The organism is Pseudescherichia sp., assembly GCF_031998825.1.
Taxonomy (GTDB): domain Bacteria; phylum Pseudomonadota; class Gammaproteobacteria; order Enterobacterales; family Enterobacteriaceae; genus Pseudescherichia.
The window spans coordinates 1-45,879 of record NZ_DAMACX010000037.1; the positions used below are offsets into that span (position 1 = coordinate 1).

The following is a 45,879-nucleotide window of genomic DNA, read 5'->3' on the forward strand; positions in this document are numbered from 1 at the left end:
CTTGTCAACACACCGATTTTCTTAATCATGACTACCTCTGAACTTAGGAATGCAAAATAAATTCTTGCCCGAAGCGACGCCCTGGGGAGTGAATAGCTATGCTGCGCATAGTATATCAATCTCTCCCGGCTGAATTGATTCAGGTCAGACCAAATGGCGGTAATTTATACACAAAATGCTGGTCTGGCTCACTTTATTACACCTTGTAATCGGGTCTCTACGCAGGAGACTCATCCCTGGGGTACTACGGAACAAGGATCCTGATGGATTATCACATCAGAACCCGGAAAACGGCGCAAAATTGCCTCTTCTACCTGCTCGGCCACAAGGTGCGCCTGAACAAGCGGGAGGTTATCGTCCATTTCCAAATGAATCTGAATAAAGCGGGTCGGCCCTGACTGCCGCGTGCGAAGATCGTGTGCCCCACTGACGCCAGGCCAACGGGTAACGATAGCGATTATTTCCTGCCGCTCCTCATCGGGCAGGGCGCGATCCAGCAGCGACTGCACCGCTTCATACCCCATGCGCAGTGCGCTATAGAGGATATACGCCCCGATTCCCAGCGCAAAGAGCGCATCCGCCCGGTGCCAGCCATACCAGGACAGGCCCAGCGCGACGAGAATAGCGCTATTCATCATAACATCAGACTGATAATGAAGCATATCGGCGCGCACGGCCTGGCTTTGCGTTTTTCGCACTACCCAGCGCTGAAAAGTGACGAGGATCACAGTACATACCAGCGCAACCAGGGTCACGATGATGCCAATCTGCGGCGCATTCATCGGCTCCGGACGAGCAAGGTGCTGAATACCGGTTAAAAAGAGAAACAGCGCCGAGCCGGAGATAAACATGCTCTGCGCCAGCGCCGCCAGCGACTCGGCCTTGCCGTGCCCGAAGGTGTGCTCATCATCTGCTGGCTGTAGCGAATAGCGCACCACCAGCAGGTTGGTCAGCGAGGCGGCGATATCCACCAGTGAATCCACCAGCGCCGCCAGCACGCTCACCGATCCGGTGTACCACCAAGCAAAAATTTTAATTACCAGCAGCAACGAGGCCATTACCGTTGCGGCAATAGCTGCCCGGCTTACTAGCCGTCCATACATTTGATTCATACGTACTCCTGCCCGGACACAGCGGGTAGTATAACGCATGCCCCTGCCGCACTAACCTAAAAACCTCATTAAAAGCGACGCATTTTTGAAAATAGTTGTTTATTTTTAAACGGTTACAAAAAACTACTTTCTGTAATCTTAATTTGTCACGTCATTCCACCCTACTAAAACAGTGAACAAAATTGAGGACTTCACCATGAAGCTATTTTCATTTTTTCTTTTACCGGTAATGCTTATTTCTACCGCTGCCTCTGCTTCGCCGCTCAAGCAATCAGACCCTGTCCAAATGCGCTGTCCGCAACCGCAAACCATTAGTTATGCGAATTATATTTATACCGCACCGGTGACGCTGCCTGGCTGGGAGGGGAGCTGGAATTCGCAGCCGCACAGAGAGCAGAGCGTTGAGCGCTTTGTTAACGCTCTCTATTTCGCTAAGAATGATGTGAAGGAAGGCGTGCTGGTTAACTGTACCTACGCGCTGGCAAACGGTATGCAGATTGACCTGGCCTACAGTCGTAAAGGCGAAGAGAAAGTGCTTAGTAATCTTATTGTCTCGATTGAAGGCAACGCCAACTGGACGCCGGAATCATCCTCTGCGACAGAGCGATTTTACGATTGCGATAGCTCGACAGAAGCCTGCGGGTTTAAGGCCATTAAGACGGTTTATCAGTAACTTTTCCTGGCTCCTTATCACCGCCGGGTAAATCCAGGGCAGAAAAACGTCCTTCATGGAGAGGAGGATAGAAATAAAAAAGATCCCACCATGTTGGGATCTTTTCTGCTGTCAATTATGCCTGTCTGAAACGATACGCTGATAAGGACACTACATTTCCAGAAACATGCTCAGACTCTAGCTCTGCTAAAAGCATATCACTCGATAACTCTTTGAGTATTGCCGGTGTAATACATAAGCGGTGAGCAAGTGAATCCATACCAATGGATATATCATTTATTAAGCATTTCATTGCCTTTTGAAAAAGCTCAGGCGTCTCTTGTGGGATCAGACAATCCTCTTTTTCATCTATCGCCTCTCCCTTACGTTTCAAACCAAAAAATGCCGTTTTATATTGAGCATCAGTGAGAAGAGATAGCTGATGAGCACGGTAAATAATTGCAGCCTTACTGACTTTCCACGTCAATTTAAACTGACTAAGCCCCTGCCAATCAATACGGCCCCCAATAGGGCGAGGAAAATATTTTGCCATCGCTGAGCGGGGCAGTAACAAGGCCGACGCAAAACGGTTAGCTTGTGATTCTGTAACTCTATCTCCTGTAGAAACCCCTTCATGAAGTATTAGATGAGCCACTTCATGAGCAATATCAAAGCGTTGACGACAAGGTGATTTCTTCGCAGTATTTCTTACAATGAATGGTCGGCTTAGAGGCACAGAAAGTGCATCTACATCATCAGAAACAGAATCAAAAGAAGTTACAAACGCTCCTAACTTTTCAGCTAAGCGAGTCATATTGTCTATCGGCCCAAAACCTAATCCCCAATCAGCACGGCATTTTTCTGCCGCTTTTTCTATGTCTTCTTGAGTTTGCACTCTCAGTTCAGGGAACCTGACGGGTGGTAAATTCAGGTACTCATCAAAAATCTCAATCAGACGCCGATACAATTCGGCTTTGGCGAGCGTCGCCCATTTTGTTGCCATACGTGTAGAGCTACGCTTGCGGAAGTGAACGAGCTCTTCATTCACTGGTGACTGCTCTTGCATCTCAAAAAACTCAGGCATGACCAGCAAGACGGCAGCTAATTTATTTGCAAGCTCAGGAGTAGGAGCAGCCGAGCCAGATTCAAGCCGCTGTATGTACTGACGGGTCTTCTCGACCCGCTCAGCAACTTGCTCCAATGATAACTCGTGATACAGACGAGCTAACCGCAAATTAGAACCGTTAAACACTTTTCACCTACTATTCATTATCTCTGTCCTTTTCCTTCTTTTCAGGAACAGAAGGACGGATATCATCTAACTCTATTTTGACTGCTTCTGGTGGAGTCTCGTCGGTAGAATGCAATACTGCCATCCGCTCATCGCCATATGTCCACTTAGATACAATCTCATCTAGCATGTTATAACCGACAAAATGAACGCGCGCTCCTTCGCCTTCAAATTCAGGCTTTTCTACCACGAAACGATGCAGTGTTGGTACTTCTAATTCTGGCTCGAAAAGTTGATCAACCTCATTTCTACGATAGAAACCTGGTTTTTTAGGACTCTCTGGATCATCAGCAAAGAAACGCACTGGTATATCATCGATTTCAAAAGTGATATCCATTCCAGCATGTTTAAGATTCAACCACTTATGTTTACCATTGAGACATAGTGCTAAGAGCATCTGTCTTTGCCGTCCGAAAGTACATGTCCCCCTGGTGTAGTTATCATCAAATGAGGTAGAAAGTTGCTGATACGTTTGATCTAAAACGGTAAGTAACTCTTCAGCGATGATAGATAAACGTTCTTCATTCAATTGTGGATAAAAGTGCCAGGGCAATTTGTAGTTAGTCATCAACCAAGCCTCTCCGTGCAAAAAGTTAATTTTGTCAACCGGGATGTTGGTGCAAATGACATAATCTGTCAACCAGCACCTGTTGATTTCTACAGTCTTATTCAAAGAGTGAGAGAAATGTCAAAAATCTATTTACCACGGTTTAACGGCGCAATAATTAGTAAGTCTTTGACTTATAATATTTTTTATGAGTGACAAATAAAAAAAACCCCCTCATCATGAGGGGGAAGACAGGGATGGTGTCTATGGCAAGGAAAACAGGGTTGTTACTGGTTACTACTTACTACCGGTACTACTGCTAGATAGCGTTAGCGGGGATCCCTGCTGCAATTTTGCAACGTCACGCAGCTGGTCGATCCGCTGTTGGTGCTTGTCATGTAAAACCGCCTGTTGCTCTGGCGTGAGCAGGTGATACATCTGGTTGCGGACCCGGGCCATTTCGACCTGGCGAGCAACCTGCTCCTGCGCCATTTTTTCTGCCTGAGCACGCACGGCGTTTTCATCAAAATTTTCTGCGGTCACAAGGTCATGCATCGCCTCGATTTCGCTAACATTAACAGGGGGCAGCTTATGCCTCGCCTGCTGCATCAAATCACGCAGTTGCTGGCGCTGATGCTCGGTTAAACTGATGCCGTCAAACATGTGGCTCTGAGTGCTGCGCGGCGCAAGCTCTTCAGATGCGTGCCAGTTATCGCCTGTTACAACTTCAGCTGCGTGGCCAACGGTACTTAACGCCAGCGTTGAGGCCATGACGGCAGCGGTAACAATGCGCATCACTTGCTCCCAAAATTGTTTGTGTCGCCAATCAACTGAACTCAGTCTACGATTCAGGCTGCAAACTAGCGTCAGGGGGTGTAAAACAACGTAAAGTCATGGATTAGCGAGCCTTGATGACGTAATTTCTGCCTCGGAGGTATTTAAACAATGAATAAAATTTTGTTAGTTGACGATGACCGAGAGCTTACTTCCCTTTTAAAGGAGCTGCTCGACATGGAAGGCTTCAATGTGCAGGTTGCCCATGATGGGGAGCAGGCGCTCGACCTCCTGGACGACAGCATCGATCTGCTTTTGCTCGACGTAATGATGCCAAAGAAGAACGGTATCGATACCCTTAAAGAGCTACGACAGACACACCAGACCCCCGTCATTATGCTGACGGCGCGCGGTAGCGAGCTGGATCGCGTTCTCGGCCTTGAGCTGGGCGCGGACGACTATCTGCCTAAACCCTTTAACGATCGCGAGCTGGTGGCCCGTATCCGCGCGATCCTGCGCCGTTCGCACTGGAGCGAGCAGCAGCAGAACAGCGATAACGGCTCACCGACCCTGGAAGTGGATTCCCTAAGCCTGAACCCAGGCCGTCAGGAGGCCAGCTTTGACGGCCAGTCGCTGGAGCTGACCGGCACCGAGTTCACCCTGCTCTACCTGCTGGCGCAGCATCTGGGCCAGGTGGTCTCCAGGGAACACCTCAGCCAGGAAGTGTTGGGTAAACGCCTGACGCCGTTCGATCGCGCAATCGATATGCATATCTCTAACCTGCGCCGTAAGCTGCCGGAGCGTAAAGATGGTCATCCATGGTTTAAAACGCTGCGCGGACGCGGCTATCTGATGGTTGCGGCTTCATGATAGGAAGTTTGACGGCACGCATCTTTGCTATTTTTTGGCTGACGCTGGCACTGGTGCTAATGCTGGTATTAATGGTGCCCAAGCTGGACTCCCGGCAAATGACGGAGCTGCTGGATAGCGAGCAGCGCCAGGGCATTATGATTGAGCAGCACGTTGAGGCGGAGCTGGCCCTCGATCCACCGAACGATCTGATGTGGTGGCGGCGGCTGTTTCGCGCGATTGATAAGTGGGCACCGCCGGGGCAGCGTCTGCTGCTAGTGACCAGCGAAGGCCGGGTGATCGGCGCTGAACGCAGCGAAATGCAGATCATTCGTAACTTTATTGGTCAGGCGGATAACTCCGACCATCCGCAGAAGAAGAAGTATGGACGGGTAGAGCTGGTAGGGCCGTTTTCCATCCGCGACGGGGAAGATAACTACCAGCTCTACCTCATCCGTCCTGCAAGTAATTCGCAGTCCGATTTTATCAACCTGCTGTTTGACCGGCCGCTCCTGCTGCTGATTGTTACCATGTTGATCAGCTCCCCGCTGCTGCTCTGGCTGGCGTGGAGCCTTGCAAAACCGGCGCGTAAGCTGAAAAACGCGGCGGACGAGGTCGCTCAGGGTAACCTGCGCCAGCATCCGGAGCTGGAAGCCGGGCCGCAGGAGTTTCTTGCTGCCGGGGCCAGCTTTAACCAGATGGTCAGCGCCCTTGAGCGGATGATGACCACCCAGCAGCGCCTGCTCTCTGATATCTCCCACGAGCTGCGCACGCCGCTAACGCGTCTACAGTTGGGCACCGCCCTGCTGCGCCGCCGCAGCGGTGAGAGCAAAGAGCTGGCCCGCATTGAGACCGAGGCGCAGCGTCTCGACAGCATGATCAACGATCTGCTGGTGATGTCGCGCAACCAGCAGAAAAATGCGCTGGTGAGCGAGACCGTTAAGGCCAATCACCTGTGGAAAGACGTGCTGGATAACGCCGCGTTTGAAGCCGAGCAGATGGGCAAGTCCCTTACCGTCAACTTCCCGCCGGGGCCATGGCCGCTGTACGGTAACCCAAACGCGCTAGAGAGCGCGCTGGAGAATATCGTGCGTAACGCCCTCCGCTACTCGCATACGAAGATTGAGGTGAGCTTTGCGGTGGATAAAGAGGGCGTAACGGTTAACGTTGACGATGATGGTCCGGGCGTTAGTGCGGAAGATCGCGAGCAGATTTTCCGCCCGTTCTACCGTACTGATGAGGCACGCGACCGTGAATCTGGCGGCACCGGGCTGGGACTGGCGATCGTTGAGACGGCTATTCAGCAGCATCGCGGCTGGGTTAAAGCCGACGATAGCCCGCTGGGCGGCTTACGCTTAACCATCTGGCTACCGCTGCATAAGCGGTCGTAGTTTAACGCCGGGTGGCGCTGTGCTTACCCGGCCTACGGTTTCCTGCCCCACAGTCTGGGCGCAAAACTCTCAATCTCGCCGCTCAGGCGTCGTTTCTGCATGGTTCTGGCCCAGCTCACCGAGAGACCGGCGGCAGAGAGCAGGCGGTGGTACTGCTCGTCGTCAAACGGCAGGTGCCAGGCGATAGCCGCTGCCTCATAGACGCTCACCTCGCTACAGCGGGACACCAGCTCAAGGGGCGCATCGCCGGAGACGCTGCCCGGGGCAATCACCCGGTAGAGCCAGCCCGTGCGGCCGCTCTCCTGCATCAGGGAGGAGAGATCGTGGATGGCAAAATGGTAGTTAACTTTGAAGCAGGGGGAGCGCGGCTGGGTGACCTGAATCAGCGCCTCACCCCAGCGAAAGATATCCCCGATGTAGACGTTCTGCTCGGTCAGCCCCTCGGTAGAGAGGTTCTCGCCAAAAGCTGGAGCAACAAAGATATCCGCCTGCTCAGGAAACGCATTTGCCCAGTGGCGGTAGTGCTCGCGCGGATAGTGGCACAGCGCACGATCCGGCCCGCCGTGGATCTTCTTCTCGGCCTGCTCATCGCCTGCAAGCCCCAGCTCGGTTAGCGTCAGTTCACCGTTAACCTGCACCTTGGCAATGGCGCTTGGCCGACTGCCCTCATAATCCCTTACTTTACCTGTAAAAACGTTAACCTGATGGTGCATCGCAGCGCCTTCCCCCCGATACAAAAAAAGCGAGTCATCAGACTCGCTTTTCACCGGAAGCAATGCAACCTTATTTTTTAGCAGCGAAACGGGCAGCAGCTTCGTCCCAGTTTACCACTTCCCAGAATGCCTTGATGTAGTCCGGGCGTTTGTTCTGGTATTTCAGGTAGTAAGCGTGCTCCCACACGTCCAGACCCAGGATCGGGAAGCCGGATGCGCCAGAAACAGCTTCACCCATCAGCGGGCTATCCTGGTTTGCGGTAGAGACAACGGCCAGCTTGTCGCCTTTCAGTACCAGCCAAGCCCAGCCGGATCCGAAGCGGGTTGCCGCTGCTTTCTCGAACTCTTCTTTGAATTTCTCAACGGAGCCGAAGTCACGCTCGATAGCGGATTTCAGTTCACCCTGCAGGGTAGTGCCGGTTTTCAGGCCCTTCCAGAACAGGCTGTGGTTGGCGTGGCCGCCTGCGTTGTTGCGCAGTACGGTTTTCTTATCAGCCGGAACCTGATCCAGTTTGGCGATCAGCTCTTCTACCGGCAGGTTAGCCAGCTCCGGCAGGCTTTCCAGCGCAGCGTTAGCGTTGTTAACGTAGGTCTGGTGATGTTTAGTGTGATGGATTTCCATCGTCTGCTTATCGAAGTGCGGTTCCAGTGCATCATAAGCGTACGGCAGTGATGGCAGTGTGTAACTCATAATCATCTCCATTAATTGTCGGGCGGCGATACTGTTAACGCCGCGTAAGCAGTTGGTTCATTATAGTTAATTAAGTAGTATTGAAAATGTTTATCAATGCCGTAGTTTTTATATGGTTATAACCTTTTGTTATGTGCCCGTGAACGCCCTGCTGCGGTGCCGCCACTGGCTAGGGGCCACGCCGGTTTCACGGGTAAAAACCACGGAAAAATAGTTGCTGTCTTCAAAACCACAGCGTGTCGCAATTTCACCGATCATCAGCTCGCTATGCTGGAGCAGATACTGGGCATGGCAGATGCGCAGCTGGCGCAGATAGTTGTTGATTGTCATGCCGGTCTGGGTACGAAACTGCTGACGTAGTGTACGCTCACTGCACTGATTTTGCTCGCAAAATTGCTCAAGAAAAAAGGCACGGTTGAGGCTGCTGGCCAGGGCGGTGATGAGCTTATCCAGCAACGCTTCGCTGCTGGTCGCCGAGAGGTTGTCAGTCGCGTAGCGATGGCGCTTCAGGGTTAATACAAGCTGGGCAAACAGGGTTTCTGCCAGCGGATCGGAGAGCGGATCGGTTTTAGCGCTCTCGTGCTCCAGCTGGCTAATCACCTGCCGTGCCTGAGCCATGCCGCTGCTGCCAATGCGCCAGTAGGGTATTGGCTCCCTACCGTCCAGGCCTGGAATATGCGCGGCCCAGTCAAGGTTAAGCGTCAGCCGCTCCGGGCAGTAGATGATGTTTTGCAGCACCAGATCGTTTACCGAGGCGTAGGCGTGACGGTCCTCGGCGCGGATATAGAAGAGATCGCCTCGGGTAATTCGGTAAGGACGATCGTTAAGGATATGCAGGCCGTTGCCGCGCCAGACCAGCACCAGCTCGTTAAACTCGTGGGAGTGCTCAGCAAAGACATTCTGCGGATAGCGATCGGCCACCGCGACCGCCTGCCCAGGCCTGGCAAAAAAATCCTCTCTTCGCAGAATTAACTGACCTGCCACAGCGTCACCTCAACAGCCCTCAACCTTCTATATTTAGCTGTTTTTTGGCAAGAAAACGGTGATTGTCTTCTCGTTTATAGCTATTGCAGCGGCGTGTCCCGACCCTGGCGGATCTCCCGCGGTGACCAGCTAAACTCCCGACGAAAAAGCGTCGAAAAGTGGTTGCTGTCGCCGAAACCGCAGCGAAACGCGATATCAGTAACGCTCTCGTCGCTGTGGCGCAGCAGATGGCGGGCCTTAATCAGACGCAGACGGTTGAGGTAGCGCTGCGGCGTCATGCCCGTATGCTGTTTCAGCTGGCGGTGCAGCGTACGCAGAGAGAGCGAAAAGCGGTTGGCAAGGGACTCCCAGCAGATCTCATCCGCGAAGTGATCCTCCAGCCACGCCATCATCTGGTTCAGGCGGGCATCGTTATTAACCGCTCCCTCCTCAAGGCTGCTTTTACGCAACAGTACCAACAGCTGCATAAACAGGATCTCCCGGCTGGCAAGGGCCGCGGTCCCCTCCTCCTCGCTGCTCTGCTCCATCTGGCTCACAATCTGCCGCACCCGCTGTAGCGCCCCCTGATTAACCCGCCAGTGTGAAGGGTAGTGTCCGTCCTGCTCCTGAGGCAGCAGCTGATTAAGCCCCGCCAGGAACTGGAAAGCCTCCGGCGAGCGGTAGAGCACGTTGGTCAGACAGAGATTATCCGTATGCTCGTAAAGATGCCTGTCATGGTCGCGTATAAAGCAGACGCTGCCCCCGCTAATGGAGTAGGGCTGGCCGTTAAAGACGTGAATGCCCGTGCCATGCTCAACGATAACAATCTCATGGAAATCATGGTGATGTTCAGGAAACGCTGACTGGGGAAGGCGCGGCTCGATAGCCACAGGCGTTTTACCTGACGGAAAAAAATCCACGCTGTGTAGTACGGTCATGATGGCTTCCTGAAATGGAGAACATGCCGAAAATAGTAATGAAGGGCTGACAATCCCACCTTGAATTTTTGACGCCAAAGCGCGCAAACCCGGTCACTTTTTTAAGAAACGGTGGGAAAGATCGGGAAATGCGGCTGATGTCACATCCGCTGCGAGAGGCGTCATTGCCGGGAATTGTGAACGCTATCACGTTCATCTTTGCTTTCTTGCCAGCGCCTGATTTCGTCTGTCCATAGCAAGAAGGTGCGCCGCGGAAGGGATTCTTAGACTGTCTGTAATGACTCTCAGAAGGACTGCACTATGACCTTTCGCCATTGTGTCGCGGTCGATCTCGGCGCATCCAGTGGACGCGTAATGCTGGCGTATTATGACAGCGCACAGCGTACCCTGTCGCTGCGTGAAATTCACCGCTTCGTCAACTGCCTGCAAAACGTGGACGGCTTTGCTACCTGGGATATCGATAGCCTGGAAGATGAGATTCGCCTTGGGCTAAACAAGGTCAGCGAGCAGGGCAGTCAAATAGACAGCATTGGCATCGATACCTGGGGCGTGGACTATGTGCTGGTTGATAAACACGGTCAGCGTGTCGGTTTGCCGGTGTCATATCGCGACGGTCGCACCCATGGCGTGATGGCAAGCGCTCAGGCGCAGCTCGGCAGAGAGACCATCTACCAACGCAGCGGCATCCAGTTTCTGCCGTTCAACACGCTGTACCAGCTGCGCGCCTTTGTCGAGCAGCAACCAGAGCAGGCGGCGCAGGTGGCTCATGCCCTGCTGATCCCGGACTATTTCAGCTTCCGCCTGACGGGCAAGATGAACTGGGAGTACACCAACGCCACCACCACCCAGCTGGTGAATATCACTAGCGATGACTGGGATGACGTCCTGCTGGCCTGGACCGGGGCTAACAAAGCCTGGTTTGGCCGCCCTACCCAGCCGGGCAACGTGATCGGTCACTGGCGAAACCCACAGGGCAATGAGATCCCCGTCGTGGCCGTCGCCAGCCATGATACCGCCAGCGCGGTGATCGCCTCGCCGCTGAGCGACGCGGACAGCGCCTATCTCTCCTCCGGCACCTGGTCCCTGATGGGTTTCGAGAGCCAAACCCCTTACACCAACGAGGCAGCGCTGGCAGCCAATATTACTAACGAGGGCGGTGCCGAAGGGCGCTACCGGGTGCTGAAAAATATCATGGGCCTGTGGCTGCTGCAGCGCGTATTGAAAGAGCAGAACGTGACCGACCTGCCCGCCCTGATTGCCGACACCGAGCGGCTTACGCCGTGCCGGATGCTGATCAATCCCAACGATGAGCGTTTTATTAACCCGGACAACATGAGCGCCGAGATCCAGGCCGCCTGCCGCGAGTCAGGCCAGCCGGAACCAGCCACCCATGCTGAACTGGCGCGCTGCATCTTCGACAGCCTTGCCCTGCTCTACGCTAACGTGCTTGGCGAGCTGGCCGCGCTGCGCGGCAGGCCGTTTAGCCAGCTGCATATCGTCGGCGGCGGCTGCCAGAACCGTCTCCTTAACCAGCTCTGCGCCGACGCCTGCGGCGTCACCGTGGTGGCTGGCCCCGTTGAAGCTTCGACGCTGGGCAATATCGGTATTCAGCTGATGACCCTGGGCGAGCTGAGCAATATCGACGCTTTCCGCCAGGTCGTAACGGCCAATTACGATCTGACAACCTTTATTCCACAACCTGAGAGTGAAATTGCCCGCCACGCTGCGCAGTTTCAAGCCAAACAACAGAGAAAGGAGCTTTGCGCATGACCACTCCAATTGAACAAGCCTGGGAACTGGCTAAGCAGCGGTTTGCCGCGGTAGGCGTTGACGTTGAGGAGGCGCTGCGCCAGCTCGATCGCCTGCCGGTTTCCATGCACTGCTGGCAGGGCGATGACGTTGCCGGGTTTGAGAACCCGCAGGGCGGCCTGACCGGCGGCATCCAGGCCACCGGCAACTACCCTGGCAAAGCGCGCAGCGCGCAGGAGCTGCGGGCCGATCTGGAGCAGGCCCTGAGCCTGATCCCAGGGCCAAAGCGCCTGAATCTGCATGCCATCTACCTGGAGTCAGAGACGGCGGTGGAGCGTAACGCCATCCGGCCCGAGCACTTTAAAAACTGGGTAGAGTGGGCAAAAGCGCAGAAGCTGGGCCTGGACTTTAACCCCTCTTGCTTCTCACATCCGCTGAGCGCCGATGGGTTTACCCTCTCCCACGCCAACGATGAGATCCGCCAGTTTTGGATCGACCACGTTAAAGCCTGCCGCCGCGTCTCGGCGTACTTTGGCGAGCAGCTGGGCACGCCGTCGGTGATGAACATCTGGGTTCCGGATGGCATGAAGGACGTCACCGTTGACCGCCTCGCCCCGCGTCAGCGCCTGCTCGCCGCGCTGGATGAGGCCCTGAGCGAAAAGCTGAGCCTGGAGCATCACATCGATGCCGTAGAGAGCAAGCTGTTCGGCATCGGTGCGGAGAGCTACACCGTCGGCTCGAACGAGTTTTACATGGGCTACGCCACCAGCCGCCAGACTGCGCTCTGCCTGGATGCGGGGCACTTCCACCCGACGGAGGTGATCTCCGACAAGATCTCCGCCGCCATGCTCTATATCCCGCGCCTGCTGCTGCACGTCAGCCGCCCGGTGCGCTGGGACAGCGACCATGTCGTGCTGCTGGATGACGAAACCCAGGCCATCGCCAGCGAAATCGTCCGCCACGATCTCTTTGACCGGGTGCACATCGGCCTCGACTTCTTTGATGCCTCTATCAACCGTATTGCCGCATGGGTGATCGGCACCCGCAACATGAAAAAGGCCCTGCTGCGCGCCCTGCTGGAGCCGACCGACCAGCTGCGCACGCTGGAGGCCGAGGGCGATTACACCGCCCGCCTGGCGCTGCTGGAAGAGCAAAAATCGCTGCCGTGGCAGGCGGTATGGGAGATGTACTGCCAGCGCCACGATACCCCAGCAGGGAGCCAGTGGCTCGACAGCGTGCGGGCGTATGAGAAAGAGATTTTAAGTAACCGTAAATAAACAGTAGGCCGGGTAAGCGCAGCGTCACCCGGCATTTTTAAGGAATACACAGACTATGCAGAACATACAAAATTCATGGTTCGTTCAGGGGATGATCAAAGCCACCTCTGACGCCTGGCTGAAGGGCTGGGACGAACGCAACGGCGGCAACCTGACCCTGCGCCTGGACGACGCGGATATCGCCCCGTTTGAGGCCGAGTTCCACGCCAGCCCGCGCTATATCGCTCTGAGCCAGCCGATGCCGCTGCTGGCCAATACGCCGTTTATCGTCACCGGCTCCGGCAAATTCTTCCGCAACGTGCAGCTCGACCCGGTCGCTAACTTAGGCATCGTTAAGGTCGACAGCGACGGCGCGGGCTACCACATTCTCTGGGGGCTGACTGATGAAGCGGTTCCCACCTCCGAGCTGCCGGCGCACTTCCTCTCCCACTGCGAGCGCATCAAGGCCACCGACGGCAAAGACCGGGTGATTATGCACTGCCACGCCACCAACCTGATCGCCCTCACCTATGTGTTGGAAAACGATAGGGATGTGATCACCCGCAAACTGTGGGAAGGCAGTACCGAATGCCTGGTTGTGTTTCCTGACGGCGTTGGCATTCTGCCATGGATGGTCCCCGGCACCGATGAGATCGGCCAGGCCACCGCCGGACAGATGTCGCGCCACTCGCTGGTGCTGTGGCCGTTCCACGGCGTCTTCGGCAGCGGTCCAACGCTGGACGAAGCCTTTGGCCTGATCGACACCGCCGAGAAGTCTGCCGAGGTGCTGGTGAAGGTCTACTCGATGGGCGGCATGAAGCAGACCATCACTCAGGAGGAGTTGATTGCCCTCGGCAAACGCTTTGGCGTCACCCCGATGGCCAGCGCACTCGAGCTTTACAAATAAGAACATCGCGCCCCGCTCATTGAGACGGGGCGAAGCCACACCTGCAAGCCCTACAAACTAACTCAATATCAGTGGAGTAAAAGCAATGAGAATAAAGACAAGCTTGATCCTCACCGTTGCCGCTCTGGCGTTGTCCGGTTCCGCATTAGCAGAAGTCAAAATTGCCCTGGTTGCAAAATCCCTCGGCAATGGTTTTTTTGAGGCAGCGAACGTCGGTGCCCAGGAGGCGGCCAAAGAGTTAGGAGATGTTAAAGTCATTTATACCGGCCCAACCACCACCACGGCAGAGGCGCAGATCGAAGTGCTGAACGGTTTGATCGCCCAGGGCGTGGATGCGATCGCCATCTCGGCGAACGATCCGGACGCCGTTGTGCCAGTGCTGAAAAAAGCGATGCAGCGCGGGATTAAAGTCGTCTCGTGGGACTCCGGCGTGGCCAAAGCGGGCCGCCAGATCCATCTCAACCCGTCAAACAACGCTCTGATTGGTGAAACCAACGTTAAGCTTGCCGCCGAGGCGCTGAAGGCGCTGAACGTGGAGAAGGGCGACGTGGCGATCCTCAGCGCGACGCCAACCTCGACCAACCAGAACATCTGGATTGAAGAGATGAAAAAGGTGCTGCCGAAGTACCCCTCTGTCAACCTGGTGACGGTGGCCTACGGCGATGATCTCTCCGATAAGAGCTACCGCGAAGCGGTCGGGCTGCTGAAAACCTACCCGGATCTGAAGGTAATTGTCTCTCCCTCCTCAGTAGGCATCGTGGCCGCCGCCCAGGCGGTGAAGGATCAGGGCAAGATTGGCAAGGTGTACGTCACCGGATTAGGCCTGCCGTCTGAGATGGCAGGCGCGGTGAAGTCCGGCGCAACCAAGAGCTTTGCTATCTGGAACCCGATCGATCTGGGCTATGCCGCCACCTATCTGGCTGACGATCTGGTGAAAGGCACGGCGACCAAAACCGAAGCCAATATGGGCAAGCTTGGCAAGGTGAAGCTGGATGCTGACGGCAGCGGCGCGATGGCTGAGCCGTTCGTTTACGATGCCAGCAACATTGATAAGTTTTCCAAGATTTTCTGATGTGGATTGTATGCCGGATAAGCGTAGCGCCATCCGGCATACAAAGTCCCCCCGTGATGGAGAACTATCATGACCCCACTGCTTCAGCTCAAGGGGATCACCAAGGTGTTCCCCGGCGTGCGCGCCCTTGAGAACGTACAGCTTGACCTCTGGCCTGGCAAAGTCACCGCGCTGATTGGTGAAAATGGCGCAGGCAAATCCACGCTGGTCAAGGTGATGACCGGCATCTATCAGCCTGAAGAGGGTGAAATCCTCTATAAGGCGATCCCCATTCAACTTCCCACGCCGGAATCCGCCCATCGGGTCGGCATCACGGCGATCCATCAGGAGACCGTGCTGTTTGATGAACTGTCGGTGACGGAGAACATTTTTGTCGGCCAGTACCTCTATACGGGCTTTTTGAAAAAGCTCGACTGGCCCGCCATGCACCAGAAGGCGCGGGATATCCTCGCCCGTCTCGAAGTGCAGATCGATCCCCATGCGACCCTGAAAACCCTGAGCATCGCCCAGCGTCACATGGTCGCCATCGCCCGCGCCCTCTCCTTTGATGCGCAGGTGGTGATCCTCGACGAGCCCACCGCCGCGCTCTCCCAGCATGAGATTCTGGAGTTCTACCAGATCGTTGAGCGCCTGAAGCAGGAGGGTAAAGCGATCCTCTTTATCTCCCATAAGTTCGATGAGATTTTTGAGCTGGCGGATCACTACACCATCCTACGCGACGGGGTGTACGTCGGCTCCGGGGCGATGAGTGAGATCAGCGAAGAGCGGATGGTGGCGATGATGGTAGGCCGGGCCATTACCCAGACCTACCCCAAGATCGCCTGCGATCCTGGCGAAACGGTGCTGGAGGTGAAGGATCTCTGCCACCCCACCGAGTTTGCCCACATCAGCTTTACCCTGCGCAAGGGTGAGATCCTCGGCTTTTACGGGCTGGTCGGCGCAGGCCGCACCGAGCTAATGCAGGCCCTCTCCGGCGTATCGCGTCCCTCTTCCGGCGAGATCGTGCTTAACGGCAAAGCGGTGCAGTTCCACCAGCCTGCGGACGCCATCCGGGCCGGTATCGTCTGCGTGCCGGAGGAGCGGCAGAAGCAGGGGGCGATTATTGCCCTGCCCATCGCCCAGAACATCAGCCTGCCGCAGCTCAGCAAGCTTAACCCGAACGGCGTGCTGCACGACGACCGGGAGTGGCAGCTTGCCGATGAGTATGCCCGACGGCTTCAGGTCAAAGCGTTCAGCTGGAAACAGCCGGTAGAGACGCTCTCCGGCGGCAACCAGCAGAAGGTGGTGATCGGCAAATGGCTCGCTACTCACCCTGACGTCATCATTCTCGATGAGCCGACCAAAGGCATTGATATCGGCTCGAAGGCCGCCGTACACCAGTTTATGTCCGAGCTGGTGGGCCAGGGGCTGGCGGTGATCATGGTCTCCTCGGAGCTGCCGGAGGTGATGGGCATGGCCGACCGGATTGTGGTGATGCACGAGGGACGGATGGTGGCCGAATATGCGGCGGGCGAAGCCACGGCGGAGACCATCGTCAGCGCCGCCAGCGGTGCGAAACAGGAGGCTGCATAATGTGGCAACAACTGCTTAAAAACCGCGAGGCGCTGCTGGCCGCGGTGATCGTCCTGATGGTACTGGCTATCGGCAGCCGTGTGCCGTCGTTTATCGCGCCCGGCAACCTGGCGGAGATTTTTAACGATACCGCGATCCTGATTATTCTCGCCCTCGGCCAGATGATGGTGCTGCTGACCAAGGGCATCGACCTGTCGATGGCCGCCAACCTGGCGCTGACCGGCATGATCGTCGCCCTGCTCAACTTCCACCATCCTGATATTCCGGTCTGGGCGCTGCTGATTCTGGCGACCGGCCTTGGACTGGTGATGGGCATGATCAACGGCCTGCTGGTGTGGAAGATGGGTATTCCAGCGATTGTGGTCACCCTCGGCACCATGAGTATCTATCGCGGCATTATCTTTCTGCTCTCCGACGGGGGCTGGATCAACTCCCACCAGATGAGCGGTGACTTCCTTGCTCTGCCGCGTACCAGCGTGCTGGGGCTGCCGCTGCTGAGCTGGTGCGCCATCGCCGGGCTGCTGCTGGTGGGCTACTTCCTGCGCTACAGCCGCACCGGGCGGGCGCTCTATACCGCGGGCGGCAACGCCACGGCGGCGTACTACACCGGCATTAACGCCGGAAAAATGCAGTTCGTCAGCTTCTGCCTCTCGGGGGCGCTGGCCGGGTTCTGCGGCTACCTGTGGATCTCCCGCTTCGCCGTGGCCTATGTCGATGTCGCCAATGGCTTTGAATTACAGGTGGTGGCCGCCTGCGTGATCGGCGGGGTCAGTACCATGGGCGGCACGGGCCGCGTGCTCGGCTGTTTGTTTGGCGCGCTGTTCCTCGGCGTCATCAACAACGCGCTGCCGGTGATCGGTATCTCGCCCTTCTGGCAGATGGCCATCTCCGGCACGGTGATTGTAATAGCGGTTCTGCTTAACGAGCGCGGCAATAAACGCAAGGGACGTCTGATCCTGCGTGACGCAGCGCTGGCCCGACAGAAACAGGCGGTGAAATCATGAGCAAAATGTTAACTACTGACGGGGTGGGCAACACCCCCGCAACGCTGCCGCTGCTGAAACGGCTCCTGTGCTGGGAAGGCTTTTTACTCGCCGTCACGCTGCTGGTGTTTTTAATTAACGCCTTCGCGTCGCCCTACTTCCTTGATATCTGGAACCTCTCCGACGCCACCTTTAACTTTACCGAGAAGGCGATCATCGTGCTGCCGATGGCGATGCTGATCATCGCCCGGGAGATTGACCTGTCGGTGGCCTCCACCATTGCCCTCAGCTCTACCGTTATGGGTTTTTGTGCCCAGGCGGGAGTCGATACGCCGCTGCTGGTGATTGTGGGGCTAGGCGTGGGCCTGCTGTGCGGGCTGTTCAACGGCCTGCTGGTGACGCGGTTTAACCTCTCCTCCATCGTCATCACCATCGGCACTATGAGCCTCTATCGCGGCATTACTTACATTCTGCTCGGCGATAAGGCATTGAACGACTATCCCGAAAGCTTTGCCTGGTTCGGTCAGGGCTACGTCTGGGGAGCGCTGTCGTTTGAGTTTGCGCTCTTTATCGTGCTGGCGGGCATCTTCGCATTCGTGCTGCACCGCACTAACTTTGGCCGCCGCACCTACGCCATCGGCAATAACCCCACCGGGGCGTGGTACTCCGGCATCAACGTTAAGCGCCACAACCTGCTGCTCTTTGCTCTCGTGGGGCTGATGGCCGGGCTGGCCTCGGTGCTGCTCACCTCGCGCCTCGGCAGCACCCGTCCCACCATCGCTACCGGCTGGGAGCTGGCGGTGGTCACTATGGCGGTGCTGGGCGGAGTCAATATTCTCGGCGGCTCCGGCAGCATGGTGGGCGTGATTATCGCCGCCTTCCTGATGGGGCTGGTGACCTTTGGCCTGAGCCTGCTCAACGTGCCGGGCATCGTGATGTCGATCATCATCGGCGCGATGCTGATTGTGGTCATCTCCCTGCCGATCATCACCCGCCGGATTTTGCAGCGAAGACGAATTTAAAAAATCACAGTAATTAACGGAGATCTATCATGAGCTTTATGTTGGCACTGCCTAAAATCAGCCTGCATGGCACAGGCGCAATTGGCGATATGGTTAATCTGGTAGCAGACAAGCAGTGGGGCAAGGCGCTGATTGTCACCGACGGTCAGCTGGTTAAGCTGGGCCTGCTCGACAGCCTGTTTGCCGCCCTGGATGCGCACCAGATGCCATACCATCTGTTTGATAGCGTCTTCCCTAATCCCACCGAGGCGCTGGTGCAGGAGGGCTACGCGGCCTACCAATCGGCGCAGTGCGATTACATCATCGCCTTCGGCGGCGGCAGTCCGATTGATACTGCGAAAGCGATAAAAATCCTTACTGCCAACCCTGGCCCCTCAACCGCCTACTCCGGCGTCGGTAAAGTCGTTAACGCTGGCGTGCCGCTGGTCGCCATCAATACCACCGCCGGTACGGCGGCAGAGATGACCAGCAACGCGGTGATCATCGACTCGGCGCGTCAGGTAAAAGAGGTCATTATCGACTCCAACATCATTCCGGATATCGCCGTGGACGATGCCAGCGTGATGCTGGCGATCCCGGCAGCGGTCACTGCCGCCACCGGTATGGATGCCCTGACCCATGCGATAGAGGCGTTTATCTCTGTCGGCGCACATCCGCTGACGGATGCCAACGCGCTGGAGGCAATCCGTCTGATCAACCTCTGGCTGCCGAAGGCGGTCGATGACGGACAAAATATCGAAGCACGGGAGCAGATGGCCTTTGGCCAGTATCTGGCGGGGATGGCGTTTAACAGCGCCGGGCTGGGCCTGGTGCACGCCCTGGCGCATCAGCCGGGAGCGACGCATAACCTGCCTCATGGCGTCTGCAACGCGATCCTGCTGCCGATTATCGAAAACTTTAACCGCCCACATGCGGTGGCGCGCTTTGCCCGCGTCGCCCAGGCGATGGGGGTCGATACCCGCGGCATGAGCGACGAGGCGGCAAGCATGACGGCCATCCAGGCGATTCGTGATCTTAGCGCCCGCGTCGGGATACCCTCCGGCTTCAGCCAGCTTGGCGTGACGAAAGAGGATATTGAAGGCTGGCTGGATAAGGCGCTGGCCGATCCGTGTGCCCCCTGCAACCCGCGTACCGCCAGCCGCGACGAGGTGCGTGAACTCTACCTGGAGGCGTTATGATCCGTAAGGCCTTTGTGATGCAGGTTAACGCTAACGCCCACGAGGAGTATGAGCGCCGCCATACTCCCATCTGGCCCGAGCTGGAGGCGGTGCTGAAAGATCACGGCGCACATCACTACGCTATCTACCTCGATAAGGCACGTAATCTGCTGTTTGCTACCGTAGAGATCGAGTCCGAAGAGCGCTGGAGCGCAGTTGCTAATACCGACGTCTGCCAGCGCTGGTGGAAGCATATGCGCGATGTAATGCCAGCTAACGCCGATAACAGCCCGATCAGCGCCGAGCTGAAAGAGGTGTTCTATCTGGAGTGATAGGTTGCCAGGTGACATTATCCTATGTCGCCTGGCTTTAGCGTATAGTTCGTAACCCATACACTGTATTATTATTCCTCCAAATTATGGTTTCATTTTTTTGTTTCGCCTGCCAACAATGCGTTTCTATAACATGCATTTGTTCGGGAGTCATAGAACAGAACGGCTTTGTATAACGATAAATAGCTAACTCATCGAGCGAACAAACCCGTCTTGCATTGTCAAATAAACCAACTTTTCTCATTATATTCAGAAGATTAATATCAAGAGCTTCGATAACAAGTTCGATTTTATTTATCTTCTCTCTGATAGTATCGATTGCGGCTCTTGCATTATTCACGTTAGGTGATTTAACCCATAGAGGCTCATGATGAGAAATCCGATTCCTGTACTCTCTCAGTTCAAAAATAAGATCGGTTAAATTTTTTCTAACCCTTTGCTGATTGGGATTGATTTTTGCATAATTTATAAAAACTTTACCTAATGATTTGGGCCATAAATAACGTTGGTTTTCAGCTGGGACTGGGGAGCTATATTCATTGTTTAACACATGGTGCCAGGTACTAAAATCAGTTGCCGCAATGATTTGATCGTGTGTCCACACCGGAACTTGCAGGTGTTCCACACGAGTACCGCGCCTGCGCCGCCTCTCTTTTTTAAGCCATTCACGTGTTAAGCAATCTTTGGCTTTCTCAATATTCTTGTGAAAATGACAATCACCTCGGTCTCTGGTGCTTTGTATTCTCTCCCACCATCGCTCCCCAAATCGTGCCCTGGCTTCTTTATCTATAGCATTTCTTAATGATATTTCCAGATTCTGCAAGAGCGGATAAATAGATGCCGCCGCATGCTGGGACCATATATAAATACCATAAAGTTCGCATTCATCGACACTGCGAAACGTTATACGATAACTTCCAAGCCTTACCGATGAGATTAACGATATAATTGGGGAATAATTAGCAGCTTGCGGCATTTATGCTTGCTCCGTTAGCGATGTGCTGAAGCATACCACATAGGTGCAGAAGACGTTGACGGCGATAAATGCACCCTTTAGTATCCACAATTAACAGCCTGTACTGTCTACTTCCCCTTTAATAGGTTCTGGTTGCGTACACCATAGGCAAAGCGATGTATGAAACCCACCTCTGGTGGGTTTCGTCGTTTTTGGGTAACAGCCCGATTAGCGTCGAGCTGAAAGAGGTGCTCTGCCTGGGGTAATACCGGCCGTCTGCTGCCTGCCGCTGAGCGTAAACGCTGACACCAACGTAATCGCCAGTACAAAGCAGCCCAGCATCAGATAAGTATCCTGGAAGCCGATCCGGTCATACATATTCCCGGCAAAAGCAGAGAGGAATATCGCCGCCGACTGCTTAGCAAACTGGAAGCCAATCAGGTAGATGGTGGCTGACAACCGGGTATCAAATACACCGGTAATGTACTTGAAGGCTCCCACCAGCAGGAACGGCACCTCCAGCGCATGCAGCATCTTCAGAGCCACAACCTCTACCACCGTGGTGGCGAACGACGAGCCAATAATGCGCGTCGCCATAATCAGCCCGGCAATCAGCAGCGTATTTTTCGCGCCGATGCGGTTAATGATCCACGGCGAGCAGAACATGATGATGGCGTTGCAGATCTCCCCGGCCGTGGTGGCAAAACCAAAGGCGCGGGTGCCCTCCTGCGGCGTGGCGAAGAAGGATTTGAAGAAGGTGGCAAACTGCTGGTCGAACACGTCATAGACGCAGGCAACACCAACCACATAGAGAATAAACAGCCACATTTTGCGCTGGCGGAACAGGTTAAATACCGTCTTCGCCGTGATTTGCGGCTGGTTGGCACCGAGCGCGTTCATCACCTCTGCCGTCTGGTTGGGTTTCGGTTTGGCGATAATCAGCAGCAGCATCAGCAGCAGGGCCGCCGCCGAGCCCATCCAGAACACATATGACGGGTCGATACCGAACAGGATCCCACCCGTAGAGGCGCATAACCCCCAGCCCAGGCAGCCAAACATGCGCGCCTTGCCGTATTCGAAGTCGCTGTTGCGGCTTACGCGCTCAACATAGGCTTCGATGGCCCCCGATCCCGCCGAGAAAACAAAGCCGATGTACAGGCCGCCGCTTAATGCCCCCAGCCAGATATTAGTTCTCAACAGGGGAGCGAAAACATAGAGGAAAAACGGCGCAAACAGAAACAGCAGCACCGAGATGATCCACAGCATGTGTTTTTTCAGCCCCAGCTTGTCCGAAATCACCCCCAGCACGGGCTGAAAGGCGATGGCGGAAAGCGAGATGCAGGAGAAGACGATCCCCGTATGGGTTTTATTCAGGCCGATGATATCCGACAGCCAGATCGGCAGGAACGGAAAGCAGGTGGCCATAATGAAGAAGTAGAAAAAGAAAAAGAGTCCGAAGATCCAGAAGTTAGGGTTATCTTTGTGGGTACAGGCAGTTGTGCTCATTATTATTATCCTCAGCTGTGGGCCGGCTCCCCGGCCCTCGCGATTACACCCGTTCTACACCAACCAGGATGGCGCTTTCCGGATCCAGAATTGGCAGTGCAATTCCCGCCTGCATCAACCACTCACCGCTTACCGTCTGCGGGGCTTCCATCCACGCGGGTAACTTGCGCATGGTGTGTCCGCCCTCGCCGGTTAAGCGAATGTTGGGATGATCGAGCAGCGTGATACGGTATCGCGCGCCCGCCTCCAGCCCCGGCATGCGCAGCGGCATCATCAGGGTATAATCCGGCATCGCCAGCTGGCTGACGATAAACAGGCCCTGGCCTCGATCCTGGCTCACCACGCCCTGCGCCAGCGTAGTGGCATCCGGCATATCCACACGCCACTGGGTACCCGTGTGGATCACCTCGCGCCACCGTTTGTGCAGCGCGGCATAGTGCCGGTAGCCTTCACGCTCCTGTTCGTCGACGCTGAGCGGATCCAGCTCCAGCCCCATATGACCAAAGAGCGCCGTCAGCCCGCGAAACGCAATGCTGTGCTGGCGGAACGTGGCGTGGCATTTATGATGACCGATATGCGCGCCCATCACCTCTGGCGGGAAGAAGTAGCTCATCCCGCGCTGAATAGTATTGCGCTCCAGCGCGTCGTTGTTGTCAGATGCCCAGAAGCGGTGGCAGCGGGTCAGCACTTCATAGTCGATACGTCCCCCGCCCGAGGAGCAGGATTCAAACTCGACCTGCGGGAAGCGTTCGCCCAGCATATCTAACAGACGATAGAACTGGCGGGTTTGGGCATCGGCGGCGGCCTTGCCGTTGTGCCCCGGCTGCACCAGCTCCCGGTTCATGTCCCACTTCACATAGTCCACCGGATGCTCACCCAGCAGCCAGCTCATACGTTCAAGCAGATACTCAAACGCTTCTGGAATATTCAGGTTAAGCACATACTGATGGCGGCCAGTGGGCTGCGCATAGCCCGGCATCGCCAGCACCCAGTCAGGGTGGGCCCGATAGAGATCGGAGTTCGGGTTGATCATCTCCGGCTCTACCCAGATACCAAACTCCATGCCGAGATTTTTAACGTGGTTAATCACCGGCATCAGACCGTTGGGGTATTTCTTCTCGTCGAGATACCAGTCGCCCAGCGCAGCGTGATCGTCGTTGCGCCCTTTAAACCAGCCGTCGTCAATAATAAAGCGCTCTACGCCCAGGGCTGCCGCTTCGTCCGCCATTCGCATGATGTATTGCGGATCGTGGTCGAAGTAGATCCCTTCCCAGGTATTGAGATGTACCGGGCGCGGCTTGTTTTCCGGGAAACGGATAATATTATCCCGCAGGTAGCGGTGGAACTGCTGGCTCATGCCGTTCAGACCGTTTGCGGAGTAGCTGGCGTAGAGGCGTGGCGTCCAGTGGGTTTCCCCCTCGGCGATAGCCATCTCTCCCGGCAGATAGAGCGCTTCAGCCTGCAGATAGCGGCGACCGTCGGTTTTGGCCTCGGCCCGCAGGCGATGGTTGCCGCTCCAGCCCAAATGCACGCCCCACACGTCACCGTGCATTTCGCTGAACGCCGGGGTACCGCTAATCAGCGCCGGGAAGTGTTCATGGGAGGTGCGCCCGCGACGGTTTTCAATCACGAAGCTGTCATGTGCGAGCTTAACGCGGTGCGGCTGAAATTCACGGATCCAGCGCCCGTGAAAGGCCATCACCTCCCCGGCGCGTTCGGCAATCGGCAGCGTGACGGCAAGACGATCAACCTGCCACGCCTGTGCACGAAGATTGGTTAAACCATGGCGTACCACCAGAACGCCGCTGTCGTCGAGCGCAATCTCACTGGTCAGACGCAGACCGGCATGCTCATCTTCCGCAGTCACGGTGAGGGATTGCCCCTGCTGCGTAACGCCAACGGTTTTGAAGAGCGGGGAGCTATCCATACCGCCGCGATGACCTTCAATGCCCGGCGAACCAAACAGCCCCTGGCCCAGCTCGGCCGTCAGCGTCACCGGGGAGTCAACGTCCAGCCTGCCGTTGGCTACCGGCCGGGATAAACTCTCTGCATCCTGCGGCGAAAAGTGACAAAGGTGTGGCCCCCAGTAGAGAATTTCGGCAAACGGATGAGTTTTTAACACCACGTCTACCGTCTTGCTTTCCAGTCGTAAAATCGAATCGTGCATCAGACATCTCCTGTCGTCGGGATGTCTTGAGTGTTGATCCGAAACGTTTCGGATACAAACCAAAACGTTTCGGATTTGTGATCGGGTTTAGAATTTCGACAGATTTACGCCGTTTGGCCGGGAGAGAACTCAGGCTGCCATAGCACTTGAAGCTGAGCGATATCCTCACCGTTAATTAACCGCAGCACCATATCAGCGATCTGTTTGCCGACGCCCTGACGAGTGGCCTGGATCACCGCCGCCACGTCGATATCCACGATGCTGTCCTGCGGCAGACCGTCATAAACCACCAGCGAAACGGCGTTATCACCGCTTAACCGACCAAGCTGGGAAAGGGCCATCGCCACGCCGTCGCCGTGGGTGTTGCAGTCGGTCAGGATGGCCGTTGGAGGCGATGCCAGCGCAAGCAGATCCTGCGTCGTGGTATAGCCCGCGCGCCGTGAAGGCGGCATAGTGCGCAGCCATTCGCTGGACAGCCCCGCCTCGGCTAAAGCATCAAGGTAGCCCTGGCGGCGTTGGGTGATAAAAGCCTGCGAATTACTTTCGCCCAGTAGGGCAATACGCTGATGGCCTTTGTCAATCAGCCAACGCGTGGCGTGATACATTCCGGCGTAGTTGTCGAAGTCAAACCATGCATAGGGCTGCGGCAGCTGACTGCGGCCCAGCGCAAGGAAAGGGAAACCGATAGCCTGAAGCTGCTCAAGACGCGGATCGTGATCGAGCGTGTGGGCGACGATTAGCGCATCCACGCGGCGGCTCTGTACCATACGCATATAGCTGTGCTTATCGGCCAGATCGTCGTCGGCAATGAGCAGTAAATCAATCTCATGTCGCGCAAGTTCGTGGCTAATTTCGCCAACCATCTCCATAAATACGCTGTTATTGAGCGGCACAGGATGCACCGGAAAAACCAGCCCAACGGCGTCGATTTTGCCCATCTTCAGACGGCGGGCAAAGGTATTCGGACGGTAGCCACGGCGCTGTGCTTCCGCCTCAACCCGGGCGCGCGTCTCTTTGGAGACATCATCATATCCGTTGAGCGCACGGCTAACGGTGGTAACGGACAGCCCCAGTTCTTTGGCAATGGCTTTAAGCGACATGTTTTTCCGTGTCTTGCTGTTTAATTTTGTTCCGCAATCAGAAGCGCATGCGTATCCGACTCAAGCGCTTTAAAGATATGCGGCCGATCGGCGGGATAGCAGATGTAATCCCCTTCCCCCAGCTCCTCCGGCGCGTCGGTCAGCCCCACGATTGCCCGACCCTGGGTCACAATGATGTGCTCTACCGATCCCGGCGGATGAGGTTGGGAGATACGGTCTGCACCCGGCTGGGTCAGCAGTAGATAGATATCACGCCGCGCCCCCGGTGGACAGGCGGCCAGTAAAATGGCCTCATAGTTAGCCTGTCCGGCAATCACCTTCGTTCCCTCTCCCCGACGGATCACCTGCGTAGCGGGCTGCTGCGGCTCCAACAGACGGGCGAAAGGAATGTCCAGCGCTACGCACAGCGACCAGAGCGTCTCCAGGCTGGGGTTGCCGTTGCCTGACTCCAGCTGGGAGAGCGTTGATTTGGCGATCCCGGCCCGGCGGGCTATTTCCGCCAGTGAAAGTCCGGTTCGCAGGCGCTCTCGCACTAAACTTTTAGCGATCACGCTAATTGGCTGCGTCATATAACGGCCCTTTCTCTATAAATCGAACGAATCGTTCATCTTGTAAAACGATTTTGATGCGTTCATTATAATGGATATTCGTTCGATATGGCTAAACCAATACGGCTAAAATAGTATGAAACATCATCTCTCCTGCCTGAAAGGCGACACGATAAAGGCGATCGTTCTGGTCTGCCTGGCCGTGGGTATCGTCGGCATGTCCTACGGCTCGCTGGCAATGGCCTACGGCTTCCCACTCTGGGTTCCTTTTGTGCTCTCTATCACCGTGCTGGCGGGCGCGTCTGAGTTTATGTTTATCGGCATCGTTGCCAGCGGCGGTAATCCGCTGGCCGCCGCCGCCGCTGGACTGCTGGTGAACGCTCGCCATGTACCGTTTGGCGTGACGGTGCGTGACCTGGTCGGCAAGCGCGGCGCCAGCCTGCTCGGCTGCCACATCATGAATGACGAAAGCGTGGTGTTTGGCCTGTCGCAGAAGACGCCTGAACAGCGTAAGGCGGCCTACTGGCTGTGCGGGCTGGGGGTAGCGATTATCTGGCCGCTCGGCGCGCTGCTGGGTGCCATGGTGGGGAAACTGCTGCCCGACCCGGAGACCATCGGTCTGGATGCGGTCTTCCCGGCTATTTTGCTCGCATTGGTGGTGCCTGCTTTTAAAAATCGCACCACGCTTGTTCGCGCCTGTAGCGGCGCAGCGTTATCCCTTGCCGCCGTCCCCTTTGCACCGGTCGGTTTACCGGTCCTGCTCTCTCTGCTCGGCCTGGCCGCAAGGAAAAAATAGTGGAAAACATGACGGTATTTATTCTCGGCATCGTTCTGTTATCGGCAGGGACCTATTTGATGCGCCTCGGTGGAGCCAAACTCGGTAGCCGCCTGGCCCTCTCTGAGCGTTCACAGGCGCTGCTTTCTGATGCCGCCACCGTGCTGCTGTTCTCCGTGGCGCTGGCAACGACCTTTTATGAAGGGGATCATTTTGCCGGTATGGCGCGGGTGATCGGCGTCGCTTTTGCCGTATTTTTGGCCTGGCGAAAAATGCCGTTAATTGTGGTGATCGTGGCGGCGGCGGTAGTGACTGCGCTGCTACGGCTGGCGGGAATAGCATAAAAAAAAGCGCCCGTAGGCGCTCTTTCAACGATGAAGATGTTATTTAGTCAGCTCAGCAGTCATGTGTACATAGTTACCTGAGTAAGCCTGGGTAATTTTGTAGGATGATGCGCCAGCCTGCTCGGCCTGAGCGGCGATTTTCGCTTCCGCACCGGAGAGCGTGGTGTCAGTTACAGACACGGACTGGGCAGCAAAAGAACCGAAGGAAGCGGAAAGAGCGATAACTGCAACAAAAGTTTTGATGTTTTTCATGATGGTTACCCTTTAATTAAGTTGTTTTTATAAGGCGTGTCGCCTTGATGTGATAAATAATAGACCGGTTAATCACCAACTAAAAGTAAAGGGATTTGCTGACTACGTTCAAAATTTTTGAATAAATATTATGCACTCACTAAACGCTGAGGGTGGGTATAGATCGTGGCCCTGCCCGGCTTGCAAAAGCCCACCAGCGTCAGGTTACAGCGCTCGGCAACCTCCACCGCCAGCGTCGTTGCCGCCGAGACCGCAAACAGAATTTCCACGCCGCACATGGCGGACTTCTGCACCATCTCATAGCTCGCCCGGCTGGAGACCAGCGCCGCGCCCTGCTGCCAGCCAGCCCCTTCCCGGGCGCGATGGCCCAGCAGCTTATCCAGCGCCACGTGTCTGCCAACATCCTCATGCCCGCCAATCAGCTCGCCTTCGGGCGCGATCCACGCGGCGGCGTGGGTACAGCCGGTGAGCTGGCCAACCGGCTGGACGCGGCTCAGTTGGCGAAGCGCCGCATCCAGATTCGCCAGATCGAACGTCTGGGTAAAAGGCAGCGGCGTCACCGGTTTGCCGATATCGTTAAGCTGCTCGACGCCGCATACGCCGCAGCCGGTACGGCCCGCCAGCGCCCGGCGGCGCTCTTTTAGCCCCATAAAGCGGCGGCTGGAGAGTTCAATCTGTACCTCCAGGCCATTACAGGAGGGCACAACCTCCATCCCGTAGATCTCCGCAGGCGTGTCAATAATGCCCTCGGAGAGAGAGAATCCAATGGCGAACCACTCAAGATCCTTCGGCGAGGCCATCATCACCACGTGTGAAATCCCGTTGTAGACCAGCGCGACAGGCACCTCTTCGGCCAGGCTGTCCGGCTGAGGATGCTGTAAATCATCACGTTTCCAGAGCGTGACCTGACGGCACCCTGTGATCTCGGTCGACTTTTTGGTGGTAGAGGGCATTTTATTGTTCACTTTTTGTTAACTGAATGGGAACAGGCCTGGTGACATTGTGGTATTCTGGCGGCAATTCCTCCTGCGCGAGGAGGACCATTCTATTCTGAACCTTTACGGCGATGACCGCAAAGCGTAAAGACTCGAGATCACCATTCGAGACAATGTCGAAAATAAATAAAAAAAGTAAGGAGCGACCCCATGCAGGTCAGCAGAAGACAGTTCTTTAAGATCTGTGCTGGCGGTATGGCAGGTACAACGGCAGCCGCACTGGGCTTTGCACCCAGCGTTGCGCTGGCGGAAACACGGCAGTATAAGCTGCTGCGCACCCGCGAAACACGTAACACCTGTACGTACTGCTCCGTTGGCTGCGGGCTATTGATGTATAGCCTTGGCGACGGTGCAAAAAATGCCAAATCATCCATCTTCCATATTGAAGGGGATCCGGATCATCCGGTGAACCGCGGTGCATTGTGTCCAAAAGGGGCCGGACTGGTGGACTTTATCCACTCTGAAAGCCGCCTGAAATATCCGGAATACCGCGCGCCAGGTTCTGATAAGTGGCAGCGTATCAGTTGGGATGAAGCGTTCGATCGCATCGCCAAACTGATGAAAGAGGACCGCGACGCAAACTATATCGCGCAGAACGAGCAGGGCGTGACCGTAAACCGCTGGCTCTCTACCGGTATGCTGTGCGCCTCTGCGGCCAGCAATGAAACCGGCTATTTATCCCAGAAATTTACCCGCGCACTCGGCATGTTAGCCGTCGACAACCAGGCGCGTGTCTGACACGGACCAACGGTAGCAAGTCTTGCTCCAACATTTGGTCGCGGTGCGATGACCAACCACTGGGTCGACATGAAGAACGCCAACCTCATCGTGGTGATGGGTGGGAACGCGGCAGAAGCGCATCCGGTGGGTTTCCGCTGGGCGATGGAAGCCAAGATCCACAATGGCGCGAAGCTGATTGTCGTCGATCCACGCTTTACGCGAACCGCCTCGGTCGCGGATTTCTATGCGCCTATTCGTTCCGGTACTGACATCGCCTTCCTGTCAGGCGTCATGCTGTACCTGCTGAACAACGAAAAATATAACCGCGAATATACCGAAGCCTATACCAACGCCAGCCTGATCGTGCGGGAAGATTTCGGCTTTGATGACGGTCTGTTTACCGGCTATGACCCGGATAAGCGCAAGTATGATAAAGCCAGCTGGAACTATGAGCTGGATGAAAACGGCTATGCGAAACGCGACATGACGTTGACGCATCCTCGTTGCGTATGGAACCTGCTGAAAAAGCATCTGGCTCGCTATACGCCTGAGGTTGTAGAGAACATCTGCGGTACGCCAAAAGCTGACTTCCTGAAGGTCTGCGAGTACATCGCCGAAACCAGCGCCCATGACAAGACCGCGTCGTTCCTCTACGCGCTCGGCTGGACGCAGCACTCGGTGGGTGCGCAGAACATTCGTACCATGGCGATGATCCAGCTGCTGCTCGGCAATATGGGGATGGCAGGCGGCGGCGTTAACGCCCTGCGCGGCCACTCCAACATTCAGGGTCTGACCGACCTTGGTCTGCTGACCCAAAGTCTGCCGGGCTACATGACGCTGCCGAACGATAAGCAGAGCGATCTGGCGACCTACCTCGCGGGCAACACCACCAAGCCGCTGCTGGAAGGCCAGGTTAACTACTGGAGCAACTACCCGAAATTCTACGTCTCGCTGATGAAAGCCTTCTATGGCGATAAGGCAACGGCGGAGAACAGCTGGGGCTTTGACTGGCTGCCGAAGTGGGATAAAGGCTACGACGTCCTGCAGTATTTCGACATGATGGCGAAAAACGAGGTGACGGGCTACATCTGCCAGGGCTTCAACCCGGTGGCATCGTTCCCGAATAAAAACAAGGTTGTCTCGTCGCTGTCGAAGCTGAAGTTCCTGGTCACTATCGATCCGCTCAATACCGAGACCTCGACCTTCTGGCAGAACCACGGCGAGCAGAACGACGTCGACTCATCGAAAATCCAGACCGAGGTGTTCCGTCTGCCATCCACCTGCTTCGCGGAAGAGGACGGCTCCATCGTCAACTCCGGCCGCTGGTTGCAGTGGCACTGGAAAGGTCAGGACGCCCCGGGCGAAGCGCTGAACGACGGTGAGATTCTGGCAGGTATCTTCCTGCGCCTGCGTAAGATGTATGCGGCCGAGGGCGGTGCGAATCCGGAACAGGTTCTGAACATGTCCTGGAACTACACCACGCCGGAGAACCCTTCTCCGCAGGAAGTGGCGATGGAGAGCAACGGCAAAGCGCTGGAAGATATCATTGACCCGGTGAGCGGCAAGGTGCTGGCGAAGAAAGGCGATCAGCTCTCCTCCTTTGCCCATCTGCGCGACGACGGTACCACCTCCAGCGGCTGCTGGATCTTTGCCGGTAGCTGGACGCCGGACGGTAACCAGATGGCGCGCCGTGACAACGCCGATCCGTCAGGGCTGGGAAATACCCTCGGCTGGGCATGGTCGTGGCCGTTGAACCGCCGCATTCTCTATAACCGTGCCTCGGCGGACCCGCAGGGTAAACCGTGGGATCCAAAACGCCAGCTGCTCTCTTATGCCAATGGTAAATGGGTAGGCGCGGATATTCCGGACTACAACACCGCGCCTCCGGGCAGCAACGTTGGGCCGTTTATCATGCTGCAGGAGGGCGTCGGACGTCTGTTCGCCATCGATAAGATGGCGGAAGGGCCGTTCCCGGAGCACTACGAGCCGTTTGAGACGCCGCTGGGTACCAACCCGCTGCATCCGAAGGTGATCTCTAACCCGGCAGCCCGCGTGTTCAAAGATGATATGGACGCGATGGGTAAAGCGGATAAGTTCCCGTACGTAGGGACTACTTACCGCCTGACCGAGCACTTCCACTACTGGACCAAGCACGCGCTGTTGAACTCGATTGCGCAGCCGGAGCAGTTTGTAGAGATCGGCGAGAAGCTGGCAGGCAAGCTGGGCATTGTCCAGGGCGATACGGTGAAGGTCTCCTCCAACCGCGGCTATATCAAGGCCAAAGCGGTGGTGACCAAGCGTATCCGCACCCTGAACGTGCACGGCCAGGAAGTCGACACCATCGGGATACCTATCCACTGGGGTTATGAAGGCGTGGCGAAGAAGGGCTTTATTGCCAATACGCTGACGCCGGTTGTTGGTGATGCGAACACGCAGACGCCGGAGTTCAAGGCGTTCCTCGTGAACGTGGAAAAGGTGTAACGGAGACGACCTATGGCTTATCAATCGCAAGACATTATTCGTCGTTCCGCGACTAACAGCTTTACCCCCGCGCCTCAGGCGCGGGATCACCAGCTCGAGGTAGCGAAGCTTATCGACGTGACCACCTGTATCGGCTGTAAAGCCTGTCAGGTGGCCTGTTCCGAGTGGAACGACATCCGTGATGAGGTCGGTCATAACGTCGGGGTCTATGATAACCCGGCGGATCTGACGGCTAAATCCTGGACGGTGATGCGCTTCTCGGAAGTCGAGCAGAACGACAAACTGGAGTGGCTGATCCGTAAGGATGGCTGCATGCACTGTGCCGACCCCGGCTGTCTGAAAGCCTGCCCGTCTGAAGGGGCGATCATTCAGTACGCTAACGGCATCGTTGATTTCCAGTCTGAGCAGTGCATCGGCTGCGGCTACTGCATCGCTGGCTGTCCGTTCGACGTCCCGCGCCTGAACCCGGAAGATAACCGCGTCTACAAATGCACCCTGTGCGTGGATCGCGTGACCGTCGGCCAGGAGCCAGCCTGCGTGAAGACCTGTCCAACTGGCGCTATCCACTTTGGTTCCAAAGAGGATATGAAAACGCTGGCGGGTGAGCGCGTAGAGGAGCTGAAAACCCGTGGTTACGATAACGCGGGCCTGTACGATCCGGCAGGCGTTGGCGGTACGCACGTGATGTACGTGCTGCACCACGCCGACAAGCCGAATCTCTACCACGGCCTGCCGGAGAACCCGGAGATCAGCGCCACCGTGAAGTTCTGGAAAGGTATCTGGAAACCGCTCGCCGCCGTCGGCTTTGCGGCGACTTTTGCCGCCAGCGTCTTCCACTACGTGGGCGTCGGTCCAAACCGCGCTGACGATGATGAAGACAACCTTCACGACAAAAAAGATGATGAGGTGCGCAAATGAGAAAACGTGACACCATCGTGCGCTACACCGCGCCGGAACGCATCAACCACTGGGTCACCGCCTTCTGTTTCGTGCTGGCGTCGGTGAGCGGGCTGGGGTTTTTCTTCCCCTCGTTTAACTGGTTGATGAATATTCTCGGTACGCCGCAGCTGGCGCGGATCCTCCACCCCTTCGTTGGGGTGGTGATGTTTGCCTCGTTTATCATCATGTTTTTCCGCTACTGGCACCACAACCTGATCAACCGGGACGATATCTTCTGGGCTAAAAACATCCAGAAAATCATCGTCAACGAAGAGGTCGGTGACACCGGGCGCTATAACTTTGGCCAGAAGTGCGTCTTCTGGGCAGCGATTATTTTGCTGGTGCTGCTGCTGGTCAGCGGAATTATCATGTGGCGTCCGTGGCTCGCGCCTTACTTCTCCATCCCAACAATCCGTCTGGCGATCATGCTGCATTCATTTGCCGCAGTCGGACTAATTGTGGTTATTATGGTGCATATCTACGCCGCCCTCTGGGTAAAAGGCACGATTACCGCCATGGTAGAAGGATGGGTAACGAAAACCTGGGCGGAGCGACATCACCCGCGCTGGTATCGTGAAGTCCGAAGCAAATCGGAAAAAGAGGCTGAATGAGTATTCGCATAATCCCGCAAGATGCGTTGGAGAAAGGCGAGAAACGTGCGGCGGAAGCCATTCCGCCGTTACTGTTTCCCAGGCTGAAAAATCTCTACAACCGTCGGGCAGAACGCCTGCGCACGCTGGCCGAGAGCAATCCGCTGGGTGACTATCTGCGCTTCGCCGCGCTGGTGGCGCATGCCCAGGAGGTGGTGCTGTACGATCATCCCTTAACCCTGGACTTGACCGCACGCATCAAAGAGGCTGCCGAACAGGGCAAGCCGCCGCTGGATATTCACGTCCTGCCACGCGACACCCACTGGCATAAGCTGCTGCACTCTCTGATTGCCGAGCTGAAGCCGGAGATGAGCGGCCAGGCGCTGGCGGTGATTGAGAATCTGGAGAAGGCCTCGACTCAGGAGCTGGAGGAGATGGCGAGCGCCCTGTTCGCCAGCAACTTCGCAGCGGTGAGCAGCGATAAATCGCCGTTCATCTGGGCAGCGCTGTCGCTCTACTGGGCGCAGATGGCTAGCCTAATCCCGGGCAAAGCCCGTGCAGAGTATGGCGAGCAGCGTCAGTTCTGCCCGGTCTGCGGCTCAATGCCGGTCTCCAGCATCGTGCAGATTGGGACCTCTCAGGGGCTGCGCTATCTGCACTGTAACCTGTGTGAAACCGAGTGGCACGTGGTGCGCGTGAAGTGCAGCAACTGCGAGCAAACCCGCGATCTGCACTACTGGTCGCTGGATAACGAGCAGGCTTCGGTTAAAGCGGAGAGCTGCGGTGACTGCGGCACTTACCTGAAGATTTTGTATCAGGAAAAAGACCCGAACGTGGAGCCGGTGGCCGACGACCTGGCATCGCTGGTGCTGGACGCCCGTATGGAGCAGGAGGGCTTCGCCCGCAGCTCCATCAACCCGTTCCTGTTCCCGGGTGAAGGGGAGTAATCCTCTGTAACACTGCCGGGCGGCGCTACGCTTGCCCGGCCTACATCTGAATGCCCCCTTCCGCTACTCCTCCTCGTTGCCGCCCTCTTCGTAAGAACCGAAGGGTTTCGCTGGCAGCACGATAAAGATGCCTTCAAAGATGGCTCCGGCGACGTCGTTGCCGAACAGCTCGACCTGCAGCTGCACACGGGCTTTACGGCCGCGGGCGAGGCGGTCGAGATCGCCGCTGAGGGAACCCAGGTCGGCAATTGCGCTGGGGCGGCCGGTGATAGGATGGCTGTAGCGGATATGGGCGTCGGCGAGAATAATGGTGCCGCCGAGGTGGCGCTCGCGCAGCATCAGCCAGATCAGCCCCCAGCCGGTCAGCGTGGCGAGAGAGAAAAGGCTCCCGGCAAACAGCGTATGGTGCGGATTCTGGTTTCCCGTCTCCGGCATGGTGGTAATAAACTTCTGCCCGGTGTACTGCTGAATACGCACGCCCATCTTTTCACTGAGCGGAATATGCTGGTACCAGGCCTGCTGTAGCTGTCCGCACCAGTCGCCGCGATGCAGAATATCGTCCAGCGTGGCGATGGGTTTCATCATCAGAAAGTGGCGCAGCGGTGTGGTTTGCGGGGCGGTGATCTCGCCTTCGTTGATAAATCCGAGCTTGGCGAAAAACTCTACGGCGTCCTCGCGGGCGCTACAGGTGACCCGTTTAACCCCCTCCTGGCGTGCCACCGACTCCAGGGTCATCGCCATCAGCGTGCCCAGCCCCTTATCCTGCACCTCGGGATGCACGGCCATAAAGCGAATTGAGCCTTCGTTGTCGGCGTTGATATAGAGCCGTCCGACGGCAACCAGCTGGCCCTCTTCATCCAGCACCATCTGATGATGCGCCATGGCATCCCAGGCGTCGCGCTCAGAGCCACGCGGCTGGCGCAGGGGCTTACGTAGCATTTCCCAACGAAACGCGTAGTAGCGCTCTAACTCTGCTTCGGTTTGCGGTACGCGAAGATGATACATAGCAGCACTCTCTCTTGTGACCTGGGGCCAGGCTAGCTGCTGACTCATACTTGCAGCCAGAAGGTAACCGGACCGTCGTTGACCAGTGAAACCTGCATGTCGGCAGCGAACTGCCCGGTTTGCGTAACCATTTCCTGCTGGCGGCAACGTTCGACAAAATAGTCATACAGCGCTTCGGCGCGATCCGGCGCAGCGCCCCGGGAGAAACCCGGACGCATGCCGCGCTCGGTATCCGCCGCCAGCGTAAACTGCGACACCACCAGCACGCTACCGCCGGCCTGCTGAACGTTCAGGTTCATCTTGCCGTCGGCGTCGCTAAAGATACGGTAGCCTAATACACGCTCGCAAAGACGGTTCGCTTTTTGCTCATCGTCCTCTTTTTCGACACCTAACAGCACCAAAAGTCCTGGGCCAATTTCACCCGTCACGTTACCTTCCACGGTCACGCTGGCACGGGAAACACGTTGAATTAATGCAATCATGGTTGGTCTATTGTCTCTTGCTCTGCGGCTAATTTGAGTTTGCGGTACTCCCCGAGAGTGACAGTTATTTCAGCGCCAAGCAAGACGATACACCAGGTCCAGTAGACCCAGACAAAGAGAATGGGCACCACCGCCAGCACGCCGTAGATGAGCTGATAGGAGGGAAACATGGTGATATAGAGCGCGAACGCCTTTTTCCCCAGCTCAAAGAGCAGCGCCGCCACCAGCGCGCCGATAACGGCATCGCGATTAGGCACCCGGGTGGTGGGTACGATGCTATAGAGCAGCCAGAACGAGAGCCACGAAAGGATCAGCGGAAAGATACGCAGGATGTGATCGATCACGCTGTCCAGCTCGGTCGCCCAGCGCAGCGAGAGCAGATAGGAGCTAATCGCCAGGCTCGCCCCCGCCAGCAGCGGCCCGAGGGTGAGGATCATCCAGTAGACAGCAAACGAGTAGACCTTTGGCCGCGCCCGCTTGCTACGCCAGATGGTATTCAGGGCGCTATCAATGGCATACATCAGCAGCAGCGCGGTGACGATCAGGCCGCACGCCCCTACCGCCGTCATTTTGCTGGAGTTGGCCACAAACTGCTCGATGTAGCGCTGAATAATATCGCCGGTCGATGGCAGGAAATTGGCAAAAACAAAGTGTCGCAGCTGCAGGCTGACATCGTTAAACATGGGAAACGCAGCGAATAGCGCAAAGATCACCGCTACCAGCGGCACCAGTGAGAGCAGCGAGACGTAGGCGAGATTCCCCGCCAGCGTCGTCATATTGTCTTCGTCAATTCGCTCCCAGAGCAGCTTGAGCCACGCCCGCAGCGGGCGCGTATGGTGACTGGCTTTATGATGAACGGTTTTTAGCATAGCTGTTTTGCAAAGTAGTTCGGTATCGTCTCTTTTCCGGTCACCAGAATTGATGTAATACCCAACTGGTTAGCTCCCTCTATATTATCGGCGTTATCGTCAAAAAAGACCGCATCCTCGGCGGAAAAACCCTCTTCCCGTAACAGCGCCTGGTAGATGCGCGCCTCTGGCTTGCGCATCCCCATCTCCTGAGAGAGGTAAATTTTATCTGCCGCGGCGCGAACTTCAGGGTACTGTTCCGGCCAGAAAGTCGTATGCAATCGGTTGGTGTTGGAGAGCACTACCACACGGTGTCCCTGCGCGCGCAGCTTGTGCATAATGTCGATCACCTCTGGACGCAGGCCAACAAACACCGCCTGCCAACCGTGGGAGAACTGCTCGTAGCTCAACGGCAGCGACATCTCCTCGCACAGCGCCTCGGCAAAATCCTCATCCGACAGTTCACCCCGCTCATGGCGGTGAAACGCATCACCCATGGTAAAACTTTGCTTCAGCGTTGCCAGCGGAACCCGGCTGAGATCGCTCCATGCACCCAGCACGCGATCGAAATCGATATCAACAATCACGTTACCTAAATCAAAGATATAGAGCATTTTTCTCTCCTTGTTGGCCGTGGAGAATTAACTGTAGCGGGAAATCCAGATGGTGAATAGCTGCTCTGCCACAGATTCAGGCAGGGGGGTGGAGAGCGACATAAAAAAAGCCGCTGATATTCAGCGGCTTTTAGCATCATGCGAAAACAGATTACGCGTCGCGAGGACCACGCATCGCACGCTTACGATCGTTCTCGGTCAGGTGACGTTTACGGATACGGACAGAGGTCGGGGTGACTTCTACCAGCTCGTCGTCATCGATGAACTCCAGCGCCTGCTCCAGGGACATCTTGATCGGCGGAACCAGAACCGTTGCTTCATCGGTACCCGATGCACGCATGTTGGTCAGTTTCTTACCGGTCAGGCAGTTCACGGTCAGGTCGTTAGAGCGGCTGTGAATACCGATGATCTGGCCTTCGTACACTTCAGCACCGTGACCCAGGAAGAGCTTACCGCGATCCTGCAGGCTGAACAGTGCGAACGCGACTGCTTTGCCCTGGCCGTTGGAGATCAGCACGCCGTTGTTACGCTGGCCGATTTCGCCCGGACGCACGTCGTCGTAGTGGCTGAAGGTGGAGTACAGCAGACCGGTACCGGAGGTCATGGTCATGAACTCGGTACGGAAGCCGATCAGGCCACGGGCCGGGATCAGGTAGTCGAGACGAATACGGCCTTTGCCGTCAGGGATCATGTCTTTGACATCGCCCTTACGCTCGCCCATCGCCTGCATAACCGAGCCCTGATGCTGCTCTTCGATATCCAGGGTCACGTTCTCGAACGGCTCCTGCATACGGCCATCGATCATACGGTTGATAACTTTCGGACGGGAAACCGCCAGCTCAAAGCCTTCACGACGCATGTTTTCGATCAGAACCGACAGGTGCAGCTCACCACGACCGGATACACGGAATGCATCAGAATCGTCAGTCTCTTCCACGCGCAGCGCCACGTTGTGCACCAGCTCTTTGTTCAGACGGTCAAGGATCTGACGCGAGGTCACAAACTTACCTTCTTTACCGCAGAACGGCGAGGTGTTGACGTTGAAGAACATGGTCACGGTCGGCTCATCAACGGAGAGGGCCGGCAGCGCTTCGACGTTTTGCGGATCGCAAAGGGTGTCGGAGATGTTCAGTTCGCCCAGACCAGTGATCGCGATGATATCGCCCGCTTCAGCTTCGGTGGATTCAATACGCTCCAGGCCGAGGTGGGTCAGTACTTTACCCACTTTACCGTTACGCGTTTTACCTTCGCTGTCGATCAGGGTGATCTGCTGGTTCGGCTTCACTTTGCCGCGCTTGATGCGGCCGATGCCGATAACACCAACGTAGTTGTTGTAGTCCAGCTGGGAGATCTGCATCTGGAACGGACCGTCAAGGTCAACGTTCGGCGCCGGGACGTGGTCAACGATCGCCTGGTACAGCGGGGTCATATCTTCCGCCATGTCAGTGTGGTCGTTACCCGCGATACCCTGCAGGGCCGATGCGTAAATGATTGGGAAGTCCAGCTGCTCGTCGGTAGCGTCGAGGTTAACGAACAGATCGAAGACCTGATCCACAACCCAGTCAGGACGCGCGCCCGGACGGTCAACCTTGTTGATAACGACAATTGGCTTCAGGCCATGCGCAAACGCTTTTTTAGTTACAAAGCGGGTCTGCGGCATCGGGCCGTCCATAGCATCGACCACCAGCAGTACGGAGTCTACCATGGACATGACACGTTCAACTTCACCACCGAAGTCGGCGTGACCCGGGGTATCAACGATGTTGATACGGTAGTCATTCCATTTGATAGCGGTGTTTTTCGCGAGAATGGTAATCCCACGCTCTTTCTCCAAATCGTTGGAGTCCATCACGCGTTCAGTAGTCTCAGCGCGCTCGCTGAAGGTACCGGATTGCTGCAGCAGCTTGTCAACCAGGGTCGTTTTACCATGGTCAACGTGCGCAATGATGGCGATGTTACGCAAATTTTCGATCACAACTTTGCCTCAGGCATTAGAAATAGCGCGTTATTGTACACGTATTAATCGCAGTACAGAACAGGATCACAAAGAACCTTTACAAACAATACAGAAAGTAAGGCTTTGTGATCGGTTTCACGGAGCGGTAGAGAGCCGCCCTAATGTAAATTGCACCAATATAGTGCACTACAATCGCGCAGATGCACTATATTGATGCAAGATATCCATTATGGTGCAGCCCTTTTGCACTATGACGTGCATGATAGCGCCTTTTGGGGGTGTTTTAAAAGTTGGCACAGATTTCGCTTTATCTTATGCAAGGCGATTGTGCCACTTATAAAGTGTAGAACCTCGTTACCACGACGACCAAAAATTCCGGGAGAGTTAAGTATGTCCGCTGAACACGTTTTGACGATGCTGAACGAACATGAAGTGAAGTTTATCGATCTGCGCTTCACTGATACCAAAGGTAAAGAGCAGCATGTCACTATCCCAGCTCATCAGGTTAACGCTGACTTCTTTGAAGAAGGCAAAATGTTTGATGGTTCTTCGATTGGTGGCTGGAAAGGCATCAACGAATCCGACATGGTACTGATGCCGGACGCCTCTACCGCTGTTATTGACCCGTTTTTCGAAGAGTCTACCCTGATTATCCGTTGCGATATCCTTGAGCCAGGCACCCTGCAGGGCTACGATCGCGACCCGCGCTCCATCGCTAAACGCGCTGAAGAGTACCTGCGCTCTACCGGCATCGCAGACACCGTTCTGTTCGGGCCAGAGCCAGAGTTCTTCCTGTTCGACGACGTTCGCTTTGGTGCCAACATCTCCGGTTCCCACGTGGCTATCGACGATATCGAAGGCGCATGGAACACCTCCACCAAATACGAAGGTGGTAACAAAGGTCACCGTCCGGCAGTGAAAGGCGGTTACTTCCCGGTTCCGCCGGTTGACTCCTCTCAGGACATCCGCTCTACCATGTGTCTGGTGATGGAAGAGATGGGCCTGGTGGTTGAAGCGCACCACCACGAAGTGGCAACCGCAGGTCAGAACGAAGTGGCTACCCGCTTCAACACCATGACCAAAAAAGCGGACGAAATTCAGATCTACAAATATGTCGTGCACAACGTCGCGCACCGCTTCGGCAAAACCGCAACCTTTATGCCAAAACCGATGTTCGGCGATAACGGCTCCGGTATGCACTGCCACATGTCTCTCTCCAAGAACGGCACCAACCTGTTCTCTGGCGACAAATATGCTGGCCTGTCTGAAGAAGCCCTGTACTACATTGGCGGCGTAATCAAGCACGCTAAAGCAATCAACGCCCTGGCGAACCCGACCACCAACTCCTACAAGCGTCTGGTCCCGGGTTACGAAGCACCGGTTATGCTGGCCTACTCTGCCCGTAACCGCTCTGCCTCTATCCGTATTCCGGTAGTGACCTCGCCGAAAGCGCGTCGTATCGAAGTGCGCTTCCCGGACCCGGCTGCTAACCCGTACCTGTGCTTCGCAGCCCTGCTGATGGCTGGCCTGGACGGTATCAAGAACAAGATCCACCCGGGCGAAGCCATGGACAAAAACCTGTACGACCTGCCGCCGGAAGAGGCGAAAGAAGTTCCGCAGGTTGCTGGCTCCCTGGAAGAGGCCCTGCAGGCGCTTGATGCAGACCGTGAGTTCCTGACCGCAGGCGGCGTGTTCACTAACGACGCGATCGATGCCTATATCGCCCTGCGTATTGAAGAGAATGACCGCGTTCGCATGACGCCGCACCCGGTTGAGTTCGAACTGTACTACAGCGTTTAATTTAGTAATACCCAGCCAATTTTCGCTCCGGCCCTGCTGGCGCGAAAAAGACGCTGAGGATTTTTAGTTGCCGTGGAAACTTTAGCCCATCCTTGATGGGCTTTTTTCTCCGCCAACAACCTGATATTACGCGCTTTTTAAGCATAAAAAGCTATAATGCACTAAAACAGTGCACCTCATTTCAGGAGACTGCTTAATGGCAACTGGCACGCTGCCCGATGCTGGGCAGATCCTTAACTCTTTAATCAACAGCATCCTGCTGGTTGATGACGAGCTGGCGATTCACTATGCGAACCCCGCCGCTCAACAGCTGCTGGCACAAAGCTCACGCAAGCTGTTTGGTACACCTCTGTCGGAGCTGCTGAGCTACTTCTCCCTCAATATCGCCCTGATGCAGGAGAGCCTGGAAGCCGGACAGGGATTTACGGATAACGAAGTCACCCTGGTGATCGATGCCCGCTCGCACATTCTCTCCGTGACGGCACAGAGGCTGCCGGAGGGGCTGATCCTGTTGGAGATGGCGCCGATGGATAACCAGCGCCGCCTGAGCCAGGAGCAGCTCCAGCAGGCCCAGCAGGTCGCCGCACGCGATCTGGTGCGGGGCCTCGCCCATGAGATTAAAAACCCGCTGGGCGGTCTACGCGGCGCGGCGCAGCTGCTGAGCAAAGCGCTGCCCGATCCGGCGCTAACCGAGTACACCAAAGTCATTATCGAGCAGGCGGACCGGCTGCGTAACCTGGTTGATCGCCTGCTGGGACCGCAGCATCCGGGCATGCACGTGACCGAGAGCATTCACAAAGTCGCCGAGCGCGTAGTGAAGCTGGTCTCGATGGAGCTACCGGAGAACGTCACCCTGGTGCGTGACTATGATCCCAGCCTGCCGGAGCTACCGCACGATCCTGACCAGGTTGAGCAGGTGCTGCTGAATATCGTGCGTAACGCCCTGCAGGCGCTGGGACCAGAGGGCGGCACCATTACGCTACGCACCCGTACGGCCTTCCAGCTGACGCTACACGGCACGCGCTACCGACTGGCGGCGCGTATTGACGTTGAGGATAACGGGCCGGGCATCCCGTCGCACCTGCAGGATACGCTCTTTTATCCAATGGTGAGCGGACGCGAAGGCGGAACCGGACTTGGGCTGTCGATCGCCCGCAGCCTGATCGATCAACACTCCGGCAAAATTGAATTTACCAGTTGGCCGGGTCATACCGAGTTTTCGGTTTACCTGCCAATTAAAAAATGAAGGTGACGATGATGCAACGAGGGATAGCATGGATTGTTGATGATGATAGCTCCATCCGCTGGGTGCTTGAACGCGCCCTCACCGGGGCTGGCTTGAGTTGTACAACGTTTGAAAGTGGTAATGAGGTGCTCGACGCGCTGACCACCAAAACCCCGGATGTGCTGCTGTCGGATATCCGCATGCCGGGTATGGACGGGCTGGCGCTGCTGAAGCAGATAAAACAGCGCCACCCCATGCTCCCGGTCATCATTATGACCGCCCACTCCGATCTCGACGCGGCGGTCAGCGCCTACCAGCAGGGAGCATTTGACTACCTGCCTAAACCGTTCGACATCGACGAAGCGGTTGCGCTGGTTGAGCGAGCCATCAGCCACTATCAGGAGCAGCAGCAGCCGCGCAACGTGCAGGTTTTCGGCCCGACCGCGGATATCATCGGCGAAGCGCCCGCCATGCAGGATGTGTTTCGCATCATTGGCCGCCTCTCCCGCTCGTCGATTAGCGTGCTGATCAACGGCGAGTCAGGGACCGGTAAAGAGCTGGTAGCCCATGCCCTGCATCGCCATAGCCCGCGCGTCAAAGCGCCCTTTATCGCGCTCAACATGGCTGCCATCCCGAAAGATCTTATTGAGTCCGAGCTGTTTGGCCATGAGAAGGGAGCGTTTACCGGCGCGAATACCGTCCGGCAGGGGCGTTTTGAACAGGCCGACGGCGGCACGCTGTTCCTGGACGAGATTGGTGATATGCCGCTGGACGTGCAGACGCGCCTGCTGCGCGTGCTGGCGGATGGGCAGTTTTACCGCGTCGGCGGCTATGCCCCGGTGAAGGTGGACGTGCGCATCATTGCCGCCACCCACCAGAACCTTGAGCTGCGGGTGCAGGAGGGGAAATTCCGTGAGGATCTCTTCCACCGCCTGAACGTGATCCGCGTGCATCTCCCGCCGCTGCGCGAGCGCCGGGAAGATATCCCCCGCCTGGCGCGCCACTTTTTGCAGGTAGCCGCCCGCGAACTGGGCGTCGAAGCCAAGCAGCTGCATCCGGAGACCGAGGCGGCGCTGACCCGCGTTGCCTGGCCGGGCAACGTCCGCCAGCTGGAGAACACCTGCCGCTGGCTGACGGTGATGGCCGCGGGACAGGAGGTACTGATCCAGGATCTCCCCAGCGAGCTGTTTGAGACGACGATGCCCGACAGTCCAACCCAGACGCTGCCGGATAACTGGGCTACGCTGCTGGCGCAGTGGGCGGACCGCGCTCTGCGTTCCGGTCATCAAAACCTGCTCTCTGAGGCGCAGCCAGAGATGGAGCGCACCCTGCTGACCACCGCCCTGCGGCATACCCAGGGACATAAGCAGGAAGCGGCAAGGCTGCTCGGCTGGGGACGCAATACCCTGACGCGCAAGCTGAAAGAGTTAGGGATGGAGTAGCGAGCAAAACGCCCGGTGGCGCAATGCTTACCGGGCCTACCGATCCCGATCGGTTAAATCACGCGAGAGAACTGCTGCAGTCGCGCCTTTTGACGCAGATAGGCGTCAAAGCACATGCAGATATTGCGGATCAGTAGCCGGCCTTTCGCCGTCACCTGAATGCCGTGCGCATCTACCGCCACCAGCCCATCCTTCGCCAGCGGCGCGAGCAGATTTAAATCTTCCGCAAAGTAGTCGGCAAAATCGAGATCCCACTCTTTTTCTACTGCGCTAAACGCCAGCCGGAAGTTACAGATCAGCGATTTGATGACGTCCCGGCGGATGCAGTCATCCCTTGTCAGGGCAATGCCCCGCCACAGCGCATTACCGGTCTCATCTACCTGCTGATAGTAGTGCTTTAGCTCTTTTTGGTTCTGCGCGTAGCAGTCGCCAATCATGCTGATGGCCGAGACGCCCATCCCCAGCAGATCGGTATCGCCCTGGGTGGTATAGCCCTGAAAGTTGCGGTGCAGCACCCCTTCGCGCTGGGCCACGGCAAGCTCGTCATCCGGGCGTGCAAAGTGATCCATCCCGATAAACTGATAGCCCTCCTCGGTGAGCGAGGCGATCGTCTGCTGCAGAATATCCAGCTTCTGCTGCGCCGAAGGCAGATCGGCGTCCTTAATCTTCCGCTGCGCGGCAAAGAGCGTCGGCAGGTGCGCGTAGTTGAATACGCTCAGCCGGTCCGGGTTCAGCTCCCCAACGCGTTTCAGGGTGAAGGCGAAGCTCTCCGGCGTCTGCTTCGGCAGGCCGTAGATCAGATCGATATTGGTGGAGGTGAAGCCAATCTCCCGCGCATGGCGTAATAGCGCAAAGATAAACTCCTCATCCTGCTCGCGGTTGACCAGCCGCTGTACCTCTTTGTTGAAGTCCTGCACGCCCATGCTCAGGCGGTTAAAGCCCTCGGCGCGCAGATGGTCGAGTACGTTCAGCTCTATTTCACGCGGATCAACCTCGATAGAGATCTCAGCGTCGGCGTTAAAGTTGAAGTGGTGACGTAGCAGCCCCATCAGGCGGCTAATTTGCGCTTTGTTAAGATAGGTTGGCGTCCCGCCGCCCCAGTGCAGCTGGCTGACCTGACGGCCGGCAAACAGCGGCGCGCGGTGGATAATCTCCTGCTCAAGCGCATCGAGATACTGGTCTGCCTTATGCTGCTGGCGGGTGACGATCTTATTGCAGCCGCAGAAGTAGCACAGCCGGTGACAAAATGGGATATGCACGTAGAGCGACAGCGCACGCTCAGGGTAGCGAGCAACGGCCTGCTGAAAATCCGCTTCGCCAAAGGTCTCGGCGAACTCAAGAGCGGTCGGGTAAGAGGTATAACGCGGCCCGGAATAGTTATATTTCTGGATCAGGGCCAGATCCCAGTCGATTAACTGCGAAGACATGCTCACTCCTTCGGATAGCGTCGCTGGCGACGACGACGGCCAGGCCTGACCCCCTGACGGAGTGCAAGCCGGTTGCGCAGCCACTTCTGTCGCTGCGACAACCGTCGTAGTTTAACGAATAACCACGCCAGATAACACATAACCGGAAGGGTTATAAGCAGGACGGGCAGGCCCATGCTGTAAAGCCGCTTTTCCGGGGATCAGTTGCCACCTTTGAGCAGGCGCATCATATCCTCTTTCTCTTCTTCCTCTTCCTCGTCTTCATCGTCGTCATAGGAGAGGCCGAGCTGCTGCATCAGCGCGTCAATGCGGTCCAGTTTGGCGTCAACCCACGCCTGATCTTCAGCGCTCAGGGTGTCGCCATTCTCCAGACGTTCCAGCAGCGCATCCAGGCGCTCATCAGTTTCCAGCAAATCCAGTTCAGCCTGCGGTGAAAGCATAGGTTTCTCGCTCTTGGGTTTGTGCTGACGGGTGACCGGAGTAGCGGTTACGCCCAACGGTACGGGGGTTTTACTACCGATACGGGGATCTTTCTGCTGCTTCTGACCACGGGAGCCGGATGCGCCATCGCTGCCGGTCGCACGGCTGCCTGCCGCATTACCGCGATGTTTTTTCTCACGCTTGCGATCGCGTGCTTCCTGGTTAATTTCTTCGCGTGTTTTACGGCGCGATTTTGCGGGGCCTTTGCCACGCGGAGCCGATGCGGGTTTATTCATCATAGTTGGTCTTTAAGCCGTTTTATTCAGTATAGAATTGCGGCGGAATCTAGCAGAAAGCAAGCAAAGAAAA

General features: G+C 56.4%; 43 protein-coding genes. 21 read left to right on the top strand and 22 right to left on the bottom strand.

What is annotated here, in order from left to right:
• Nucleotides 1–230: 230 nt before the first annotated feature.
• On the bottom strand, nucleotides 231–1,112 hold the full coding sequence (gene fieF / locus RTP97_RS15830; RefSeq protein ID WP_312213966.1) for a CDF family cation-efflux transporter FieF: 882 nt from the start codon (nucleotides 1,110–1,112) through the stop codon (nucleotides 231–233).
• Between the two features lie 196 nt (nucleotides 1,113–1,308).
• Here fieF and RTP97_RS15835 point away from each other — a divergent pair, with 196 nt between their 5' ends.
• Nucleotides 1,309–1,785 (top strand): DUF3757 domain-containing protein, encoded by a 477-nt coding sequence (locus RTP97_RS15835; RefSeq protein WP_312415347.1) that lies wholly within the window; start codon nucleotides 1,309–1,311, stop codon nucleotides 1,783–1,785.
• A gap of 115 nt (nucleotides 1,786–1,900) precedes the next feature.
• Here the strand turns inward: RTP97_RS15835 and RTP97_RS15840 are convergent, their stop codons facing one another.
• From RTP97_RS15840 to cpxP, 3 genes are all read right to left on the bottom strand, one after another.
• Complete coding sequence (locus RTP97_RS15840; RefSeq protein WP_312415350.1) at nucleotides 1,901–3,016, bottom strand: XRE family transcriptional regulator; 1,116 nt, start codon at nucleotides 3,014–3,016, stop codon at nucleotides 1,901–1,903.
• 10 nt (nucleotides 3,017–3,026) lie between these two features.
• Nucleotides 3,027–3,623 carry a hypothetical protein gene (locus tag RTP97_RS15845; protein ID WP_312415352.1) on the bottom strand — a complete coding sequence of 199 codons (597 nt, stop codon included), beginning with the start codon at nucleotides 3,621–3,623 and terminating at the stop codon, nucleotides 3,027–3,029.
• A 276-nt stretch (nucleotides 3,624–3,899) separates the two neighbouring features.
• A complete protein-coding gene (gene cpxP, locus RTP97_RS15850) occupies nucleotides 3,900–4,397 on the bottom strand; it encodes a cell-envelope stress modulator CpxP (protein WP_312415353.1) in 498 nt (165 codons plus the stop codon).
• Nucleotides 4,398–4,547: 150 nt separating this feature from the next.
• On the opposite strand from cpxP, the gene cpxR reads away from it, so the two are divergent.
• Both cpxR and cpxA read left to right on the top strand, forming a co-directional pair.
• Nucleotides 4,548–5,246, top strand: a complete 699-nt coding sequence (cpxR, locus tag RTP97_RS15855; protein ID WP_312415355.1) for an envelope stress response regulator transcription factor CpxR — start codon at nucleotides 4,548–4,550, stop codon at nucleotides 5,244–5,246.
• On the top strand, nucleotides 5,243–6,616 hold the full coding sequence (gene cpxA, locus RTP97_RS15860) for an envelope stress sensor histidine kinase CpxA (protein WP_312213970.1): 1,374 nt from the start codon (nucleotides 5,243–5,245) through the stop codon (nucleotides 6,614–6,616). Before cpxR ends, cpxA begins: the two co-directional genes overlap by 4 nt.
• Nucleotides 6,617–6,648: 32 nt before the next feature.
• Here cpxA and yiiM read toward each other — a convergent pair whose 3' ends face one another.
• From yiiM to rhaS (RTP97_RS15880), 4 genes are all read right to left on the bottom strand, one after another.
• Nucleotides 6,649–7,329: a 6-hydroxyaminopurine reductase gene (yiiM, locus tag RTP97_RS15865; RefSeq protein ID WP_409455955.1), complete on the bottom strand. Its 681-nt coding sequence runs from the start codon at nucleotides 7,327–7,329 to the stop codon at nucleotides 6,649–6,651.
• 70 nt (nucleotides 7,330–7,399) lie between these two features.
• Nucleotides 7,400–8,020, bottom strand: a complete 621-nt coding sequence (gene sodA / locus RTP97_RS15870) for a superoxide dismutase [Mn] (RefSeq protein WP_312213973.1) — start codon at nucleotides 8,018–8,020, stop codon at nucleotides 7,400–7,402.
• A gap of 129 nt (nucleotides 8,021–8,149) precedes the next feature.
• Nucleotides 8,150–9,004, bottom strand: coding sequence for an HTH-type transcriptional activator RhaR (rhaR, locus tag RTP97_RS15875; protein ID WP_312415358.1), 855 nt, complete (start codon nucleotides 9,002–9,004; stop codon nucleotides 8,150–8,152).
• An 80-nt stretch (nucleotides 9,005–9,084) separates the two neighbouring features.
• Nucleotides 9,085–9,921: an HTH-type transcriptional activator RhaS gene (rhaS, locus tag RTP97_RS15880; protein ID WP_312415360.1), complete on the bottom strand. Its 837-nt coding sequence runs from the start codon at nucleotides 9,919–9,921 to the stop codon at nucleotides 9,085–9,087.
• 300 nt (nucleotides 9,922–10,221) lie between these two features.
• Between rhaS (RTP97_RS15880) and rhaB the strand changes: the two genes are divergently transcribed.
• The 9 genes from rhaB to rhaM all read left to right on the top strand — a co-directional run bounded on the left by rhaB (nucleotide 10,222) and on the right by rhaM (nucleotide 19,971).
• A complete protein-coding gene (rhaB, locus tag RTP97_RS15885; RefSeq protein WP_312415361.1) occupies nucleotides 10,222–11,691 on the top strand; it encodes a rhamnulokinase in 1,470 nt (489 codons plus the stop codon).
• On the top strand, nucleotides 11,688–12,947 hold the full coding sequence (gene rhaA / locus RTP97_RS15890; protein WP_312415362.1) for an L-rhamnose isomerase: 1,260 nt from the start codon (nucleotides 11,688–11,690) through the stop codon (nucleotides 12,945–12,947). Before rhaB ends, rhaA begins: the two co-directional genes overlap by 4 nt.
• 55 nt (nucleotides 12,948–13,002) lie before the next feature.
• Nucleotides 13,003–13,833: a rhamnulose-1-phosphate aldolase gene (rhaD, locus tag RTP97_RS15895; protein WP_312415364.1), complete on the top strand. Its 831-nt coding sequence runs from the start codon at nucleotides 13,003–13,005 to the stop codon at nucleotides 13,831–13,833.
• 85 nt (nucleotides 13,834–13,918) lie between these two features.
• Nucleotides 13,919–14,905, top strand: coding sequence for a rhamnose ABC transporter substrate-binding protein (rhaS, locus tag RTP97_RS15900; RefSeq protein WP_312415366.1), 987 nt, complete (start codon nucleotides 13,919–13,921; stop codon nucleotides 14,903–14,905).
• 69 nt (nucleotides 14,906–14,974) lie between these two features.
• Nucleotides 14,975–16,477, top strand: a complete 1,503-nt coding sequence (locus RTP97_RS15905) for a sugar ABC transporter ATP-binding protein (protein ID WP_312415369.1) — start codon at nucleotides 14,975–14,977, stop codon at nucleotides 16,475–16,477.
• Nucleotides 16,477–17,481, top strand: a complete 1,005-nt coding sequence (locus RTP97_RS15910) for an ABC transporter permease (RefSeq protein WP_312415371.1) — start codon at nucleotides 16,477–16,479, stop codon at nucleotides 17,479–17,481. The genes RTP97_RS15905 and RTP97_RS15910 overlap by 1 nt, the downstream gene beginning before the upstream one ends.
• Complete coding sequence (locus tag RTP97_RS15915; RefSeq protein ID WP_312415373.1) at nucleotides 17,478–18,482, top strand: ABC transporter permease; 1,005 nt, start codon at nucleotides 17,478–17,480, stop codon at nucleotides 18,480–18,482. The genes RTP97_RS15910 and RTP97_RS15915 overlap by 4 nt, the downstream gene beginning before the upstream one ends.
• 29 nt (nucleotides 18,483–18,511) lie before the next feature.
• Nucleotides 18,512–19,660 (top strand): lactaldehyde reductase, encoded by a 1,149-nt coding sequence (fucO, locus tag RTP97_RS15920; RefSeq protein WP_312415375.1) that lies wholly within the window; start codon nucleotides 18,512–18,514, stop codon nucleotides 19,658–19,660.
• On the top strand, nucleotides 19,657–19,971 hold the full coding sequence (rhaM, locus tag RTP97_RS15925) for an L-rhamnose mutarotase (RefSeq protein ID WP_312415377.1): 315 nt from the start codon (nucleotides 19,657–19,659) through the stop codon (nucleotides 19,969–19,971). The genes fucO and rhaM overlap by 4 nt, the downstream gene beginning before the upstream one ends.
• A gap of 37 nt (nucleotides 19,972–20,008) precedes the next feature.
• Here rhaM and RTP97_RS15930 read toward each other — a convergent pair whose 3' ends face one another.
• From RTP97_RS15930 to RTP97_RS15950, 5 genes are all read right to left on the bottom strand, one after another.
• On the bottom strand, nucleotides 20,009–20,947 hold the full coding sequence (locus RTP97_RS15930; RefSeq protein ID WP_312415379.1) for an Abi family protein: 939 nt from the start codon (nucleotides 20,945–20,947) through the stop codon (nucleotides 20,009–20,011).
• A 207-nt stretch (nucleotides 20,948–21,154) separates the two neighbouring features.
• On the bottom strand, nucleotides 21,155–22,432 hold the full coding sequence (locus RTP97_RS15935; RefSeq protein WP_312415381.1) for an MFS transporter: 1,278 nt from the start codon (nucleotides 22,430–22,432) through the stop codon (nucleotides 21,155–21,157).
• 43 nt (nucleotides 22,433–22,475) lie between these two features.
• Nucleotides 22,476–24,599 (bottom strand): alpha-galactosidase, encoded by a 2,124-nt coding sequence (locus tag RTP97_RS15940; protein WP_312415384.1) that lies wholly within the window; start codon nucleotides 24,597–24,599, stop codon nucleotides 22,476–22,478.
• Between the two features lie 104 nt (nucleotides 24,600–24,703).
• Nucleotides 24,704–25,699 carry a LacI family DNA-binding transcriptional regulator gene (locus RTP97_RS15945; protein ID WP_312415386.1) on the bottom strand — a complete coding sequence of 332 codons (996 nt, stop codon included), beginning with the start codon at nucleotides 25,697–25,699 and terminating at the stop codon, nucleotides 24,704–24,706.
• Between the two features lie 20 nt (nucleotides 25,700–25,719).
• Entirely contained in the window at nucleotides 25,720–26,268 is a 549-nt protein-coding gene (locus tag RTP97_RS15950; protein ID WP_312415388.1) for an XRE family transcriptional regulator, read from the bottom strand.
• 115 nt (nucleotides 26,269–26,383) lie between these two features.
• Here RTP97_RS15950 and RTP97_RS15955 point away from each other — a divergent pair, with 115 nt between their 5' ends.
• Both RTP97_RS15955 and RTP97_RS15960 read left to right on the top strand, forming a co-directional pair.
• Complete coding sequence (locus RTP97_RS15955) at nucleotides 26,384–27,043, top strand: AzlC family ABC transporter permease (RefSeq protein WP_312415389.1); 660 nt, start codon at nucleotides 26,384–26,386, stop codon at nucleotides 27,041–27,043.
• Complete coding sequence (locus RTP97_RS15960; protein ID WP_268106337.1) at nucleotides 27,043–27,366, top strand: AzlD domain-containing protein; 324 nt, start codon at nucleotides 27,043–27,045, stop codon at nucleotides 27,364–27,366. Before RTP97_RS15955 ends, RTP97_RS15960 begins: the two co-directional genes overlap by 1 nt.
• Before the next feature lie 39 nt (nucleotides 27,367–27,405).
• Here the strand turns inward: RTP97_RS15960 and RTP97_RS15965 are convergent, their stop codons facing one another.
• Nucleotides 27,406–27,618, bottom strand: coding sequence for a DUF1471 domain-containing protein (locus RTP97_RS15965; protein ID WP_312415391.1), 213 nt, complete (start codon nucleotides 27,616–27,618; stop codon nucleotides 27,406–27,408).
• A 128-nt stretch (nucleotides 27,619–27,746) separates the two neighbouring features.
• A complete protein-coding gene (gene fdhD / locus RTP97_RS15970) occupies nucleotides 27,747–28,571 on the bottom strand; it encodes a formate dehydrogenase accessory sulfurtransferase FdhD (protein ID WP_312415392.1) in 825 nt (274 codons plus the stop codon).
• 192 nt (nucleotides 28,572–28,763) lie between these two features.
• Between fdhD and fdnG the strand changes: the two genes are divergently transcribed.
• From fdnG to fdhE, 4 genes are read left to right on the top strand one after another with little or no spacing between them, the layout of a single operon-like run.
• Complete coding sequence (gene fdnG, locus RTP97_RS15975) at nucleotides 28,764–31,814, top strand: formate dehydrogenase-N subunit alpha (protein ID WP_312415393.1); 3,051 nt, start codon at nucleotides 28,764–28,766, stop codon at nucleotides 31,812–31,814.
• A gap of 12 nt (nucleotides 31,815–31,826) precedes the next feature.
• Entirely contained in the window at nucleotides 31,827–32,732 is a 906-nt protein-coding gene (gene fdxH / locus RTP97_RS15980) for a formate dehydrogenase subunit beta (protein WP_312214015.1), read from the top strand.
• Nucleotides 32,729–33,364 carry a formate dehydrogenase cytochrome b556 subunit gene (fdoI, locus tag RTP97_RS15985; protein WP_042394479.1) on the top strand — a complete coding sequence of 212 codons (636 nt, stop codon included), beginning with the start codon at nucleotides 32,729–32,731 and terminating at the stop codon, nucleotides 33,362–33,364. Before fdxH ends, fdoI begins: the two co-directional genes overlap by 4 nt.
• Complete coding sequence (gene fdhE / locus RTP97_RS15990; protein WP_238082198.1) at nucleotides 33,361–34,290, top strand: formate dehydrogenase accessory protein FdhE; 930 nt, start codon at nucleotides 33,361–33,363, stop codon at nucleotides 34,288–34,290. The genes fdoI and fdhE overlap by 4 nt, the downstream gene beginning before the upstream one ends.
• A gap of 63 nt (nucleotides 34,291–34,353) precedes the next feature.
• On the opposite strand, the gene fabY is transcribed toward fdhE, so the two are convergent.
• The 5 genes from fabY to typA all read right to left on the bottom strand — a co-directional run bounded on the left by fabY (nucleotide 34,354) and on the right by typA (nucleotide 39,214).
• Nucleotides 34,354–35,295, bottom strand: a complete 942-nt coding sequence (gene fabY, locus RTP97_RS15995; RefSeq protein WP_312214020.1) for a fatty acid biosynthesis protein FabY — start codon at nucleotides 35,293–35,295, stop codon at nucleotides 34,354–34,356.
• Between the two features lie 44 nt (nucleotides 35,296–35,339).
• The gene (dtd, locus tag RTP97_RS16000) at nucleotides 35,340–35,777 is read right to left on the bottom strand and encodes a D-aminoacyl-tRNA deacylase (RefSeq protein ID WP_312415397.1); all 438 of its coding nucleotides are present in this window, start codon (nucleotides 35,775–35,777) and stop codon (nucleotides 35,340–35,342) included.
• Nucleotides 35,774–36,646 (bottom strand): virulence factor BrkB family protein, encoded by an 873-nt coding sequence (locus RTP97_RS16005; protein ID WP_312415398.1) that lies wholly within the window; start codon nucleotides 36,644–36,646, stop codon nucleotides 35,774–35,776. The genes dtd and RTP97_RS16005 overlap by 4 nt, the downstream gene beginning before the upstream one ends.
• Complete coding sequence (gene yihX / locus RTP97_RS16010) at nucleotides 36,640–37,239, bottom strand: glucose-1-phosphatase (RefSeq protein WP_312415400.1); 600 nt, start codon at nucleotides 37,237–37,239, stop codon at nucleotides 36,640–36,642. Before yihX ends, RTP97_RS16005 begins: the two co-directional genes overlap by 7 nt.
• 151 nt (nucleotides 37,240–37,390) lie before the next feature.
• Nucleotides 37,391–39,214 carry a ribosome-dependent GTPase TypA gene (gene typA, locus RTP97_RS16015; RefSeq protein WP_312214028.1) on the bottom strand — a complete coding sequence of 608 codons (1,824 nt, stop codon included), beginning with the start codon at nucleotides 39,212–39,214 and terminating at the stop codon, nucleotides 37,391–37,393.
• A 372-nt stretch (nucleotides 39,215–39,586) separates the two neighbouring features.
• Here typA and glnA point away from each other — a divergent pair, with 372 nt between their 5' ends.
• The 3 genes from glnA (at nucleotide 39,587) to glnG (ending at nucleotide 43,663) form a co-directional block, all read left to right on the top strand.
• Complete coding sequence (glnA, locus tag RTP97_RS16020) at nucleotides 39,587–40,996, top strand: glutamate--ammonia ligase (protein WP_103821712.1); 1,410 nt, start codon at nucleotides 39,587–39,589, stop codon at nucleotides 40,994–40,996.
• Between the two features lie 196 nt (nucleotides 40,997–41,192).
• Nucleotides 41,193–42,242 (top strand): nitrogen regulation protein NR(II), encoded by a 1,050-nt coding sequence (gene glnL / locus RTP97_RS16025; protein WP_312415401.1) that lies wholly within the window; start codon nucleotides 41,193–41,195, stop codon nucleotides 42,240–42,242.
• An 11-nt stretch (nucleotides 42,243–42,253) separates the two neighbouring features.
• A complete protein-coding gene (glnG, locus tag RTP97_RS16030) occupies nucleotides 42,254–43,663 on the top strand; it encodes a nitrogen regulation protein NR(I) (protein WP_312214508.1) in 1,410 nt (469 codons plus the stop codon).
• 53 nt (nucleotides 43,664–43,716) lie between these two features.
• Here glnG and hemN read toward each other — a convergent pair whose 3' ends face one another.
• The gene (gene hemN, locus RTP97_RS16035) at nucleotides 43,717–45,090 is read right to left on the bottom strand and encodes an oxygen-independent coproporphyrinogen III oxidase (protein ID WP_312415404.1); all 1,374 of its coding nucleotides are present in this window, start codon (nucleotides 45,088–45,090) and stop codon (nucleotides 43,717–43,719) included.
• A gap of 200 nt (nucleotides 45,091–45,290) precedes the next feature.
• Nucleotides 45,291–45,806 (bottom strand): Der GTPase-activating protein YihI, encoded by a 516-nt coding sequence (gene yihI, locus RTP97_RS16040; protein ID WP_312415407.1) that lies wholly within the window; start codon nucleotides 45,804–45,806, stop codon nucleotides 45,291–45,293.
• Between the last annotated feature and the right edge of the window lie 73 nt (nucleotides 45,807–45,879).

Coding starts and splice junctions, on each gene's coding strand:
- fieF (WP_312213966.1), bottom strand. CDS start 1,112: ATGAATCAAATGTATGGACGGCTAGTAAGCCGGGCAGCTATTGCCGCA.
- RTP97_RS15835 (WP_312415347.1), top strand. CDS start 1,309: ATGAAGCTATTTTCATTTTTTCTTTTACCGGTAATGCTTATTTCTACC.
- RTP97_RS15845 (WP_312415352.1), bottom strand. CDS start 3,623: ATGACTAACTACAAATTGCCCTGGCACTTTTATCCACAATTGAATGAA.
- cpxP (WP_312415353.1), bottom strand. CDS start 4,397: ATGCGCATTGTTACCGCTGCCGTCATGGCCTCAACGCTGGCGTTAAGT.
- cpxR (WP_312415355.1), top strand. CDS start 4,548: ATGAATAAAATTTTGTTAGTTGACGATGACCGAGAGCTTACTTCCCTT.
- cpxA (WP_312213970.1), top strand. CDS start 5,243: ATGATAGGAAGTTTGACGGCACGCATCTTTGCTATTTTTTGGCTGACG.
- yiiM (WP_409455955.1), bottom strand. CDS start 7,329: ATGCACCATCAGGTTAACGTTTTTACAGGTAAAGTAAGGGATTATGAG.
- sodA (WP_312213973.1), bottom strand. CDS start 8,020: ATGAGTTACACACTGCCATCACTGCCGTACGCTTATGATGCACTGGAA.
- rhaS (WP_312415360.1), bottom strand. CDS start 9,921: ATGACCGTACTACACAGCGTGGATTTTTTTCCGTCAGGTAAAACGCCT.
- rhaB (WP_312415361.1), top strand. CDS start 10,222: ATGACCTTTCGCCATTGTGTCGCGGTCGATCTCGGCGCATCCAGTGGA.
- rhaA (WP_312415362.1), top strand. CDS start 11,688: ATGACCACTCCAATTGAACAAGCCTGGGAACTGGCTAAGCAGCGGTTT.
- rhaD (WP_312415364.1), top strand. CDS start 13,003: ATGCAGAACATACAAAATTCATGGTTCGTTCAGGGGATGATCAAAGCC.
- rhaS (WP_312415366.1), top strand. CDS start 13,919: ATGAGAATAAAGACAAGCTTGATCCTCACCGTTGCCGCTCTGGCGTTG.
- RTP97_RS15905 (WP_312415369.1), top strand. CDS start 14,975: ATGACCCCACTGCTTCAGCTCAAGGGGATCACCAAGGTGTTCCCCGGC.
- RTP97_RS15910 (WP_312415371.1), top strand. CDS start 16,477: ATGTGGCAACAACTGCTTAAAAACCGCGAGGCGCTGCTGGCCGCGGTG.
- RTP97_RS15915 (WP_312415373.1), top strand. CDS start 17,478: ATGAGCAAAATGTTAACTACTGACGGGGTGGGCAACACCCCCGCAACG.
- fucO (WP_312415375.1), top strand. CDS start 18,512: ATGAGCTTTATGTTGGCACTGCCTAAAATCAGCCTGCATGGCACAGGC.
- rhaM (WP_312415377.1), top strand. CDS start 19,657: ATGATCCGTAAGGCCTTTGTGATGCAGGTTAACGCTAACGCCCACGAG.
- RTP97_RS15930 (WP_312415379.1), bottom strand. CDS start 20,947: ATGCCGCAAGCTGCTAATTATTCCCCAATTATATCGTTAATCTCATCG.
- RTP97_RS15935 (WP_312415381.1), bottom strand. CDS start 22,432: ATGAGCACAACTGCCTGTACCCACAAAGATAACCCTAACTTCTGGATC.
- RTP97_RS15940 (WP_312415384.1), bottom strand. CDS start 24,599: ATGCACGATTCGATTTTACGACTGGAAAGCAAGACGGTAGACGTGGTG.
- RTP97_RS15945 (WP_312415386.1), bottom strand. CDS start 25,699: ATGTCGCTTAAAGCCATTGCCAAAGAACTGGGGCTGTCCGTTACCACC.
- RTP97_RS15950 (WP_312415388.1), bottom strand. CDS start 26,268: ATGACGCAGCCAATTAGCGTGATCGCTAAAAGTTTAGTGCGAGAGCGC.
- RTP97_RS15955 (WP_312415389.1), top strand. CDS start 26,384: ATGAAACATCATCTCTCCTGCCTGAAAGGCGACACGATAAAGGCGATC.
- RTP97_RS15965 (WP_312415391.1), bottom strand. CDS start 27,618: ATGAAAAACATCAAAACTTTTGTTGCAGTTATCGCTCTTTCCGCTTCC.
- fdhD (WP_312415392.1), bottom strand. CDS start 28,571: ATGCCCTCTACCACCAAAAAGTCGACCGAGATCACAGGGTGCCGTCAG.
- fdxH (WP_312214015.1), top strand. CDS start 31,827: ATGGCTTATCAATCGCAAGACATTATTCGTCGTTCCGCGACTAACAGC.
- fdoI (WP_042394479.1), top strand. CDS start 32,729: ATGAGAAAACGTGACACCATCGTGCGCTACACCGCGCCGGAACGCATC.
- fdhE (WP_238082198.1), top strand. CDS start 33,361: ATGAGTATTCGCATAATCCCGCAAGATGCGTTGGAGAAAGGCGAGAAA.
- fabY (WP_312214020.1), bottom strand. CDS start 35,295: ATGTATCATCTTCGCGTACCGCAAACCGAAGCAGAGTTAGAGCGCTAC.
- dtd (WP_312415397.1), bottom strand. CDS start 35,777: ATGATTGCATTAATTCAACGTGTTTCCCGTGCCAGCGTGACCGTGGAA.
- RTP97_RS16005 (WP_312415398.1), bottom strand. CDS start 36,646: ATGCTAAAAACCGTTCATCATAAAGCCAGTCACCATACGCGCCCGCTG.
- yihX (WP_312415400.1), bottom strand. CDS start 37,239: ATGCTCTATATCTTTGATTTAGGTAACGTGATTGTTGATATCGATTTC.
- glnA (WP_103821712.1), top strand. CDS start 39,587: ATGTCCGCTGAACACGTTTTGACGATGCTGAACGAACATGAAGTGAAG.
- glnL (WP_312415401.1), top strand. CDS start 41,193: ATGGCAACTGGCACGCTGCCCGATGCTGGGCAGATCCTTAACTCTTTA.
- glnG (WP_312214508.1), top strand. CDS start 42,254: ATGCAACGAGGGATAGCATGGATTGTTGATGATGATAGCTCCATCCGC.
- hemN (WP_312415404.1), bottom strand. CDS start 45,090: ATGTCTTCGCAGTTAATCGACTGGGATCTGGCCCTGATCCAGAAATAT.
- yihI (WP_312415407.1), bottom strand. CDS start 45,806: ATGAATAAACCCGCATCGGCTCCGCGTGGCAAAGGCCCCGCAAAATCG.